The sequence below is a fragment of the Kitasatospora sp. NPDC059722 genome (genome assembly GCF_042733235.1).
Lineage (GTDB): Bacteria > Actinomycetota > Actinomycetes > Streptomycetales > Streptomycetaceae > Kitasatospora.
The window spans coordinates 6,787-62,925 of record NZ_JBHWGD010000040.1 but is presented as its reverse complement, the minus strand read 5'-3'; the positions used below and the strand labels follow the sequence as shown (position 1 = coordinate 62,925).

At 72.5% G+C, this 56,139-nt stretch carries 53 protein-coding genes (1 of these 53 only partly in view); 20 read left to right on the top strand and 33 right to left on the bottom strand.

Annotated elements, in window-relative coordinates:
- Both ACFV4F_RS24535 and ACFV4F_RS24530 read right to left on the bottom strand, forming a co-directional pair.
- On the bottom strand, positions 1-1,302 hold the 5' portion of the coding sequence (locus ACFV4F_RS24535; protein WP_380505446.1) for a CDP-glycerol glycerophosphotransferase family protein. 1,209 nt of this gene lie to the left of the window's left edge; only the first 1,302 of its 2,511 coding nucleotides appear in the window; it begins with the start codon at positions 1,300-1,302; its stop codon lies beyond the left edge, outside the window.
- A gap of 284 nt (positions 1,303-1,586) precedes the next feature.
- Positions 1,587-5,159: a CDP-glycerol glycerophosphotransferase family protein gene (locus ACFV4F_RS24530; protein ID WP_380505443.1), complete on the bottom strand. Its 3,573-nt coding sequence runs from the start codon at positions 5,157-5,159 to the stop codon at positions 1,587-1,589.
- 139 nt (positions 5,160-5,298) lie between these two features.
- Here ACFV4F_RS24530 and ACFV4F_RS24525 point away from each other — a divergent pair, with 139 nt between their 5' ends.
- Complete coding sequence (locus ACFV4F_RS24525) at positions 5,299-6,297, top strand: glycosyltransferase family 2 protein (protein ID WP_380439015.1); 999 nt, start codon at positions 5,299-5,301, stop codon at positions 6,295-6,297.
- Between the two features lie 62 nt (positions 6,298-6,359).
- Positions 6,360-7,289 carry a YihY/virulence factor BrkB family protein gene (locus ACFV4F_RS24520; protein WP_380498952.1) on the top strand — a complete coding sequence of 310 codons (930 nt, stop codon included), beginning with the start codon at positions 6,360-6,362 and terminating at the stop codon, positions 7,287-7,289.
- A gap of 131 nt (positions 7,290-7,420) precedes the next feature.
- On the opposite strand, the gene ACFV4F_RS24515 is transcribed toward ACFV4F_RS24520, so the two are convergent.
- On the bottom strand, positions 7,421-8,629 hold the full coding sequence (locus ACFV4F_RS24515; protein WP_380439019.1) for a D-alanyl-D-alanine carboxypeptidase family protein: 1,209 nt from the start codon (positions 8,627-8,629) through the stop codon (positions 7,421-7,423).
- 141 nt (positions 8,630-8,770) lie between these two features.
- On the opposite strand from ACFV4F_RS24515, the gene ACFV4F_RS24510 reads away from it, so the two are divergent.
- A complete protein-coding gene (locus tag ACFV4F_RS24510; protein WP_380439021.1) occupies positions 8,771-9,028 on the top strand; it encodes an SCO4848 family membrane protein in 258 nt (85 codons plus the stop codon).
- Positions 9,029-9,089: 61 nt separating this feature from the next.
- Here the strand turns inward: ACFV4F_RS24510 and ACFV4F_RS24505 are convergent, their stop codons facing one another.
- Genes ACFV4F_RS24505 through sdhC form a run of 4 tightly spaced genes read right to left on the bottom strand, consistent with a single transcriptional unit; the run spans position 9,090 to position 12,534 of the window.
- On the bottom strand, positions 9,090-9,860 hold the full coding sequence (locus ACFV4F_RS24505) for a succinate dehydrogenase iron-sulfur subunit (protein WP_329927597.1): 771 nt from the start codon (positions 9,858-9,860) through the stop codon (positions 9,090-9,092).
- Positions 9,860-11,602, bottom strand: a complete 1,743-nt coding sequence (gene sdhA, locus ACFV4F_RS24500; RefSeq protein ID WP_380499132.1) for a succinate dehydrogenase flavoprotein subunit — start codon at positions 11,600-11,602, stop codon at positions 9,860-9,862. The genes ACFV4F_RS24505 and sdhA overlap by 1 nt, the downstream gene beginning before the upstream one ends.
- A gap of 51 nt (positions 11,603-11,653) precedes the next feature.
- Complete coding sequence (locus ACFV4F_RS24495; protein ID WP_380439028.1) at positions 11,654-12,145, bottom strand: succinate dehydrogenase hydrophobic membrane anchor subunit; 492 nt, start codon at positions 12,143-12,145, stop codon at positions 11,654-11,656.
- A gap of 8 nt (positions 12,146-12,153) precedes the next feature.
- Positions 12,154-12,534 (bottom strand): succinate dehydrogenase, cytochrome b556 subunit, encoded by a 381-nt coding sequence (gene sdhC, locus ACFV4F_RS24490; RefSeq protein ID WP_218198520.1) that lies wholly within the window; start codon positions 12,532-12,534, stop codon positions 12,154-12,156.
- A gap of 253 nt (positions 12,535-12,787) precedes the next feature.
- On the opposite strand from sdhC, the gene ACFV4F_RS24485 reads away from it, so the two are divergent.
- The gene (locus ACFV4F_RS24485; protein ID WP_380505439.1) at positions 12,788-13,561 is read left to right on the top strand and encodes a hypothetical protein; all 774 of its coding nucleotides are present in this window, start codon (positions 12,788-12,790) and stop codon (positions 13,559-13,561) included.
- A gap of 35 nt (positions 13,562-13,596) precedes the next feature.
- Here ACFV4F_RS24485 and ACFV4F_RS24480 read toward each other — a convergent pair whose 3' ends face one another.
- The 3 genes from ACFV4F_RS24480 to ACFV4F_RS24470 all read right to left on the bottom strand — a co-directional run bounded on the left by ACFV4F_RS24480 (position 13,597) and on the right by ACFV4F_RS24470 (position 16,836).
- Entirely contained in the window at positions 13,597-14,082 is a 486-nt protein-coding gene (locus tag ACFV4F_RS24480; RefSeq protein WP_380439032.1) for a 2-oxo-4-hydroxy-4-carboxy-5-ureidoimidazoline decarboxylase, read from the bottom strand.
- Positions 14,083-14,379: 297 nt separating this feature from the next.
- Positions 14,380-16,026, bottom strand: a complete 1,647-nt coding sequence (locus ACFV4F_RS24475; protein WP_380505436.1) for an alpha/beta hydrolase — start codon at positions 16,024-16,026, stop codon at positions 14,380-14,382.
- A gap of 69 nt (positions 16,027-16,095) precedes the next feature.
- A complete protein-coding gene (locus ACFV4F_RS24470) occupies positions 16,096-16,836 on the bottom strand; it encodes an SDR family oxidoreductase (protein WP_380439036.1) in 741 nt (246 codons plus the stop codon).
- 149 nt (positions 16,837-16,985) lie between these two features.
- Between ACFV4F_RS24470 and ACFV4F_RS24465 the strand changes: the two genes are divergently transcribed.
- From ACFV4F_RS24465 to ACFV4F_RS24430, 8 genes are all read left to right on the top strand, one after another.
- Positions 16,986-18,575: a methylmalonyl-CoA mutase gene (locus ACFV4F_RS24465; protein WP_380439038.1), complete on the top strand. Its 1,590-nt coding sequence runs from the start codon at positions 16,986-16,988 to the stop codon at positions 18,573-18,575.
- A 184-nt stretch (positions 18,576-18,759) separates the two neighbouring features.
- Positions 18,760-20,013 carry an amidohydrolase gene (locus ACFV4F_RS24460; protein ID WP_380439040.1) on the top strand — a complete coding sequence of 418 codons (1,254 nt, stop codon included), beginning with the start codon at positions 18,760-18,762 and terminating at the stop codon, positions 20,011-20,013.
- 254 nt (positions 20,014-20,267) lie between these two features.
- Positions 20,268-21,329 (top strand): BMP family protein, encoded by a 1,062-nt coding sequence (locus ACFV4F_RS24455; RefSeq protein ID WP_380439042.1) that lies wholly within the window; start codon positions 20,268-20,270, stop codon positions 21,327-21,329.
- A gap of 306 nt (positions 21,330-21,635) precedes the next feature.
- Positions 21,636-23,216, top strand: coding sequence for an ABC transporter ATP-binding protein (locus ACFV4F_RS24450; RefSeq protein ID WP_380439043.1), 1,581 nt, complete (start codon positions 21,636-21,638; stop codon positions 23,214-23,216).
- A 5-nt stretch (positions 23,217-23,221) separates the two neighbouring features.
- Entirely contained in the window at positions 23,222-24,379 is a 1,158-nt protein-coding gene (locus ACFV4F_RS24445; protein WP_380439046.1) for an ABC transporter permease, read from the top strand.
- Positions 24,376-25,644 (top strand): ABC transporter permease, encoded by a 1,269-nt coding sequence (locus ACFV4F_RS24440; RefSeq protein WP_380439048.1) that lies wholly within the window; start codon positions 24,376-24,378, stop codon positions 25,642-25,644. Before ACFV4F_RS24445 ends, ACFV4F_RS24440 begins: the two co-directional genes overlap by 4 nt.
- Positions 25,641-26,033, top strand: coding sequence for a cytidine deaminase (locus tag ACFV4F_RS24435; protein WP_380439050.1), 393 nt, complete (start codon positions 25,641-25,643; stop codon positions 26,031-26,033). Before ACFV4F_RS24440 ends, ACFV4F_RS24435 begins: the two co-directional genes overlap by 4 nt.
- 97 nt (positions 26,034-26,130) lie before the next feature.
- A complete protein-coding gene (locus ACFV4F_RS24430) occupies positions 26,131-27,408 on the top strand; it encodes a thymidine phosphorylase (protein WP_380439052.1) in 1,278 nt (425 codons plus the stop codon).
- A gap of 168 nt (positions 27,409-27,576) precedes the next feature.
- On the opposite strand, the gene ACFV4F_RS24425 is transcribed toward ACFV4F_RS24430, so the two are convergent.
- Positions 27,577-28,131 carry a Uma2 family endonuclease gene (locus tag ACFV4F_RS24425; RefSeq protein ID WP_380505433.1) on the bottom strand — a complete coding sequence of 185 codons (555 nt, stop codon included), beginning with the start codon at positions 28,129-28,131 and terminating at the stop codon, positions 27,577-27,579.
- 26 nt (positions 28,132-28,157) lie between these two features.
- Positions 28,158-29,435, bottom strand: coding sequence for an MFS transporter (locus ACFV4F_RS24420; RefSeq protein WP_380499138.1), 1,278 nt, complete (start codon positions 29,433-29,435; stop codon positions 28,158-28,160).
- Positions 29,436-29,527: 92 nt separating this feature from the next.
- On the opposite strand from ACFV4F_RS24420, the gene ACFV4F_RS24415 reads away from it, so the two are divergent.
- The 3 genes from ACFV4F_RS24415 to ACFV4F_RS24405 all read left to right on the top strand — a co-directional run bounded on the left by ACFV4F_RS24415 (position 29,528) and on the right by ACFV4F_RS24405 (position 32,448).
- Positions 29,528-30,499 (top strand): LysR family transcriptional regulator, encoded by a 972-nt coding sequence (locus ACFV4F_RS24415; protein WP_380499139.1) that lies wholly within the window; start codon positions 29,528-29,530, stop codon positions 30,497-30,499.
- A 191-nt stretch (positions 30,500-30,690) separates the two neighbouring features.
- Entirely contained in the window at positions 30,691-31,848 is a 1,158-nt protein-coding gene (locus ACFV4F_RS24410) for an adenosine deaminase (RefSeq protein ID WP_380439060.1), read from the top strand.
- 225 nt (positions 31,849-32,073) lie between these two features.
- Entirely contained in the window at positions 32,074-32,448 is a 375-nt protein-coding gene (locus ACFV4F_RS24405) for an ATP-binding protein (protein WP_380439062.1), read from the top strand.
- Between the two features lie 70 nt (positions 32,449-32,518).
- Here ACFV4F_RS24405 and ACFV4F_RS24400 read toward each other — a convergent pair whose 3' ends face one another.
- Together ACFV4F_RS24400 and ACFV4F_RS24395 are read right to left on the bottom strand one after the other, a co-directional pair.
- On the bottom strand, positions 32,519-32,704 hold the full coding sequence (locus ACFV4F_RS24400) for a PspC domain-containing protein (protein ID WP_359972893.1): 186 nt from the start codon (positions 32,702-32,704) through the stop codon (positions 32,519-32,521).
- Positions 32,705-32,901: 197 nt separating this feature from the next.
- Positions 32,902-33,408, bottom strand: a complete 507-nt coding sequence (locus tag ACFV4F_RS24395; RefSeq protein ID WP_380505430.1) for a hypothetical protein — start codon at positions 33,406-33,408, stop codon at positions 32,902-32,904.
- A 143-nt stretch (positions 33,409-33,551) separates the two neighbouring features.
- Here ACFV4F_RS24395 and ACFV4F_RS24390 point away from each other — a divergent pair, with 143 nt between their 5' ends.
- A complete protein-coding gene (locus ACFV4F_RS24390) occupies positions 33,552-34,229 on the top strand; it encodes a PhzF family phenazine biosynthesis protein (RefSeq protein ID WP_380505427.1) in 678 nt (225 codons plus the stop codon).
- Here the strand turns inward: ACFV4F_RS24390 and ACFV4F_RS24385 are convergent.
- From ACFV4F_RS24385 to ACFV4F_RS24370, 4 genes are all read right to left on the bottom strand, one after another.
- The gene (locus ACFV4F_RS24385; RefSeq protein ID WP_380505424.1) at positions 34,183-34,854 is read right to left on the bottom strand and encodes a VanZ family protein; all 672 of its coding nucleotides are present in this window, start codon (positions 34,852-34,854) and stop codon (positions 34,183-34,185) included. The genes ACFV4F_RS24390 and ACFV4F_RS24385 overlap by 47 nt on opposite strands.
- Positions 34,855-34,948: 94 nt before the next feature.
- On the bottom strand, positions 34,949-35,284 hold the full coding sequence (locus ACFV4F_RS24380; RefSeq protein WP_380498883.1) for a hypothetical protein: 336 nt from the start codon (positions 35,282-35,284) through the stop codon (positions 34,949-34,951).
- On the bottom strand, positions 35,281-36,825 hold the full coding sequence (locus ACFV4F_RS24375; protein WP_380505421.1) for a sensor histidine kinase: 1,545 nt from the start codon (positions 36,823-36,825) through the stop codon (positions 35,281-35,283). The genes ACFV4F_RS24380 and ACFV4F_RS24375 overlap by 4 nt, the downstream gene beginning before the upstream one ends.
- Positions 36,826-36,871: 46 nt before the next feature.
- Positions 36,872-37,549 carry a response regulator gene (locus ACFV4F_RS24370; RefSeq protein WP_188308557.1) on the bottom strand — a complete coding sequence of 226 codons (678 nt, stop codon included), beginning with the start codon at positions 37,547-37,549 and terminating at the stop codon, positions 36,872-36,874.
- 280 nt (positions 37,550-37,829) lie between these two features.
- On the opposite strand from ACFV4F_RS24370, the gene ACFV4F_RS24365 reads away from it, so the two are divergent.
- Complete coding sequence (locus tag ACFV4F_RS24365) at positions 37,830-38,792, top strand: SigE family RNA polymerase sigma factor (RefSeq protein WP_380439108.1); 963 nt, start codon at positions 37,830-37,832, stop codon at positions 38,790-38,792.
- 207 nt (positions 38,793-38,999) lie between these two features.
- Here the strand turns inward: ACFV4F_RS24365 and ACFV4F_RS24360 are convergent, their stop codons facing one another.
- From ACFV4F_RS24360 to ACFV4F_RS24310, 11 genes are all read right to left on the bottom strand, one after another.
- The gene (locus ACFV4F_RS24360) at positions 39,000-39,638 is read right to left on the bottom strand and encodes an ATP-binding protein (protein ID WP_380439074.1); all 639 of its coding nucleotides are present in this window, start codon (positions 39,636-39,638) and stop codon (positions 39,000-39,002) included.
- A gap of 47 nt (positions 39,639-39,685) precedes the next feature.
- Positions 39,686-39,898, bottom strand: coding sequence for a hypothetical protein (locus tag ACFV4F_RS24355; RefSeq protein WP_380505418.1), 213 nt, complete (start codon positions 39,896-39,898; stop codon positions 39,686-39,688).
- Between the two features lie 20 nt (positions 39,899-39,918).
- Entirely contained in the window at positions 39,919-40,092 is a 174-nt protein-coding gene (locus tag ACFV4F_RS24350; protein ID WP_380505415.1) for a hypothetical protein, read from the bottom strand.
- Positions 40,093-40,357: 265 nt separating this feature from the next.
- A complete protein-coding gene (locus tag ACFV4F_RS24345) occupies positions 40,358-41,260 on the bottom strand; it encodes an aldehyde dehydrogenase family protein (RefSeq protein ID WP_380439078.1) in 903 nt (300 codons plus the stop codon).
- On the bottom strand, positions 41,253-42,728 hold the full coding sequence (locus ACFV4F_RS24340) for an aldehyde dehydrogenase family protein (RefSeq protein WP_380505412.1): 1,476 nt from the start codon (positions 42,726-42,728) through the stop codon (positions 41,253-41,255). Before ACFV4F_RS24340 ends, ACFV4F_RS24345 begins: the two co-directional genes overlap by 8 nt.
- 5 nt (positions 42,729-42,733) lie before the next feature.
- On the bottom strand, positions 42,734-43,720 hold the full coding sequence (deoC, locus tag ACFV4F_RS24335) for a deoxyribose-phosphate aldolase (RefSeq protein ID WP_329927569.1): 987 nt from the start codon (positions 43,718-43,720) through the stop codon (positions 42,734-42,736).
- A gap of 509 nt (positions 43,721-44,229) precedes the next feature.
- Positions 44,230-44,589 (bottom strand): hypothetical protein, encoded by a 360-nt coding sequence (locus ACFV4F_RS24330; protein WP_380505409.1) that lies wholly within the window; start codon positions 44,587-44,589, stop codon positions 44,230-44,232.
- 238 nt (positions 44,590-44,827) lie between these two features.
- Positions 44,828-45,106, bottom strand: coding sequence for a hypothetical protein (locus ACFV4F_RS24325; protein WP_380439084.1), 279 nt, complete (start codon positions 45,104-45,106; stop codon positions 44,828-44,830).
- Between the two features lie 96 nt (positions 45,107-45,202).
- Positions 45,203-46,927, bottom strand: coding sequence for a phospho-sugar mutase (locus tag ACFV4F_RS24320; protein WP_380439086.1), 1,725 nt, complete (start codon positions 46,925-46,927; stop codon positions 45,203-45,205).
- 153 nt (positions 46,928-47,080) lie between these two features.
- The gene (locus ACFV4F_RS24315) at positions 47,081-47,902 is read right to left on the bottom strand and encodes a purine-nucleoside phosphorylase (protein WP_380439088.1); all 822 of its coding nucleotides are present in this window, start codon (positions 47,900-47,902) and stop codon (positions 47,081-47,083) included.
- Positions 47,903-48,080: 178 nt separating this feature from the next.
- A complete protein-coding gene (locus tag ACFV4F_RS24310) occupies positions 48,081-48,518 on the bottom strand; it encodes a gamma-glutamylcyclotransferase (protein ID WP_359972865.1) in 438 nt (145 codons plus the stop codon).
- 78 nt (positions 48,519-48,596) lie between these two features.
- Between ACFV4F_RS24310 and ACFV4F_RS24305 the strand changes: the two genes are divergently transcribed.
- On the top strand, positions 48,597-50,051 hold the full coding sequence (locus ACFV4F_RS24305; RefSeq protein ID WP_380439090.1) for an NAD(P)H-quinone dehydrogenase: 1,455 nt from the start codon (positions 48,597-48,599) through the stop codon (positions 50,049-50,051).
- A 236-nt stretch (positions 50,052-50,287) separates the two neighbouring features.
- Positions 50,288-51,244, top strand: a complete 957-nt coding sequence (locus tag ACFV4F_RS24300) for a DeoR/GlpR family DNA-binding transcription regulator (RefSeq protein ID WP_380439110.1) — start codon at positions 50,288-50,290, stop codon at positions 51,242-51,244.
- A 70-nt stretch (positions 51,245-51,314) separates the two neighbouring features.
- Here ACFV4F_RS24300 and ACFV4F_RS24295 read toward each other — a convergent pair whose 3' ends face one another.
- Complete coding sequence (locus tag ACFV4F_RS24295; protein ID WP_380439092.1) at positions 51,315-53,090, bottom strand: acetyl/propionyl/methylcrotonyl-CoA carboxylase subunit alpha; 1,776 nt, start codon at positions 53,088-53,090, stop codon at positions 51,315-51,317.
- A 220-nt stretch (positions 53,091-53,310) separates the two neighbouring features.
- Positions 53,311-54,060, bottom strand: coding sequence for a hypothetical protein (locus ACFV4F_RS24290; RefSeq protein ID WP_380439094.1), 750 nt, complete (start codon positions 54,058-54,060; stop codon positions 53,311-53,313).
- Between the two features lie 98 nt (positions 54,061-54,158).
- Here ACFV4F_RS24290 and ACFV4F_RS24285 point away from each other — a divergent pair, with 98 nt between their 5' ends.
- Positions 54,159-54,917 carry an alpha/beta hydrolase gene (locus ACFV4F_RS24285; RefSeq protein WP_380505406.1) on the top strand — a complete coding sequence of 253 codons (759 nt, stop codon included), beginning with the start codon at positions 54,159-54,161 and terminating at the stop codon, positions 54,915-54,917.
- A gap of 39 nt (positions 54,918-54,956) precedes the next feature.
- On the opposite strand, the gene ACFV4F_RS24280 is transcribed toward ACFV4F_RS24285, so the two are convergent.
- Positions 54,957-55,556: a nucleoside triphosphate pyrophosphatase gene (locus tag ACFV4F_RS24280; RefSeq protein ID WP_380505403.1), complete on the bottom strand. Its 600-nt coding sequence runs from the start codon at positions 55,554-55,556 to the stop codon at positions 54,957-54,959.
- Positions 55,557-55,731: 175 nt separating this feature from the next.
- Complete coding sequence (gene mmpB / locus ACFV4F_RS24275; RefSeq protein ID WP_359972850.1) at positions 55,732-55,857, bottom strand: morphogenic membrane protein MmpB; 126 nt, start codon at positions 55,855-55,857, stop codon at positions 55,732-55,734.
- Positions 55,858-56,139 lie beyond the last annotated feature (282 nt).

The following is a 56,139-nucleotide window of genomic DNA, read 5'->3' as shown; positions in this document are numbered from 1 at the left end:
CAGGGTGTCGTGCCAGCGGCGCTGGAGCAGGACGGGCTTGCCGCCGGCCTGGGTGGCGGCCGGCAGGACGGCCAGCGCGCCGGGCGCGGCCAGCAGCGGGCGGGTCGGGCCGGAGCGGTCGGCGGGCTCCAGAGCGGCCTCCCAGATGCCCTTGCGCAGTGGCAGGGCGGTGCCGTCCGAGCCGGTGCGGGTGGCGGGCACCCGCACCCGGAAGCGGCCGTCGGCGCCGGCCTCGACCGGTCGGCGGACCTCGCCGGCCGTGCCGGTGTGCCGCAGCACCAGCTCCAGCCGGCCCGCGGCCGGGTCGGGGCAGTGCCCGGCGAGCTCGAAGGCGCCGGCCTTGACGGCGATCCGGTCGATCAGGCCGGCCGCGGGCTGGACGCAGACCTGGAGCCGGCCGTCGGCGAGGTGCTTGAGGTAGAGCGCCCGGTCCGCGGTGCCGGGCAGCCGGTGCTGGCCAGCCACCGGGCCGCCGCGCTCGTCCACGACGAGCTGCTCGGTGCTGCCGTCGGGGCGGCGCAGTTCGGTGTCCCAGTGCTCCAGGTCGCCGGTGCCGCGTCCCTCGGCGGTGAACGGCCGGTAGGGCAGGTGGACGGCGAAGGCGTCGCCGGTGCGGATGACGGGCTGTTCGACGACGGCGTCGCTCTGCCGGTGGCGCAGCCGCAGCACGGTGCCGGACGGGCAGTGGCCGGCGGTGCCGCGCAGGTCGAGGCCCCCGTCGACCGGGGTGGCGGCGGTGAGCCGGACGCCGGGGCGCTCCAGCAGCAGGTGCAGCCGGTCGTCGGTGAAGTGCGGCTGGAGGCGCACGTCGCGGTCGACCCAGCGGGCCGGCGGGTACTCGCCCGAGCCGCACCAGTGCGGGGCGAGCGTGCCGTACTGGCGGCGCACCCGGGTGGGGCGGGGGCGGGTGAAGAGGGTGGTCTCGATCTGCCAGTCGCCCAGCAGCCACGCGCCGCCGCGGCGCAGCCGCCCGGGCTCGATCACGGCGGTGAACCCGGACCAGTCGTGGTTGTGCTCGGGCTGGGCGCTCTCGTCGGTGATCTCGGGCAGGCGCCGCGGCCGGGAGCGCACGTGCACGGGCGGCTGGGCGTCCTCGGGGTGGCGCAGGGTGAGCCAGGTCCAGGCGGAGCCGGCCCGGCCGGTGTCCTGGTCGTGCGGGCGGGCGAAGCCGGTGAGCTCCAGGCCGCGGCCGGCCCAGCGGGCGCGCAGCAGGCCGAAGACGGCGTCCTCGGACGGGGTGGGCAGCGCGGTGGTCACACGGGGGTCGGCGTGGGGCAGGACGAGCCGCGTGAGCACTGGCATTTCGGGTGGAGCCCTTCGGGACGGGAACCCGGCGTGGGGCTTGGCCGGGGGTGCTGGCGACCGGCGGGAGCCGGAACGGTGACAGTCGAATTGACATCCCATACCGGGACGACACCCGGGGTCAACTGTACGGTTCGTAGAATTTCCTGAGAAATTTGCCGACGAAACGCCAGTTCGAGTGCAATGCGGGCGTAAAGATCCGGGCGCCCTCGGGTAACTCCCAGAAATGCCGAGGCGTCCGGTGCGCAATCGCACCGGACGCCTCGGGACGTTCGAGGGAAAAATTACTCCTTTCGGAGCATCGCATCGACGACGCGGGCGGCGGCCTTGCCGTCGTCCAGGTCGCAGTAGGCCTCGCGGAAAGCGGCGGCCTTGTCGGCGAATTCGGCGGCGACCTCGTCGACCCGGCCGAGCGCGGAGACGAGTTCGGCGGACGTGGCCAGCAGCGGGCCGGGGACCACCGATTCGAAGTCCAGGCTGAAACCGCGCAGGTTGTCCCGGTAGTGCTCCAGGTCATACGTGAAGAACAGCACCGGCTTGCCGGTCGACGCGAAGTCGAAGACCGAGGCCGAGTAGTCGGTGACCAGGACGTCGGCGATCAGCAGCAGCTCCGCCATGTCGGGGTAGCTGCCGACGTCCCAGACGTAGCCGTTGCCGGCGTCCGGGATCTGGCCGCACATCACGCTGTGCCGGCGCACCAGCAGCACCTGGTCCTCGCCGAGCGCGGCCTTGGCCGCCTCCAGGTCGATCCGCAGGTCGATCTGGTAGCCGCCGTTGGGCCGGCGCCGGTCCTCGCGCCAGGTCGGCGCGTAGAGCACGACCTTCTTGCCCTCGGGCAGCCCGAGGCGCTCGCGGACCTGCTCCGCGGTCTTCTCCCGGTCCGGGGCGAACAGCAGGTCGTTGCGGGGCGAACCGCTCTCCAGGATCTCGCCCTTGTAGTCGAAGGCGCGCTTGAGCAGCGGGGCCGACCAGCTGTTGCCGGCCACCAGGAGGTTCCAGTTCGGGACCTCCTTGGCGAGGCCCTTCAGGTAGTTGGAGTCGGTGAACCAGACCTTCTCGAAGTCCAGGCCGATCTGCTTCAGCGGCGTGCCGAGCCAGGTCTGCACGACCACCTGGCCGGGGCGGCGGACGAAGAAGTCGGGCAGGTGGGTGCTGGTGACGATGTACTTGGCGGTCGCCAGCGCCTCGAACCACTCCGGGCTCCACAGCCGGATCGCCTGCGCGGTCTGCGGCAGGTCGGCCTGGAGGTCGTCGCTGCCCCACAGGTGCTCCAGCGGCAGGCCGCGGCGCACGAGCTCCTCGTGGATCGCCCGCGGGGAGTCCGCGTAGAGGCCGCCGAGGCCGCCGTTGTACAGGACGGTCTCGCGCACCGGGTGCCGACGGGCGGCCGGGTAGTCGGCCGTCCGCAGCTGGCGCTGGCGGTAGCCGCTGCGCTCCTCGGGCAGCAGGGCCGAGTGCGACTCCAGCGACAGGCCGTCGTGGTGGCGCCGCTCCAGCACTATCCGCTTGCCGCGGGACTCCACCTCCAGCGGCAGCGTGCCGAAGCAGTCCGGCGAGATCAGCGCGTGCAGGACGACGGCGTCGTCGACCGGGGCGCCGACCGGACGGAAGAAGACGTTCCAGGTGCCCTGGGCGAGCGGCACGCGCCCGGCGAAGGAGGCGGTCGGCACGGCCGGCATCGCGGTGCGGAAGCGGCCGTCGGTGATCTCCACCGGGTAGACGTGCTCCTCCTCGCGCCAGTCGTGCCGGACGACCAGCTCCCAGCGGTGCGAGTCGGGCAGCGGGAAGGAGCCGCTCAGCAGGAAGCCGTCGGCGCCGCGCGAGGCGACCTCCTCGACGATCGGCTGGAGCAGCTGGTCCGAGAACTGCAGGTTCCCGGCGGGGGAGGGCTTGGAGTAGAGCGCGCGGCGCTCCGCGGTCGGCGCCTGCGGGTTGAGGACGACGTGCAGCTGCTCGGGCGCGTTGCGCTCGTCCCAGACCACCGGCACGACGCTTCCGTCGGTGAGCACCAGGGCGGTGTCCCAGCGGTCGCGGGCACGCTCGGCGGCCACCGGGTCCAGCTCGGCCCAGGCCTCGCGGACGGCGGTCAGCTCGGCCGCGGGGAAGGAGACCGAGAACGGCTGCAGCGTGCCGACCGGCGCGCCCGGCTCCAGCGGGAAGGCCAGCTCGCGGTCGGACTCGACGTGGGTGAGCCGCAGGCGGGCCCCGGCGAGGCTCGCGCCGGAGCGGGCCGCGCCCGAGACCTCCACCCGGCCGGCGTGCGCGGCCAGGCCGGTCACCCGGGCCCTGACCGTCTCCACCTTCAGGTAGACGAAGTTGTCCCGCACCCACGGCACGATCCGCACGTCCGGCTCGACCCAGTGCGTCGGGAGGTACTCGGCGGTGTCGCTCCAGCCGGCCGAGACCCGGCCCTTGTACACGCCGCCCTTGCCCGCGCCGGCGACCAGGACGCGCCAGTGGCCGTCCTTCCACTGCCCGCGGTGCTTGAGCTTCTTCGGGTCGAGGGCGACGGTGAAGCCGGCCCAGTCGCAGTTGTACAGGTCGTGGCTGCAGCTCGCGGTGGCCTCGGGGCTGTACTGGGTCTTCATCGGCACGGCGACGACCCGGCGGCCCTTGGTCTCGCGCAGCACCAGCGTGCGGACCATGTCGTGCTTGCCGGCCGCGCCCAGCTGCTCCGGGTACGCGTGCCCGGTCAGCTCCAGCTTGCCGCCGACCCAGGCCGAGCCGTACAGCCGGCTGCGCATGACCAGCGAGTTGTCCAGCTTCAGGACGCCGGCCGGGACGCTCTTGCGGCCCCCGCGCAGGAACGGGTAGTCGGCGTAGGGGCGCAGCAGGCCGCGGGCCTGGACGCCGCCGTTGCTCTCGCCCTCGTACTTGATCTGCTCGACGAACTCGTCGACCCGGCCCTGGAGGGTCAGGTGGTACTTGAGCCGCAGCGGCGCGCGCAGCTTGCGGACCTGCTCGGGGCCGATCGCCCGCAGCAGCCGGCTGACGTGCTTGACGTAGGCGTCCCGGTACTCCTTGTCGCCGTCCACGACGGACCAGAAGAACATCGGGATCTCCTCGACGAGGGTGTTCTCGTCGTAGGAGCGCAGGTACTGGGCGAAGCGCGGCTCGGTCTGCTTCTTCAGCCAGCCGCGGACCAGCTCGACCGAGGCGACGCGGTCGATCAGGCCCTTCGGGTTGGTGCGCATCTGCGTGATCGACATCTCGCCGACCTCGCGCTCGCGCCAGTGGTAGATCGGCTCGGCGAGCACGTCCACGCTCTTGGCGAGGTAGTGGTGCGGCACGCTGACCGGGGCGTCCTCGTACAGGATGCCCTCGGGGTACAGCAGGCCGGCCGCGTCGAAGAAGGAGCGGCGGTACACCTTGTTCCACGCGGTGCGGTCGGTGACCAGCGCGGGGATCTCGGTGATGTGGGTCTTGAGCCTGGTCTCCTTGAACGGCTTCACGTGGCCGCCGGACTGGTAGTAGCCCACCGCGCGGAAGCGCAGCACGTTGCCGGTGGCGAAGTCGGAGCCGGTCTCGTCCAGCGTGTTGATCATGAGCTCGTACGCGCTCGGCGGCATCGAGTCGTCGCTGTCGACGAAGCACAGGAACTCGGCGTCCGGGTCGATGTGCCGGATGCCGGTGTTGCGGGCCGCGCCGAGGCCCTTGTTCACCTGGCGCACCAGGCGGAACCGGGAGTCCTTGGCGGCGTAGGCCTCGGCGAGCGCCGCGCTGCCGTCCTTTGAACCGTCGTCGACCATCACGCACTCGAAGTCGCCGAAGGTCTGGGCGGCGATCGAGTCGAGGCACTCGACGAGGTAGCGCTCGACGTTGTAGATCGGAACGACGATGGAGAGGCGGGGAGCCATCGGCTACGCAGGCCTTTCTCGGGAATCAGCGTGGCAGCCCGGGTCGGGGTCTGGCCGCACTTTTGAATCGGTGCGTACGTGCACCGCGATCCTACCGTCCTGGCCAAGGCGCTTCCGGGGGCCACTACGCTTGGGGCCCGTGCCCCGCTTCAGCGTGATCGTCCCCGTGTACCAGGTCCAGGACTACCTCGCCGAGTGCCTCGACTCGGTCCTCGGCCAGGACGGTCCCGACTTCGAACTGATCGCGGTGGACGACCGCTCCCCGGACGGCTGCGGCGCGGTGCTCGACGAGGCGGCCGCCGCGGACCCCCGGGTCCGGGTGCTGCACCTGCCGGAGAACGTCGGCCTCGGCCGCGCCCGCAACGCCGGCCTGGAGGTCGCCACCGGCGAGTACGTGATCTTCCTCGACAGCGACGACACGCTCACCCCTGGCCTGCTCCGGGCCGTCGAGGACCGGCTCGCCGCCACCGGGGACCCGGACGTCCTGGTCTACGACTACGCCCGCACCTACGTCGACGGCCGGATCACCCGCGCCGCCTCCGCCCACGTCTTCGGCGCCGCCTCCCCGGATGTCTTCGACCTCGACGCCCGCCCCGACCTGCTCGACCTGCTCCAGGTCGTCTGGAACAAGGCCTACCGCCGCGGGTTCATCACCGAGCAGGAGCTGGTCTTCCCGGCCGGCTACTACGAGGACACCCCCTGGACGTACCCGGCGCTCCTCGCCGCCGCGAGCATCACCCTGCTCGACCGGATCGGCGTGCACTACCGCCAGCGGCAGGAGGGCGGCAACATCCTGGCCACCGCCGGCCGCAAGCACTTCGACGTCTTCGCCCAGTACGACCTGGTCTTCGCCTTCCTCGACCGGCGCCCCGACCTCGACCACTGGCGCCCGGTGGTCTACGGCAAGATGCTGCACCACCTCAACACCGTCGTCGCCAAGCCCGGCCGGGTCCCGGCCGGCGACCGCCGCGAGTACTTCCGCCGCGCCGCCGAGCACTGCGCCCGGCTGCGCCCGGCCGGTTACCGCCCGCCCGCCGGGGTGGACGGGGTGCGCACCGAACTGCTCAGCCACGGCCGCTACGGCGCCTACCGGACGGTCCGCGTGCTCGCCCGGGCCCGGCGGCTGGTGGGGCGCTGAACCCGCCCGCCGCAGGTCGAGCCTGACGGCCGTTCGGGGGACGGGCCGGTATAACCGGTCGGGTGGACTTCCTGACCCGCCTTCCGGTCGTCGGCCCGCTCGTCGCGCGGGTGCTGCGCAGCCGCCCGTACCGGGTGTACGAGCACTTCACCGCCGCCCGCGGCAACCGGCTGGCCGGCGCGGTCACCTTCTTCGGCTTCCTCGCGCTGTTCCCGCTGCTCACCGTGGCCCTGGCGATCGCCGCCACGACCCTCAGCGACAGCCGGGTCGCCGACCTGCAGAAGCGCATCTCCGACCAGCTGCCGGGCATCTCCGACGCGCTCAACCTGCCGTCCCTGGTGTCCAACGCGGGCGCCGTCGGGCTGGTCAGCGGGGCGCTGCTGCTGCTCTCCGGCCTGGGCTGGGTGGACACCATGCGCACCTCGATCCGGGACGTCTGGCAGCTGCCCGCGGAGGACGGCAACGTGATCCTGCGCAAGGCGTGGGACTGCGTCGTGCTCGGCGGCCTCGGCCTGGTGTCGCTGGTCTCGCTGGGCACCTCCGCCGCCGGCACGACGCTCGCCGGGCGGATCGCCGACGCGATCGGCCTGCACAACGGCTACCTGCTCACCGGGGTCGGCCTCGTGATAGCGGTCGCCTGCGACACCCTGCTGTTCGGCTACCTGCTCGGGCCGTTCGCGGGGATCCGCGGCCAGCGCCGGCGCGACGTCCTGCAGGGCGCGCTGATCGGCGCGGTCGGCTTCGAGCTGCTGAAGATCCTGCTCGCGTCCTACCTCGGCTCGGTGGCCGGGAAGAGCCTGTACGGCGCCTTCGGCGTGCCGGTGGCGCTGCTGCTCTGGATGAACTTCGTCTGCCGCCTGCTGATGTACTGCGTCGCGTGGACGGCCCTGGCCGACCCGGCCGCCGCGCGCGAGCGGACCCGCGAACACGCGCGAACGCTGCTGGCGGCCGCGGACGAGGCGCAGACGGCGGCGGCCCGGCCCCTGGGGTGAGGCCGGGCCCCCCCGGGGCGGCGCCGCCGCAGCGCGCGGCGGGGGGGCGGGGCGCCGCGCCCGCCGCGCGGGCGCGGGGCGCGGCGGGGGGGGGGGGCGCCCCCCCCCCCCCCCCCCGGGGCGACGCCGCGTCAGCCGCCGTCGGTGGGAGCGGCCGTCCGGCGCTTCAGCACCACCAGGGCCCCGGCCCCGGCCACCGCCCCGACGACGATCGCGAGCCAGCCGCCGACGCCGATCCCGTCGTCCCCGTCCTTCGAACCGGCCGCCGCGACCCCGGACGCGGCCGCCGACGGGTGCGGCGGCGGCGCCGGCGTCCCGTCCCTGCCGCCCGCCTGGCCGGTGGGCTGCTCGGCGCCGGGCTGCTGCTCGTCCACGAGCCTGCCGACCGGCTGCACCTTCCCGGCCGCGGCGAAGCCCCAGTCCAGCAGCGCGGCCGTCTCGTCGTAGACCTTCTGGTACGACGCCGGGTGCATCACCGTCACCAGCAGCGTGCGGCCGTCGCGCTCGGCGGCGCCGACGAAGGTCGAGCCGGCGTTGGTCGTGGTGCCGTTCTTCACCCCGATCAGGCCCGGGTACTTGCCCAGCAGCCGGTCGGTGTTGGCGATGCCGAAGCTGCCGCGCTGGCCGGTGTTCTTGTCCACGGCGCCCGGGAACATCGCGTCCCGGGTGGCGCAGTAGCCCCGGAAGTCCGCGTTGCGCAGGCCGGCCCGCGCGAACAGGGACAGGTCGTAGGCCGAGGAGAGCTGGCCGTCCATGTCGTAGCCGTCCGGGGAGATCACCTTGGTGTCCCGCGCCTGGAGGGCCTCCGCCCGCGACTGCATCTCGGCGACGGTCTGCGGGACGCCGCCGTTCATGTGCGCGAGGACGTGCACGGCGTCGTTGCCCGAGCTGAGGAACACGCCGCGCCACAGGTCCTCGACCCGGTAGTCCAGGTTCTCCTTGATGCCGACCAGGCTGCTGCCGGGACCGATCCCCTGGATCTCCTCGTCCGCGACCCGGTGGACCGCGTTGCGGTCGAACTTGGGCAGCACGGTGTCCGCGAAGAGGATCTTCAAGGTGCTGGCCGGCGGCAGCCGCAAGTGCGGGTTGTAGGACGCCAGGACCTCTCCCGACGCGGCGTCGGAGACTATCCAGGACTGGCCGGTCAGATCCCCGGGCAGTGCCGGAGCACCGGCCATCGGCGAGACCTGGACCCCGGACTGGCCGAGCCGGTCGCCGCCGACCACGGTCGGCGGAGCCGGCGCGGAGGGGGCCGCGGCCGCCGCCGGAGCGACGAACAGGGCCGGCAGCACGGCGGTGGCGGCGAACAGGTGCGCGAGCTTGCGAGGGCGTGCGATCACCCGCCGACCGTACCCACTCGGGACCCCCGCCGTGCGCCACACCGGCAAGGTCCTCCGCAGGAGGGGCCAGCCGTACGCCGATCGGCAGCCCGCGCATACTGGGGGTGCACACCGCCTCCACACCGCCGCCGAGGACCCCGCATGAAGCTCAGCCGCCGCACCTCCTGGTTCCTGACCGCCTTCGGCGTCTGGTCGGTCGTCATCTGGACCACCTTCGTCAAGAACCTGTGGAAGGACTCCGGCGGCCAGGCCTTCGTCAACGGCGACCACTCCCAGCCCACCGCCTTCTTCTGGATCCACCTCCTGCTCGCCGTCACCTCCTTCTGCCTCGGCATCGCCGTCGGCACCATCGGCCTCCGCGGCCTGCGCGCCACCCGCCGCACCCCGGCCACCGACTGAGGAACGCCGAAGGCCCCGTCCGATTGGTCGGACGGGGCCTTCGGCGTGTGTCAGGCGGGGATCAGAAGCGGCGGGTGACCAGCGCCCGCTTCACTTCCTGGATCGCCTTGGTGACCTCGATGCCACGGGGGCAGGCCTCGGAGCAGTTGAAGGTGGTGCGGCAGCGCCACACGCCCTCGCGGTCGTTGAGGATCTCCAGGCGCTGCTCGGCACCCTCGTCGCGCGAGTCGAAGATGAAGCGGTGCGCGTTGACGATGGCGGCCGGGCCGAAGTACTGGCCGTCGTTCCAGAAGACCGGGCAGGACGACGTGCACGCGGCGCACAGGATGCACTTGGTGGTGTCGTCGAAGCGCTCGCGGTCCTCGGCGGACTGCAGGCGCTCGCGGGTCGGCTCGTTCCCCTTGGTGATGAGGAACGGCATGACGTCCTTGTACGCCTGGAAGAACGGGTCCATGTCCACGACCAGGTCCTTGAGGACCGTGAGGCCCTTGATGGCCTCGATCGTGATCGGCTTCTCCGGGTTGACGTCCTTGATCAGGGTCTTGCACGCCAGCCGGTTGCGGCCGTTGATCCGCATCGCGTCGGAGCCGCAGATGCCGTGCGCGCAGGAACGGCGGTAGGTGAGGGTGCCGTCCTGCTCCCACTTGATCTTGTTGAGCGCGTCCAGGACGCGCTCCTTCGGGTCCATCGTGAGCTGGTAGTCGACCCACACCGGGTCCGGGTGCTCCTCCGGGTTGAACCGGCGGATCCGGAAGGTGACGGTGATCAGCTGAGTGGCACCGCTCTCGGCCGCGTCCAGAGCGGCCGAGTGCTCCACGGTCGGAGTGCTCATCAGTACTTACGCTCCATCGGCTGGTAGCGGGTCGTGACGACCGGCTTGTAGTCGAGGCGGATGGAGGTCGTGCCGTCGGCGGCGACCTCCTGGTACGCCATGGTGTGCTGCATGAACTTCACGTCGTCACGGGTCGGGAAGTCCTCGCGGTAGTGGCCGCCGCGGGACTCCTCGCGGGCCAGCGCGGAGACGGCCAGCACCTCGGCCAGGTCGAGCAGGTTGCCCAGCTCGACGGCCTCCAGGAGGTCCGTGTTGTAGCGGAAGCCCTTGTCCTGGATGGAGACGTTCTTGTAGCGCTCCTTCAGCGCGGCGATGTCCTCGACCGCCTGCTTCAGGGTGGCGCCGGTGCGGTACACCATGGCGTTGGCGTCCATGGTCTCCTGCAGCTCCTTGCGGATCTGCGCCACGGACTCCTCGCCGGTGGCCTCGCGCAGGCCGTCGACCAGGGCCTGGACCTTCTCGGCCGGGTTCTCGGGCAGCTCGGTGAAGCCCACCGTCTGCGCGTAGTCGGCGGCGGCGATGCCCGCGCGCTTGCCGAACACGTTGATGTCCAGCAGCGAGTTGGTGCCCAGGCGGTTGGCGCCGTGCACGGACACGCACGCGACCTCGCCGGCGGCGTACAGGCCGGGGACGATGTCGGTGTTGTTGCGCAGGACCTCACCCTCGACGTTGGTCGGGATGCCGCCCATGGCGTAGTGCGCGGTGGGCTGGATCGGGATCGGGTCCGTGTAGGGCTCGATGCCGAGGTAGGTGCGCGCGAACTCGGTGATGTCCGGCAGCTTGGCGTCCAGCTGCTCCGGCGGCAGGTGGGTGAGGTCCAGGTAGACGTGGTCGCCGTCCGGACCGCAGCCGCGGCCTTCGCGGATCTCGGTGTAGATCGCGCGGGAGCAGACGTCACGGGACGCGAGGTCCTTCATGACGGGGGCGTAGCGCTCCATGAAGCGCTCGCCGTCCTTGTTGCGCAGGATGCCGCCCTCGCCGCGGGCGCCCTCGGTGAGCAGGATGCCCATGCGCCAGATGCCCGTCGGGTGGAACTGGAAGAACTCCATGTCCTCCAGCGGCAGGCCGCGGCGGTACACCAGGGCCTGGCCGTCACCGGTGAGGGTGTGGGCGTTGGAGGAGACCTTGAAGAACTTGCCGGTGCCGCCGGAGGCGAACACGACCGACTTGGCCTGGAAGACGTGGATCTCGCCGGTGGCCAGCTCGTAGGCGACGACGCCGGCCGTCTTGCCGTCGTTGATCAGCAGGTCGAGGACGTAGAACTCGTTGAAGAACTCGACGCCGTGCTTGACGCAGTTCTGGAACAGCGTCTGGAGGATCATGTGGCCGGTGCGGTCGGCCGCGTAGCACGAGCGGCGGACCGGGGCCTCGCCGTGGTTGCGGGAGTGACCGCCGAAGCGGCGCTGGTCGATCCGGCCCTGCTCGGTGCGGGAGAAGGGCAGGCCCATCTTCTCCAGGTCGAGGACGGCGTCGATGGCCTCCTTGCACATGATCTCGGCGGCGTCCTGGTCGACCAGGTAGTCACCGCCCTTGACCGTGTCGAAGGTGTGCCACTCCCAGTTGTCCTCCTCGACGTTGGCGAGGGCGGCGCACATGCCGCCCTGGGCCGCGCCGGTGTGGGACCGGGTCGGGTAGAGCTTGGTCAGGACCGCGGTGCGGCTGCGCTGCGTCGACTCGATGGCCGCGCGCATGCCGGCGCCACCGGCGCCGACGATGACGGTGTCGTACTGGTGAATCTGCATGGGGGGTTAACTCGCCTCTGGCCTCTGCCGATGGTCGATGGTGCTCGCGGCTCAGATGTTGGGGTCGAAGGTGAAGATCACCAGGGTGCCCAGCAGCACGGTGAAGACCGTGGCGGTACCCATGAGCCCCTTGAGCCAGAGCCGGGTCGAGTCCTTCTCGGCGTAGTCGTTGATGACCTGACGCATGCCGTTGGCGCCGTGCAGCATGGCGAGCCAGAGCATCGTGAGGTCCCAGACCTGCCAGAACGGCGAGGCCCAGCGGCCGGCCACGAAGGCGAAGCCGATCTTGGAGACGCCACCGTCGAGCACCAGCATGATCAGCAGGTGGCCGAGGATCAGCACGACCAGGACGATGCCGGACAGGCGCATGAAGAGCCAGGCCAGCATCTCGAAGTTGGTCCGGGTGCGGCGCGGCGTCCTCTTGGTCCGCTTGCGCGGCGGCTCGATGACGAACGCGTCGGCCGGGTTCCCGGTGCCGAGGCCCTTGCCGGTGTGCGCCTGGTTGGAGGGGACCACCAGGGCGTCGGAGATTTCCGTGGACATCAGTCAGCTCACTTCCCGAACCAGTCGACCAGCGTGTGCTGCAGGATCGGGTAGAAGGCGCCGGCCATCAGGACGACCCAGACTCCGACCACCGTCCAGAGCATCTGCTTCTGGTACTTCGGGCCCTTCGACCAGAAGTCCACGGCGACGACCCGCAGGCCGTTCAGGGCGTGGAACAGGATGGCGGCCACGAGGCCGTACTCCATCAGGTTCACGAGGGGAGTCTTGTACGTCTGGATGACGGTGTCGTACGACTCCGGCGACACTCGCACCAGTGCGGTGTCCAGGACGTGGGCGAACAGGAAGAAGAAGATGAGGACGCCGGTGACTCGATGAGCCACCCAGCTCCACATGCCTTCCCGGCCGCGGTACAGCGTTCCAGCCGGCACGGAAAAACCCTCCGGAAGCGATTGGGGGCTCGGCCGGCTTCGGTGTCGGTCAGCCCGGCCGGGTACGGTCCACCGGCCGCGAGCATCCTATCGACGCCGTATCGGGAACCGCCTCCGGGGGCCCCAGGTGTGATCAATCAGGCACGACTGGCCTAGTTCGGCGGGAACCGGACCCCCGATGGGGACTCTGGGTGATCGATCGATTGCGCTACGGTGTCGCATCCGCCACCGCCGACACCCTTCTGAGGCATCTGTGCCGCATCGTCCCCGACCGTCCGTCGTCCCCCTCCTCTGTGCGCTGGCGCTCGCCGCGGGCTGCACCACGGTCGGCGGGCCGTCCGACGACCGGGCCGCGCCGGTGCACGAACTGTCCGCGGCCGAACTGCGGACGGCCGCGGTGACCGACGCCGACCTCGGCGCCGGCTACGCGGTGACGGTCATGACGCCCGGTCACGGTGACACCGGGCAGGGCTCCGGGCGGGAGACGTCGGACGTCCCGGCCTGCCAGCCGCTGCTGGACGCCGTGGCACCCGGCGGTGGTGCGGGCCCGGGCGCGGCCTCGCCCGGCGCGGGGCTGCCGTACGCGGAGACCGATCTGAGCGTGGCCCGGGCGGCCGACCCCGCGGGCGCGGCGTACGGCGCCCTGGTGGGCTACCGCTCGGGGCGGGCCATGCAGGTTCAGGCGGAGCTGGAGAAGCTGTTCGGTCCGTGCGCCGTCTTCACCTCGACGGCGCCGCCGCCACCGGCGGAGCGGGGGAAGAAGGGGGCGCAGTCGACGCACACCCGGCACCGGCTGGCCCAGGCCGACACGCCCACGCCCGAGGGAGCGGACGCGGCGACCGGATTCACCCTCACGAATGAATCGGGTACGGCCGTGCTGTCCCAGCGTGCCGTGCTGACCCGGGTCGGTCCCGCACTCGCGGTGTTCACGACCTTCGGCGTCTCCTCCGAGCCGGCCGCGGCGCCGGACGAGCGGATCGTGCGGCAGCAGGTGGCGAAGCTGCGGGCGGCCCAGACCGGGAAGTGAGGGGCCGCCCGGACGGGTCGACGCGGGCCGGGGGCTCAGTGCGCGCCGGCCTCCGAATGGGTGGCGACGAGGTGCTCCAGCCGGGTGAGGGCGATCCGGCGCAGCTCGTCGGCCGCGACCAGGCGCTCCTCGTCCGGGTCGTTGGCGAGCCGGGTGCGGATCGAGGAGAGCACGGTGTCGAGCATCTCCTCGGGCGCGACGCCCTCCAGGCAGACCACGAAGACGTGGCCGAACCTGGCCTCGTACGCGGCGTGGGCCGCCCGCAGCGCGGTGTGCGCCGCCTGGCTGCCCGGGGCCCGCATGCCGAGCAGTGGCTGCGGCATCCAGCTCTCGTCGGCCAGGGCCTCGGCGAGGTCGGCCGGGCGGAGGTCGTAGGAGGCCTCGCTGGCGGCGGCCAGCAGGGACTCTATGTCGGGGTACGGCCGGTGGGCGGTGAGCCGCAGGGCCCAGCGGTGGCTGCCGCAGCAGGCCAGCAGGGCCTCCTCGGCGGCGCCGGCGTCGGCCTCGTTGAAGCGGTGCAACCCGAGGAGGGTCGGCTCGGAACTGGGATCGAGCCGCTGTGGCGGGATGTCGCTGGCCAGCGGGTCCTCCTCGTGAGGGCGGGAAGGTGGCCGGTGAAGGGTCCGGGTGGAGCAGGTGAAGTATGGGGCCGCGGGGTGGCGTCCTGAGCCTGCCGGGCAGCGGCTCAACGCTAGTTGAGCGCTCATCAGTTGGGGAGGGCGCACGCGGATTTCATCCGAACGAGCTATCAAGTTGTGACGTTGACACCTTCGCGTCAGCGCCCTCCCCGTCTTCGTCTGCTAGAGGGCCGCGGACGCTCAGGTGCAGCGCGTCCCGGCGGCCGGCATCGTGCCCGCGGTCAGGTAGGCCTCCAGGGCCTGGTCGATGCAGGCGTTGCCCTTGCCGAACGCGCCGTGGCCCTCGCCCACCCGGGTCAGCAGGGTGGCGCCGGCGAAGCCCTTGGCCAGCGCCTCGGCGGCGGCGTACGGGGTGGCGGGGTCGCCGGTGGAGCCGACGACCAGGATCGGGTCGGCGCCCTCGGCCCGGATGGTGTGCGGCTTCTCGGGGCTCCGGAACGGCCAGCCGTTGCACGAGGACTCGGTGAAGTCCTGCACGTCGACGCCCTTGGTGAGCAGCGGGGCCTGCTCCTGGAGCTGCTTGACGGCCTGCTGGGCGCGCTCGGCCGTGGGGGCCGGGGCGGAGCCGTCGGCGCAGGAGATCGCCGCGTGCGCCTCCTCCATCGGGGAGTAGTGGCCGTTCTCGTCGCGCTCGTCGTAGTCGTCGGCGAAGGCGAGCAGGACGTCGCCCTTGTCGTTCTTCATCGCGACGGAGAGCGCGACGCGCAGATACTGCCAGGTGCTGTTCTCGTCGCCGTAGAGCGCGCCGCGCACGCCCGTCCAGGCGAGGTCGCTGCCGACCTTGCGGCCGTCCTTGGTGGGCAGCGGGTGGTCGCGCAGGCCGTCCAGGAAGTCGGCGGCCTTCTTGGCGGCCTGGCCGGAGTCCTTGCCCAGCGGGCACTCGGCCGCGTGGTTGTCGACGCAGTCGGCGGCGAAGCGCTCGAAGGACTTCTCGAAGCCGGCCTGCTGCTTGACGACCGAGTCGAGCTCGTCGGCGGCGGGGTCGACGGCGCCGTCCAGGACGAGGCGGCCGGCGTTCTTCGGGAACTCCTCGGCGTACAGCGAGCCGAGGTAGGTGCCGTAGGAGACGCCCAGATAGTTGAGCTTCTTGTCGCCGACGGCGGCGCGCAGCACGTCCATGTCGCGGGCGGAGTTGCGGGTGCCGACGAAGGCCAGCAGCTTGCCGGACTTCGCCTGGCAGGCGGCGATGAACTCGGCGTTCTGCTGGTCGGACTGGGCCTTGCGGGCGGCCGGGTCGAGCGGCGAGTCGACCTGGGCCTCGGCGTCGCGCCGCTTGTCGTCCAGGCAGGTGATCGGGGAGCTGGCACCGGTGCCGCGCGGGTCGAAGCCGACCACGTCGAAGCGGCTGTGCAGGGTGCCGGCGAAGTCCTTGGCGCCGTACTTGACCATCTCGACGCCGGAGCCGCCCGGGCCGCCGGGGTTGACCACGAGCGAGCCGATCCGCTGGTCGGGCTTGGTGGCCGGGTACTTGACGAGCGCGAGGTCGAGCGCGTCCTTGGCCGGGTCGGTGTAGTCCAGCGGGACGTGCAGCTTGCCGCACAGCATGGCGGAGACGTCGGCCTTGGCGTCCGCGGCCTTCGGGTCCGGCGGGCAGGGGGCCCAGGTGATCTGCTGGGCGTAGAAGGGCTTGAGCGCCGGGTCGTCCGCCCCGGTCGGCTTCGGCGTCGGGGTGGCCGTCGCGGTGGTGGCGGCGGCGGACGCCGGGCTGCCGGCGGCCTTGTCCTGGGCCGTCGTGGTGTTGTCGTCGCAGGCGGAGGTGAGGAGCAGGGTGCCGGCTGCCAGGGCGGTCAGCAGGACCCGTGGGCGGGCGGCCCGGTTGATGTTCATCGCACGTGTGTATCACTGCCGGGTCACACCGTTGATCAACGGGTGCCGGGCTGCCCGCCGGGGCTCTGATCAGGCGCGATGCACCTTGTGGTTGGCGGCCTGGGCACGCGGGCGGACGACCAGCAGGTCGATGTTCACGTGCGACGGGCGGGTGACCGTCCAGGCGACGGTGTCGGCGACGTCCTCCGACGTCAGTGGCTCGGCGACGCCCGCGTAGACGGCCTCCGCCTTCGCCTCGTCGCCGCCGAAGCGGGTGAGCGCGAAGCCCTCGGACTTCACCATGCCGGGGGCGATCTCGATCACCCGGATCGGCTCGCCGCACAGCTCCAGCCGCAGCGTCGCCGCGATGGTGTGCGCGGCGTGCTTGGCCGCGACGTACCCGCCGCCGCCCTCGTACGCGGCCAGCGCGGCGGTCGAGGAGAGCACCAGCACGGTGCCGTCGCCGGTGGCGCGCAGGGCGGGCAGCAGGGCCTGCGTCACGTGCAGCACGCCGAGCACGTTCACCTCGTACATGGCGCGCCAGTCGGCCGGGTCGCCGTGCTCGACCGAGTCGGCGCCCAGCGCCCCGCCGGCGTTGTTCACCAGGACGTCGACCCGGCCGACCTCGGCGGCGAAGGCGTCCACGGCCGCCCGGTCGGTGACGTCCAGGGTGAAGGCCCGGCCGCCGATCTCCTTGGCGAGCGCCTCCACGCGCTCGGTGCGCCGGGCGGTCAGCACCACGTCGAAGCCCTCGGCGGCCAGCCGGCGGGCCGTCGCCGCGCCGATCCCGCTGCTGGCACCGGTGACCACGGCCACCTTCTGCTCGGTCATTGCCACTCCCTGGGGCTCGTCGATAAAGAGGTACGCACTTCGGTCGTAGGTCCGATCATCTCAATCGCGTCGGCTCCCCGTTCTCCGGCCCGGCAGGCCCTACATTGCGAGCGACGAGCCCCAGCCCGCCGATCCCCGTGGAGGGACCCATGGCAGCCGAGCCGCGCCGTGCCGAGTCAGGCTTCCCGATCGAGCCGCTGTACGGACCGGAGGCGCTGGCCGGGTGGGATCCGGGCAGCCGCCTCGGGAGACCGGGGGAGTTCCCGTACACCCGGGGCGTCTACCCGTCGATGTACACCGGCCGGCCGTGGACGATGCGCCAGTACGCGGGCTTCGGCACCGCGGCCGAGTCCAACGCCCGCTACCGGCAGCTGATCGCCGGCGGCGGCACCGGGCTCTCGGTGGCCTTCGACCTGCCCACCCAGATGGGCTACGACTCGGACGCGGCGCTCGCCGCCGGGGAGGTCGGCAAGGTCGGGGTGGCCGTCGACAGCGTCGAGGACATGGCGGTGCTGTTCGACGGGATCCCGCTGGGCGAGGTGTCCACCTCGATGACCATCAACGCGCCGGCCGGCCTGCTGCTGCTCCTCTACCAACTCGTCGGCGAGGCCCAGGGGGTGGCGCCGGACCGGCTCACCGGGACGATCCAGAACGACGTGCTGAAGGAGTACATCGCGCGCGGCACCTACATCTTCCCGCCCGCCCCCTCGCTGCGGCTGGTCGCGGACGTGTTCCGGTACTGCCGGGCGGAGATCCCGCGCTGGAACACCATCTCGATCTCCGGCTACCACATGGCCGAGGCCGGGGCCGGTCCGGCGCAGGAGATCGCCTTCACCCTGGCCAACGGCATCGCGTACGTGCGCACCGCGCTCGCCGCCGGGATGGCCGTCGACGACTTCGCGCCCCGGCTCTCCTTCTTCTTCGTGGCCCGCACCACGCTGCTGGAGGAGGTCGCCAAGTTCCGCGCCGCGCGCCGCATCTGGGCCCGGGTGATGCGCCAGGAGTTCGGCGCCCGGGACCCCCGCTCGCAGATGCTGCGCTTCCACACCCAGACCGCCGGGGTGCAGCTCACCGCCCAGCAGCCCGAGGTGAACCTCGTCCGGGTCTCGGTGCAGGCGCTCGCCGCGGTGCTCGGCGGCACCCAGTCGCTGCACACCAACAGCTTCGACGAGGCGATCGCGCTGCCCACCGAGAAGGCCGCCCGGCTCGCCCTGCGCACCCAGCAGGTCCTCGCGTTCGAGACCGACGTGACCGCCACCGTCGACCCGTTCGCCGGCTCCTACGTCGTCGAGTCGCTGACCGACGAGGTGGAGGCCGCCGCCCTCGCCCTGATGGCCCGGGTGGAGGAGCTGGGCGGTGCGGTGGCCGCGATCGAGAGCGGCTACCAGAAGGCGGAGATCGAGCGCACCGCCTACCGCGTCCAGCAGGAGACCGACGCCGGCGAGCGGACGGTGGTCGGCGTCAACCGCTTCCAGCTGGACGCCGAGGAGCCGTACCAGCCGCTGCGGGTGGACCCGGCGATCGAGCGGCAGCAGGCCGGGCGCCTCGCCCGGCTGCGCGCCGAGCGCGACGCGAGCGCGGTGGACCGGACGCTGAACGCGCTGCGTCGGACCGCCGAAGGAGGGGAGAACGTGCTCTATCCCATGAAGGACGCGCTGGCGGCCCGCGCTACCGTCGGCGAGGTGTGCGACGCGCTGCGCGAGGTGTGGGGCACGTACGCGCCGGTGGAACGCTTCTGACTATCCGTCAAACACGCAAAGGCCGTGACCGCCGCCCCGGGTGATCGTTGCACAGGACAAGCAACCCGGGGAAGGCGGCTGAAACGAGATGTCATACCCACCTGTCCGGCCGGTATGCGCCCATCCGGGGACTAATTTTCCGGAAGTCGGGCCAAGAACCCCCGACAGGCCTATCCTTGGGGAGATGAACCGTCCTGAGCCCGCTCAGCCGGGCGCCACTCTGTCCGCTGCCCGTCCCGCCGCCGAACTGCGCGCCCGGGTCAGGAGGCTGGAGCCAGAGCTGATCGCCTTCCGCCGCGATCTGCACCGGCACCCGGAGCTGGGCCGCCAGGAGTTCCGCACCACCGGCCTGATCCGCGACCGGCTGGTGGCGGCCGGTCTCACCCCCCGGGTGCTGCCCGGCGGCACCGGCCTGATCGTCGACATCGTCCCCGCCGGGACGGCCCCCGGCACCGGGATCCTCGCCTTCCGCGCCGACATCGACGCGCTGCCGATCGACGACGCCAAGACCGACGTCCCCTACCGCTCGACCGTCCCCGGCCGGGCCCACGCCTGCGGCCACGACGTGCACACCGCGGTTGTGCTCGGCACCGCGCTGGTGCTGGCCGACGCCGCCCGCAGCGGCGAGCTGCGCCGCCCGGTCCGGCTGGTGTTCCAGCCGGCCGAGGAGGTCATGCCCGGCGGCGCGCTGGACGTCATCAAGGCCGACGGGATGGACGGCGTCGAGCGGATCTTCGCCGTGCACTGCGACCCGAAGGTCGAGGTGGGCCGCATCGCGCTGCGCACCGGGGCCATCACCTCCGCCTGCGACCGCCTGGTGCTCCACCTGGACGGCCCCGGCGGGCACACCGCCCGGCCGCACCTGACCACCGACCTGGTGACCGCGATCGCCCGGATGGCCGCCGACCTGCCGGCCGCGTTCGCCCGCCGGATGGACCCGCGGTGGGGCGTCAGCCTGGTCTGGGGCCGGATCGCCTCCGGCTCCGCGCCCAACGTCATCCCGCAGCACGCCGAACTGGAGGGCACCATCCGCTGCCTGGAGCTGGACGGCTGGCGGGAGGCGCCGGACGTCCTGCACGACCTGATCGCCAAGGTCGCCGAGACCTACCGGGCGAAGTGGACGCTCGACTACCACCGCGGGGTGCCGCCGGTGGTGAACGAGGCGGTCTCCGTCGCCCTCCTGGACGAGGCCATGACGGCCCGGTTCGGCCGGGGCGGCGAGCAGGTGGTCGAGAGCACCGAACAGAGCCTGGGCGGCGAGGACTTCTCCTGGTACCTGGAGCACGCCCCGGGCGCGCTGGCCCGGTTGGGCGTCCGCGCCCCCGGCGACACCTCCGTCCGCGACCTGCACCAGGGCCGCTTCGACGTGGACGAGCGGGCGATCGGGATCGGTGCGGAACTGTTCGCGGCGCTGGCGCTGGAGGTCGACGGGAGCTGACCCGCATCCGCGCGCGTGCGGCCGTCGCGTGGCGGAGACGTCGGGATCCGGGGTTTCGGCGCTGTTCCGTAAACTGGAGCGCACCAGTTCCGGATCACCGTCCGCGCACGGGAAATGGGCCTCGGGGCGACCGTCAGACCACGGTTTGATAACAACCCGAATGCTCCGGCACCCCGTAACACAACCGTGTTCTACGCGCGTTACGGTGGCGTCCGACCACGCTAATCGGGTGCGTGTGAGAAGGAGAAACTCCCTTGCGCCGTTCAATGAAGCTCGCCGCGGTTGTGCTCTCGGGTTCCCTGGGCATGGCCTCGCTCGCCGCTTGCGGCGCAAAGAGCACTGACAACACCTCCTCCGGCTCGTCCTCCGACGGCGGCCTCAAGGTCGGTATGGCCTACGACATCGGCGGCCGTGGCGACCAGTCGTTCAACGACTCCGCCGCCCGCGGTCTCGACAAGGCCAAGTCCGACCTCGGCGTCTCGGTCACCGAGGCCGAGGCCAAGGCCGGCGAGGCCGAGGCGGACAAGGAGACCCGCCTCAAGAACCTGATCGACGCCGGTTACAAGACCGTCATCGCGGTCGGGTTCGTGTACCAGCCGGCCGTCAACAAGATCGCCAAGGACAACCCGGACGTCAAGTTCGCGATCATCGACTCGCACGACGACGCCCAGCCGGCCAACGTCACCTCGCTCGTCTTCGCCGAGCAGGAGGGCTCCTACCTCGCCGGTGTGGCCGCCGCGCTGAAGACCAAGACCAAGCACGTCGGCTTCATCGGCGGTGTGCAGACCGAGCTGATCAAGAAGTTCGAGGCCGGTTACCGCGCGGGCGTCAAGTCCGTCGACCCGCAGATGCCGGTCGAGGTCACCTACCTCACCACGCCCCCGGACTTCTCCGGCTTCGCCTCGCCCGACAAGGGCAAGGAGGCCGCGCAGGGCCAGCTCGACAAGGGCGCGGACGTCATCTACTCCGCCGCCGGCTCCTCCGGCAATGGCGCCATCGAGGCCGTCGCCAACAAGCAGGGCGCCCTGGCCATCGGCGTCGACTCCGACCAGGCCACCCAGCCGGCCCTGGCGAAGTACAAGAACAGCATCCTCACCTCGATGGTGAAGAACGTCGACAACGCGGTGTTCTCGTACATCCAGTCGGTCAAGCAGGGTGCCCCGTTCACCGGCACCAAGCTCTTCGACCTGAAGGCCGACGGTGTCCAGCTCGCCACCACCGGTGGCAAGATCGACGACATCAAGACCCAGCTGGACGCCGCCGCCAACGCGATCAAGACCGGCGCCACCACCGTCCCGACCGCGCCCGCCCAGTAAGGCGCCGCGCGGCCCGGACGTCGTAGCGGCTGCCGCCTGCCCGGCAGCGCGATGATGGGCACAGCAACACGGGAGGGGCCCGGCAGGGTGCGCTCAACGCGTACCCCCGGGCCCCCTTCCGTCCCCCCTCACTTCCCCGCTCCCCCCTTTTGGCCCTCCCAGCGCAACGACGCGCCTCCAGACCACCAGGAGATCGCCATCACCGCATCCGACCCCGTCCCCCTGCGCAAGGACGGAACCCCCAGCGCGGGGACGGCGACCACGGCCGTCGAACTGCGCGGTATCACCAAGCGCTTCCCCGGAGTCGTGGCCAACCACGACATCAACCTCACCGTCCGCGGTGGCACCGTGCACGCCCTCATGGGCGAGAACGGCGCCGGCAAGTCGACGCTGATGAAGATCCTCTACGGCATGCAGAAGCCGGACGAGGGCACCATCGCGATCAACGGCGAGCAGTGCGAGTTCAATTCCCCGGGCGACGCCATCGCCCGCGGCATCGGCATGGTGCACCAGCACTTCATGCTCGCCGACAACCTCACGGTGTGGGAGAACGTCGTCCTCGGCGGCGAGAGCCTCTACGGCATCGGCGCCAAGGCCAAGGCGAAGATCAAGGAGATCTCCGACCAGTACGGCCTGGGCGTGCGCCCGGACGCGCTGGTCGAGGACCTCGGCGTCGCCGACCGCCAGCGCGTCGAGATCCTCAAGGTGCTCTACCGCGGCGCCCGGATCCTGATCCTCGACGAGCCCACCGCCGTCCTCGTCCCGCAGGAGGTCGACGCGCTGTTCGACAACCTGCGGGAGCTGAAGTCCGAGGGCGTCACCGTCATCTTCATCTCGCACAAGCTGCACGAGGTGCTCGCGGTCGCCGACGCGATCAGCGTCATCCGCCGCGGCACCACGGTCGGCGACGCGGACCCGAAGTCCGTGACCGCCCGCCAGCTCGCCGAGATGATGGTCGGCGCCGAGCTGCCCTCCCCGGAGAGCCGCGAGTCGACCGTCACCAGCACCGAGATGCTGGACGTCCAGGGCCTGCGGATCGCCAAGACCGACGCCGAGGGCATCGAGCGCGTCGTCCTCGACGACATCTCGCTGACCATCCGCAAGGGCGAGGTCCTCGGCATCGCCGGTGTCGAGGGCAACGGCCAGGCCGAACTGGTCGAGGCCATCATGGGCATGCTCCCGCTGGACGCCGGCACCGTCACCCTCGACGGCAAGGACCTGTCCGGCAGCCTCACCCGCGCCCGTCGCGAGGCCGGCATCGGCTACATCCCCGAGGACCGCCACCGCCACGGCCTGCTGCTGGAGGCCCCGCTCTGGGAGAACCGGATCCTCGGTCACGTCACCGAGAAGCCGAACTCCAACGGCCCGCTGCTCGACCCGGCCGGGGCCCGGCAGGACACCTGGCGCATCGTCCGGGAGTTCGACGTCCGCACCCCGGGCATCGAGGTCACCGCGGCCTCCCTCTCCGGCGGCAACCAGCAGAAGCTGATCATCGGCCGCGAGATGGCCCACGAGCCCAAGCTGCTGATCGCCGCGCACCCCACCCGCGGCGTGGACGTCGGCGCGCAGGCGCAGATCTGGGAGCACATCCGGGTCGCGCAGCGCAACGGCCTGGCCGTGCTGCTGATCTCCGCCGACCTGGACGAGCTCATCGGCCTCTCCGACACCATCCGGGTCATCTACCGCGGCCGCCTGGTCGCCGACGCCGACCCGGCCACCGTCACCGCCGAGGACCTGGGCACCGCGATGACCGGTGCGGCCCGCGGCCACCTGGAGTCCGACCCGGAGGCCGTCGCCGCCGCGCAGGCCGTCGCGGCCGAGGGCACCACGGTCGAGGACGCGCACCCGCACACCGACACCGCCGACGACGCCGAGGCGGGGGAGTAACCCACATGACCAGTCCCAACCCCCCTGCCGCCAAGCGCAGTCTGGCGCAGCGGATCAGCGGTGAGCGGATCGTGTTCGCACTGGCGGCGCCGGTGCTCGCGGTCCTGCTCTCGGTGACGATCTGCTCGATCCTGCTGGCGACCTCGGGCAAGAACCCGTTCGACGCGTGGAACGTGATGATCACGTACGCCACCAAGTCGGACGGCCAGGTGGCGATCCTCAACCGGGCCACCACCTACTACCTGGCCGCCGCGGCCGCCGCGTTCGGGTTCCGGATGAACCTGTTCAACATCGGCGTCGAGGGCCAGTACCGCGTCGCGGCGCTGTTCACGGCGTACGTCGGCAGCCAGATCGACCTGCCGTCGTTCATCCAGATCCCGCTGCTGCTGATCACCGCCATGCTGGCCGGTGGCCTGTACGCGGCGATCGCCGGTGCGCTGAAGGTCTTCCGCGGCGTCAGCGAGGTCATCGCGACCATCATGCTGAACGCCATCTCGATCGCGATCGTCGGTCTGCTCCTCGTCCCGGGCATCTTCGCCCCGAAGGTCAGCAGCACCAGCAACTCGATCCAGACCAGCCCGGTCTCGCAGTCCAGCCACTTCTTCTCGATCAACACGGCCGGCGGCGACCTCTGGGGCTTCCTGTTCATCGCGATCCTGGTCGGCGTGGTCTTCCAGTTCGTGCTGACCCGCACCCGCTTCGGCTTCGACCTGCGCGCCACCGGCCGCTCGGAGAGCGCCGCGACCGCGTCGGGCGTGAACGTCAAGCGGATGGTCATGATCTCGATGGCCGTCTCCGGCGCCATCGCCGGTCTGATCGGCCTGCCCGAACTGCTGCAGAACTCGTTCTACTTCGGCCAGAGCTTCCAGGCCGGTCTCGGCTTCCTCGGGATCTCGGTCGCGCTGCTGGGCCGCAACAGCCCGCTCGGCATGGCCTTCGCGGCGCTGCTGTTCGCGTTCCTGGACGCCACCGGCTCGCAGCTGCCGCTGAACGGCGGCTTCCCGTTCGAGATCGTCGCGGTCATGCAGGGCACCATCGTCATCTGCGTCGTCGTCGCGTACGAGCTCGTGCGCCGCTACGGCCTGAAGCGCCAGCAGCAGAAGGTCGGCGCCCAGCTCGCCGCCCAGCTCGCGGCCACGGAGAAGAAGGAGGTGTCGGCATGAGCACGGCCACCGCTGCCGCTCGTCCCAAGGCGCCCGGTGCGCCCGCCAAGAAGCGCAAGCTGTCCTGGCCGGTCGTGCTGCTGCTGATCGCCGGCGCCCTCGCGCTCTTCTCCGCCGTGGGCATGGCCACCGGCAACCACTCGCTGACCTCCTCCGGTCAGATCACCGCCGCGCTCAGCGCCGCCGTGCCGATCGGCATGGCCGGTCTCGGCGGTCTGTGGTCCGAGCGGGCCGGCGTGGTCAACATCGGCCTCGAAGGCATGATGGTCGCCGGCACCTTCTGCGGCGCCTGGGCCGGCTACCTGGTGAACCCGTGGGTCGGCCTGCTGGCCGGCATGGCCGGCGGCGCCCTCGGCGGCCTGCTGCACGCGGTCATCACCGTCACCTTCGGCGTCGACCACATCGTCTCCGGCGTCGGCATCAACCTGCTGATCCCCGGCATCTGCGCGTACGTCAACCGGATCTACTACAAGGACTACGTCGCCGTCGGTGCCGGCGCCAACCAGTCCCCGCCGGCCGACCCGCTGCCGTACATCACCATCCCGGGTCTGTCGCCCTGGCTGGACGGCATCGAGAAGCACCACTGGTTCTTCGTCTCGGACGTCGCCGGCGTGGTCGGCGGAATGGTCACCAACATCTCGGTGGTCGTGGTCCTGGCCGGTGCGCTGATCGTGGTCAGCTACTTCGCGCTCTGGCGCACGGTGTTCGGCCTGCGACTGCGCTCCTGCGGTGAGAACCCGACCGCGGCCGAGTCGCTGGGCGTCAACGTCTACAAGTACAAGTACCTGGCGGTCATGGCCTCCGGCGCCTTCGCGGGCCTCGGCGGCGCGTACCTCTCGCTGGTCGCCGCGCACTTCTACAAGGACGGCCAGACCAACGGCCGCGGCTTCATCGGCCTCGCGGCGATGATCTTCGGCAACTGGATGCCGGGCGGGCTCTCCATGGGCGCCGGGCTGTTCGGCTTCACCGACAGCCTCCAGCTGCGTGACCCGCAGTCGGTGCACGTGCTGATCCTGACCGTCTCCATCGCGATGGGCCTCCTCGCGCTGTGGCAGCTGTACCGCCGCAAGTACACCGCCGTGGTGATCTCGCTGGTGGTCGCCGGCGGCCTCGGCGCCTGGTACGCGCTCACCGACGAGGTGCAGCGCCCGCTGATCGTCGCGACGCCGTACGTGATCACCCTCGTGGTGCTCTCGCTGGCCTCGCAGCGCCTGCGGATGCCCAAGGCGGACGGCCAGATCTACCGCAAGGGCCAGGGCAAGTGACGGCCCCCGTGATCGACTGGGAGCGGCTGCGTGACGCCGCGCGCGAGGCCATGACCCGCGCGTACGCGCCGTACAGCAAGTTCCCGGTCGGCGCGGCCGCGCTGGTGGACGACGGGCGGCTGGTCACCGGCTGCAACGTCGAGAACGCCTCGTACGGGCTCGGACTGTGCGCCGAGTGCGGGCTGGTGTCCGCGCTGCACGCCAGTGGCGGCGGCCGGCTGACCGCGTTCACCTGCGTGGACGGCTCCGGCGAGCTGCTCATGCCGTGCGGGCGCTGCCGCCAGCTGCTGTACGAGCACGGCGGGCCCGACCTGCTGGTCGACCTGGCCTCCGGCGTGAAGCCGATGAGCGAGGTCCTGCCCGACGCGTTCGGGCCGGAGCGGCTCTAGCATCTGCATTTGTTACGCGCGTAGAGTGTCGCGAGTGGGCCGCAACCCGGTCATCTCGCGACACTCTTCGCTTTTTGAATCCCCTCTTGGAGCACGCATGGACGCCATCTCCGTCATCAGGACCAAGCGCGACCGCGGAGAGCTGAGCGACGCTCAGATCGACTGGGTCATCGACGCCTACACCCGCGGCGAGGTCGCCGACGAGCAGATGTCCGCCCTGGCCATGGCCATCCTGCTGAACGGCATGAAGCCGCGCGAGATCAGCCGCTGGACCGAGGCCATGATCCGTTCCGGCGTCCGGATGGACTTCTCCTCGCTCCCGCTGCCCACCAGCGACAAGCACTCCACCGGCGGCGTCGGCGACAAGATCACCCTCCCGCTCGCCCCGCTCGTCGCCGCCTGCGGCGCCGCCGTCCCGCAGCTCTCCGGCCGCGGCCTCGGCCACACCGGCGGCACCCTCGACAAGCTGGAGTCCATCCCCGGCTGGCGCGCGCTGCTCTCCAACGACGAGATGATGGACGTCCTGCGCGGCGCCGGCGCCGTCATCTGCGCCGCCGGCGACGGCCTCGCGCCCGCAGACAAGAAGCTGTACGCGCTGCGCGACGTCACCGGCACGGTCGAGGCCATCCCGCTGATCGCCTCCTCGATCATGTCCAAGAAGATCGCCGAGGGCACCGGCGCGCTCGTCCTCGACGTCAAGGTCGGCTCCGGCGCGTTCATGAAGAACCTCGACGACGCCCGCGAGCTCGCCCGCACCATGGTCGGCCTCGGCACCACCGCCGGCGTCAACACCGTCGCCCTGCTCACCGACATGTCGACCCCGCTCGGCCTCACCGCCGGCAACGCGCTGGAGGTCCGCGAGTCGGTCGAGGTGCTGGCGGGCGGCGGCCCGGCCGACGTCGTCGAGCTCACCCTCGCGCTCGCCCGCGAGATGCTCGCCGCGGCCGGCGTGCACGGCAAGGACCCGGCGGACGCGCTGCGCGACGGCTCGGCGATGGACCACTGGCGCCGCATGATCACCGCCCAGGGCGGCGACGTCGACGCGCCGCTGCCGGTCGCCCGCGAGCAGCACGTCATCCCGGCCCCCGCCTCCGGCGTGCTCACCACGCTCGACGCGTACGCCGTCGGCGTCAGCGCCTGGCGCCTGGGCGCCGGCCGCGCCCGCAAGGAGGACCCGGTGCAGGCCGGCGCGGGCATCGAGATGCACGCCAAGCCCGGTGACACCGTCGTGGCCGGCCAGCCGCTGCTGACCCTGCACACCGACACCCCCGAGCGCTTCGAGTACGCCATCGAGGCCCTCGCCGGCGGCATCGAGGTCGCCCCCGAGGGCACCGCGTTCACCGCGAACCCGATCGTCCTCGACCGCATCGCGTAGTCGTGCGGAGGGCCCTGGCGGAGCGGTGCCGCCAGGGCCCTTCTCGTTCTCCGCTGTGCGGCGACTGTTCGGCCGCGGCGAGGACGGTCTTGAGGAAGGTGGCCGTGGCGGATTCCGCTGCTGTTCGTACGAACTGACCGAAGGAACCTACGGCAGGTCGGGCGGGTGTCAGCCGTAGGTGAGCAGACCGCTGGTGTCGAGGGTCCAGGGGCCGACGGTGATCTTGTCTCCGAAGTTGAACTTCTCGCGGGACTCGTAGCCGGGCTCCGAGTGCACGATGCCGGTGCCGTCGCGGGGATCGATGATCAGGTAGAACGGGATGCCCATGGCCGAGTAGTCGCGGACTTTGTTGTGGTAGTCGTTGTCGGGGTTGGACTTGGAGACGATCTCCACGACGAGCAGCACCTCGTGCGGGAGAACTGCCGGCTGCTCCCCCTCCAGGGTCGCTTCGGGGAAGACCATCACGTCCGGGTTGCGTAGCTGGCCGAGCCCCGCGTCCTCAAGATCCGCGCCGTGGTAGGCGATGTGGCCGGGATTCGTGTCCGGCAACTGGGCATTGAGCTGTCGGGAGATGCGCAGCACGGCGAGTTCGTGGCGCTTCACCGGCGACATCGTCATCACGATCGCGCCGTTGGCGATTTCGATCTTCCCTGTTCCCGGAATCCGGGGCAGTTGGTCGGCGATCTCCCGCAGCCGGGCGTACGCAGCCGGATCGATGCTCATGTTCCGGAGTCTATCGGCGCCGACTGTCAAGAGCTCGGGACTGCTCGGCGGGTGGTATATGCCTGCCGGGTGGCGTAGAGGGTGACGGCGGCGGCGAGGGTCATGGCGGTGAGGCCGACGGTGGCGGCGCCGGGCCAGCCGGTGGCGTGGTAGGCGTCGGCGCCGATCGTGCCGCCGAGGCTGTTGCCCAGGTAGTAGGCGATCAGGTAGAGGGCGGAGGCCTGGGCGCGGCCCTCCGTCGCGGTGCGGCCGACGGCGGACGAGGCGGTGGCGTGGCCGGCGAAGAAGCCGGCGGTGATCAGGACCAGGCCGAGCAGGGCGCAGACCAGGGAGTCGGCCAGGGACAGCAGGAGCCCGGCGGCGGTCACGCCGATGGAGACGTAGAGGGCGCCGCGCCGGCCCAGGCGGCCGGAGAGCCGGCCGGCGGCGGCCGAGGTGCCGGTGCCGACCAGGTAGACGACGAAGATCGAGGCGGCGACCGACTCCGGCAGGTGGAAGGGGGCGCCGATCAGCCGGTAGCCGACGGTGTTGTAGACCGCGCCGAACACAGCCATGAACAGCAGCCCGAGCGCGTACAGCCGGACCAGCAGCGGGTTGCGCAGGTGCCGTCCGACGGTCCGGGCGAGGGCGCGCGGGTCCACCGGGGCCGGGGTGAAGTGTCGGGCGGCGGGGATGAGCAGCCGGAACGCGAGCACCGCGAGCAGCGCGAGGACGGCGGAGGCGGCGAGGCCCCAGCGCCAGCCGAACGCGGCGGCGGTCCAGCCGGACAGCAGTCGGCCGCCCATGCCGCCGATGCTGTTGCCGGCCACGTACAGGCCCATCGCGGAGGCCAGCGCGCTCGGGTGGACCTCCTCGGCGAGGTAGGCCATCGCCGTGGCGGGGAGCCCGGCGAGGGCGGCGCCCTGGAGGACGCGCAGGACGACGAGCGTGGTGAGGTCGGGCGCGAACGGCAGGGCGAGGGCGAGGGCGGAGGCGGCGAGCGTGGAGGCCGTCATCACGGCGGTGCGGCCGTACCGGTCGGACAGCGCGCTCGCGGGCAGGAGTCCGAGGGCGAGTCCGAGGGTGGCGGCGGAAGCGGTCCAGCTGGCCTGACCGGGCGTGAGGTCGAGGTCGGCGGAGAGGACCGGCAGCAGGCCCTGGGTGGAGTAGAGCAGGACGAACGTGGCGACCCCGGCGGCGAACAGGGCGAGGTTGGCGCGGCGGAACGCGCGCTGGCCGGGGCGGTGGCGGTCGTCGTGGGTCGGGACGCGGGCGGCGGAGGCATCCGGGGCGGGCACGGATGCCCTGGTATCGGCGGGCTGCATGACGTCGACGTTAGGCCTGCCGGGTTGATGCGTCCAATGCATGAACACTGGATGATCGATGCACTAGCGCATGAGTCGAGGATGGTGGCGGGATGACCGCGGAGGAAGCGGCGAACGGCACGGAGCAGCCCCGGTACCGGCCGGCCGAGCTGGGGCCCGGCCTGCCGGCCGTTCAACTGGCGCCGCGGCTGGCCCAGTTCGCGGCCGTGGCCCGGCTGGAGCACGTGACGCAGGCGGCGGCGGTGCTCGGCATGCCGCAGCCGACGCTGTCGCGGTCGGTGGCGCGGCTGGAGGAGGAGCTGGGGGTGGAGCTGCTGGCCCGTCAGGGCCGGACGGTCCGGCTGACCAGGGCGGGGCGGCTGCTGCTGGCCTCGGTGGAGCGGGCGCTGGCCGAGGTCGAGCGCGGCGCCGAGGCGGCCCGGGCGGAGGCGGACCCGTCGGTCGGGCGGGTGGCGTTCGGTTTCCTGCACACGATGGGGACGGACGCCGTCCCCGCGCTGCTGCGGGACTTCCGGGTGGCGCACCCGCAGGTGCGGTTCCAGCTGGTGCAGGACTACGTCGGCGCGATGCTGGAGCGGCTGCTGGACGGCGAGCTGGACCTGTGCCTGGTGGCGCCGCTGCCCGACGACCCGGCCTTCGCCGCCCGCCCGCTGGACGAGCAGCGGCTGCACCTGGTCGTCCCGGCGGACCACCGGCTGGCCGGGCGGCGGCGGATCCGGCTCGCGGAGGTGGCGGAGGAGACGTTCGTCGGGCTGGAGGAGGGGTACGGGCTGCGGGCGATCACGGACGGGTTCTGCGCGGAGGCCGGGTTCGTGCCGCGGCTGGCCTTCGAGGGGGAGGAGGCGGAGACGCTGCGCGGGCTGGTGGCGGCCGGGCTCGGGGTGGCGCTGCTGCCGCCGGCGCTGGTGCCGCGGCCGGGGGTGGTGGAGCTGGAGGTGACGGCGCCGCGGACCCGGCGGGCGATCGGGCTGGCCTGGGCGGCGGGGCGGCCGCTGACGCCGCCGGTGCGGGCGTTCCGGGACTTCGTGCTGTCGCGGCGCGGGCGGCTGCTCGAACACGACTGAAACCCGCGGATTCCCGCGCTGAACCTCGGGGCGGGGTGCGGCGAACTCCGCGGGAGGGGGGGTTGCCGATCTCGCTTTGTCCCGGGATATGGGACGGGACTGACCCGAGCGGTGGAATTCCCGGTGGACTTTCGGCGAACCGGCCGTGTGGGGAGTGGTGGGTCTACGCGCGTAGGGTCTATATTTCCGCAATGGAGAAGCAGATCCCTGTCACCACCGCGGGCACCGGCCCGCGCATCCCCACCCCCGACCAGATCCGCCGCGCGCCGAAGGTGCTCCTGCACGACCACCTCGACGGCGGGCTGCGCCCGGAGACCATCGTCGAGCTGGCCGCCGCCGTCGGCTACGCGGGCCTTCCCACCACCGACCCCAAGGAACTCGGCGAGTGGTTCCGCGAGGCCGCCGACTCCGGCTCGCTCGTCCGCTACCTGGAGACGTTCGCGCACACCTGCGCCGTCATGCAGACCCGGGACGCCCTGATCAAGGTCGCCGCGGACTGCGCCGAGGACCTGGCCGCCGACGGCGTCGTCTACGCCGAGGTCCGCTACGCCCCCGAGCAGCACCTGGAGGCCGGCCTGAGCCTGGACGAGGTCGTCGAGGCCGTCCAGGAGGGCTTCCGCCTCGGCGAGGCCAACGCCCGCGCGGCCGGCCACCGCATCCGCATCGGCACCCTGATCACCGCGATGCGGCACGCCGCCCGCTCGCAGGAGATCGCCGAGCTGGCCAACCGCCACCGGGACTCGGGCGTCGTCGGCTTCGACATCGCGGGCGCCGAGGCCGGCTACCCCCCCACCCGCCACCAGGCCGCCTTCGACTACCTCAAGGGCGAGAACAACCACTTCACCATCCACGCGGGCGAGGCCTTCGGCCTGCCGTCGATCTGGGAGGCCCTGCAGTGCTGCGGCGCCGACCGGCTCGGCCACGGCGTGCGGATCGTCGACGACATCACGGTGAACGAGGACGGCAGCGTCGAGCTCGGCCGCCTGGCCGCGTACGTGCGCGACAAGCGCATCCCGCTGGAGATGTGCCCGACCTCCAACCTCCAGACGGCCGCCGCGGTCTCGTACGCCGAGCACCCGATCGGGCTGCTCAGCCGGCTGAAGTTCCGGGTCACCGTGAACACCGACAACCGCCTCATGAGCGGCACCAGCATGAGCCAGGAGTTCGGCCACCTGGTGGACGCCTTCGGCTACACGCTGGGCGACATGGAGTGGTTCACGGTGAACGCGATGAAGTCGGCGTTCCTGCCGTTCGACGAGCGGCTCGCGATGATCAGCGACGTGATCAAGCCGGGCTACGCCGAGCTCAAGGCCGAGTGGCTGTTCAGCACGGGCGGCGGCCAGGGCTGATCGGGTCCGGAGCGGCCTGGGGGTGAGTCCCGGATGAACGCCGCTGCCTCGCAGGGCAGTTGGCGTTCATCCGACTACTCACTCGGGTGAGTGAACGCCTTTTGGTCCTCGCACGACCGGCTCACTACGGTGTGCCAGTCATCGCCGACAGGCCGTGGCGGACGCTCGGCCGTCCGTTCCCGCGTGTCGCGTCGGCCACCGACGAGGACTCAAGGGGACGAATTCATGAAGCAGGCTCTCAAGGCCGCCGGCACCGCGGCGCTCGGCATCGCCATCGCAGCGGTCGGCGTCGGCACCGCGTCCGCGGACGCCCCCGCGCCCGGCGGCGTCGGGCTGCCCACCACGGCGCTGCAGAACCCCGCGGTCACCGGCGCGGTCACCGACACCGCCAACAAGCTGCCCGGCGGCGACAAGGTCACCGGCACCCTCGGCCCGCTGGCCCCGAGCGCCGGGCAGGCCGCCCCCGCTCCGGCCGCGCCCGCGGAGGCCGCTCCGGTCGCCGGCGTCACCCAGACGCGCGCCGCGGTGCCGAGCATCCCCGGCCTCGACAAGACCCCCATCGGCGGGCTGACCGGCGCCCTGCCGGGCGGCCTGGGCTGACCGTTCCACCCGCACGGCGACGGGCCGCGCACCCCGGTGATCCCGGTGGTGCGCGGCCCGTCGCCGTGCGTCACGGCTCCTGGGGGAGCAGCACCCAGAGCGCCAGGTAGATCAGGAACTGCGGGCCGGGCAGCAGGCACGAGGCCAGGAAGATCAGCCGGACCGTCCAGGCCGACAGGCCGAAGCGCTCGGCGATCCCGGCGCAGACGCCGGCGATGACGCGGTTGTGACGGGGGCGGGCGAGGCGCGGGCTCATGGTGCTCTCCGTGGAGTCGTGCCCGGTCCGGCCTCTCCGGCGGGCGTACTTCCATGCTCCGCCGCCGCCGGCCCGGAATCCTCCGCCCACCAGGCGATTCGCCCGCCCCGCGTCTCACCGGCGAGGCGTACCCGCGAGTCGGGGCCCCCTCAGGGTCCACCCCGAGTCCCCGCGGGCGGGTACCCCCGGTGCGGGGGTCAGTTCGTTTGTGGGGGCTGCTGGGGCTGGGCGTAGGGGTTGTCCGCGACGGGCCGGGCGGGCGGGATGGTCGGGATGGTCGGGGCGGGCTGGGCGGGCTGGGGCGCCGGGGCGACGGGGGAGGGCTGGGGTGCCGGGGCGACGGGGGAGGGCTGGAGCGGCTGGGCGTTCGGGTCGTGGGCCGGCGGCGCCGGCGGCTGGGCCGGCTGTGGGGCCGCCGGGGCGGTGCGGCGGTTGACCACGGCCTTCACGGAGCCGGCGATCAGCAGGACCGGCAGGATGAAGGCCTGGAAGTAGATGTGGTAGACGTCCTCGTCGAAGACGAAGCCCAGGTAGTAGGCGTAGCCGGCGAACGCGGCACCGGCGAGGATGTTGAGGACCCGCCAACCGCCCTTCTGGCCGCCGACGTTGATGGCCCCCAGGATCACCATGGCGATGCCGCTGACGGCCATCAGGGCGACGTACCAGGAGAACAGGGAGTGGTTGCCGAAGTCGAGGTTGTTCAACGCGGGATCCTGTGGGCTGGAATGAGAAACGGTGAACCGTCGGGGACGAGAGCGCACGGTACTTGAGGCGTCCGGCATCCGTCTCGGGCCTTTCGTCACGGAGTCGTCGTGTTCTGCTGTAATCCGGCTGAGAGGGTGGGGAAATGACTGACTATGAGGTGCTGCGGGTCTTTTGCGGGCCCGGCGGGGAGTGCGGGAACGCTCTCGGCGTGGTGCGGGACGGGGCGTCGGTGCCGGGCCGCGACGAGCGGCAGGCGGTGGCCCGGGAGCTCGGGTTCAGCGAGACGGTGTTCGTCGACGACCCGGTGCGGGGCGTGATCGACATCTACACGCCCACGCTGCGGCTGCCGTTCGCCGGGCACCCGTGCGTCGGGACGGGCTGGCTGCTCGGGGTGGACCGCCTCGTGACGCCCGCCGGCGAGGTGGGCGTCCGGCGGGAGGACGGGCTGACGCTGATCGAGGCGCGCGCCGACTGGGCGCCGCCGCGCACCCTGCGGCAGTACGGGTCGGCGGCGGAGGTGGACGCGCTGGAGGTGCCGCCGCCGGGCGAGTGGATCTACGCGTGGGCCTGGCAGGACGAGGCGGAAGGGACGGTCCGGGCGCGCGGCTTCCCCGGGCGCGACGACGGCATCGACGAGGACGAGGCGACGGGCGCGGCGGCGCTGCTGCTGACCGCGCGGCTCGGGCGGGCGCTGACCGTCACGCAGGGCCGGGGCTCGCGGATCGTGACCGCGCTGCGCGGGGCCGGGCTGATCGAGGTCGGCGGCCTGGTGCTCAGGGAGCCGGCTCGGCCGACGCCCGGGCGGCCGGGACCGGAGTGATCGCGGCGGCGACCGGGGGGCTCACCAGGCTGGTCATCTTCGAGGTCTTCGGGGCCTTCGCAGCCTTTGCCGCCTTCGCAGCCTTCGCGGCCTGAGGAACGCCCTCCGTCGCCCCCTCGGGCCCGCGGGCCCGGGGCCGCCGCTCCCGCACCAGCCGCCGCAGCGCCGGGACGAGGGCCACGTGCGTCACGGCGACGCCGATCACCGCGAGCAGTATGTGGTCGACGTTGAGGACGTGCCCGGGCGTCCAGGAGGAGAGGAACTCCAGGCCGGTGGCCAGCAGGGCGGAGACGCCGGTGGTGCGCAGGAAGGACGGCAGCCACGGGGCGCGCGGCCGCCCGCCGGCCAGCGGGAGCAGGACGCCGAGCGGGGCCAGCAGGACGAGCTCGCCGACCACCTGCCAGGCCGAGGAGGAGCGCAGGGAGGCCAGCGGCGTGAGGTTGGCGTCGTAGACCCAGGCCACCGGCAGTGGTCTGAGCACGACCAGCCACAGGACCAGCGACAGGTGGAGGGCGAGGCCCGCCAGTCCGACCTGTCGCAGGGGACGGTGGACGGCCGGCGCCGGCCCGGTGTCGGTCCGTGCGCCGGAACGCTCGTCGCGTGTCCTGGTGCCATCTCGCTGCACGGGGGGAAGGACGTGAGCCGGTGGCGCGGCGGTTCCACGCCGGGCGTGAACATTCCGACACGCGCCCCGATCCGCCCCGAGCAGGCGGGACCCGTCACTTGCAGGCGTTCGCCGCCGCCGTCGGCACGGCGCTGAACACGTTGTCCTGCGGCGGGGTGGTCGGCCCGGCCGGGCTGGGCGACGGGCCGGGGCCCGCCTTGGCGGTGCTCCGGGCCGCGGGCGGGCTCGGTGCGACCGGGGTCGGGGTGGCCGGCGCGGTCGGTATGTGCGGGGCGGTCGGGCAGGCCGTCCGGCTGGCGGGGGCGCCCGCGTCCACCGGGACGGCGGTCGGGCGGATCCCGCAGCCGGAGGCCAGCGCGAGCAGGAGCAGTACGCCGGCGGCCCGGCGGGCGGTGGGAGGCCGGACGGCGGCGGGGGCAGGGGGGTTCACTGGGCGTCCTCGTGCTCGACGGCGTCCCGGACGGTGCCGTCGCCGGCCCCGTCCGCGGACGGCGGCGGTGGCGGCGCCAGCGGCAGCGTCAGCGTGAACACCGCCCCGACCTCCCCGTTCGCCGCCGTGATCGTTCCCCCGTGGATCTGTGCGTTGGCCATCGCGATGGACAGTCCGAGGCCGCTGCCCTCGGAGCGGGCCCGGCCGCGGTCGGCCTTGTAGAAGCGGTCGAAGACGTGCGGCAGCACGTCCTCGGGGATGCCGGGGCCGCTGTCCGAGACCTCGACGACCACCGAGCCGTCGGTCTCCCGGACCTTGACCCGCACCGGCGAGCCGCCGTGCTTGAGCGCATTGCCGATCAGGTTGGCGAAGACGACGTCGAGGCGCCGCGGGTCCACGACGGCGAGGATGCCGCGCGGGGCGTCCAGTTCGACCGCGTCGTACCAGGCCCGGCCGTCGATGCAGGACATGATCAGGTCGGCGACGTCCACCTCGTCGGCGACGAGCTTGGCGGTGCCGGCGTCGAAGCGGGTCACCTCCATCAGGTTCTCCACCAGGTCGGACAGCCGCCGGGTCTCGCTGACGACGAGCCGGACGGCCGGCTCGATCATCGGGTCGAGCGACTCGGCCTCGTCCTCCAGGATGTCGGTGACGGCCGTCATCGCGGTCAGCGGCGTGCGCAGCTCGTGCGACATGTCGGCGACGAACCGCCGGCTCTGCGCCTCGCGCGCGCTCAGCTCCTCGACCTGCTCGTGCAGCGACTCCGCGGCGCGGTTGAACGTCCGCGCGAGGTCCGCGAGTTCGTCCGAGCCCTCGACTTCGAGGCGGGTGTCCAGACGGCCCTCGCCGAGCGCCAGGGCGGCGTCGCCGAGCCGCTTGACCGGCCGCAGCACCGTCGCCGAGGCGGCCTGCGCGAGCAGCGCCGAGCCGATCAGCGCCAGCAGGGTGGCGATGGCCAGCGACCAGCCCAGGGTGTTGAGGTCGGCCCGCTCGTTCTCCAGCGACTTGAACATGTACGCCGTCGGCCCGTTCGGCACCACCTTGGTGCCGCCGATCACGAACGGCCGGCCCTCCAGGTTCTGCCGCTGCCAGTACAGGTGGTACGGGTACGGGTTGCTCTCGGTGACCTCGCGCGGGCGGGCCACGGTGGACTGCAGCGCGGCCGGCACGTCGGCGAGCGTGAAGTGCGCCGGGTCGGAGGAGGCCGGGCACTCCGGGTGCGCCGGGTCGACCACGACGACGTCGTAACTCAGTCCGGAGCTGGCGACGTTCGTGGCGAGCGCGGCCAGTTCCGGGCAGCTCGCGCCCATGGGCAGGTCGGAGACGTTCCGGGTGAGCGAGACCCGGAAGTCGTTGAGGGCCGTGTCCTGGGCGCGCTTGAGCACCGCGTCGCGGTTCAGCCAGTAGGCGATGCCGGAGGCCGATACGGCGGCGAGCAGCGCGACCGCCGCGAACACCGCGATCAGCCGGACCCGCAGCGAGCGCAGGCTGCGCCACTTGCCCGTGGCGAAGCGCCGGGTCGTCGTCTGTTGGTCAGTCACAGGAGCCTGTCGTCGTACGGGAGTTTGCGGGCACGGAGGGCGCGGCTCAGGACGGCGGGTCCAGCCGGTAGCCGACCCCGCGCACCGTCCGGATCAGGGTCGGCGCGGACGGCACGTCCTCGACCTTGGCCCGCAGGCGCTGCACGCACGCGTCCACCAGGCGGGAGTCGCCCAGGTAGTCGTGCTCCCACACCAGCCGCAGCAGCTGCTGGCGGGAGAGCGCCTGGCCGGGACGGCGGCTGAGTTCCAGCAGCAGCCGCAGCTCGGTCGGGGTGAGCTGGAGGTCCTGCCCGTCCTTGGTGACGGTCATGGCGGCGCGGTCGATCACGACGCTGCCGTACGCGGAGGAGTCCGAGCTCTCCCGTTCGCCGCGCCGCAGCACGGCCCGGATCCGGGCGTCCAGGACGCGCGGCTGCACCGGCTTGACCACGTAGTCGTCGGCGCCGGACTCCAGGCCGACCACGACGTCGATGTCGTCGGACCGGGCGGTCAGCAGGATGATCGGCAGCTGGTCGGTGCGGCGGATCCGGCGGCAGACCTCGAAGCCGTCGATTCCGGGCAGCATCACGTCCAGCACGATCAGATCGGGCCGCTGCTCCTTGAAGAGCCTCAGACCGTCCTCGCCGGAGGCGGCGGTGGCCACACGGTGGCCCTGGCGGGTGAGGGCGAGTTCGAGGCCGGTCCGGATGGCGTCGTCGTCCTCGATCAGTAGGAGGAAAGGCACGGCCCCATTTTGGCCCACCGGAAGCCGCGAATCACCCCCCGGACCGGTCACCGTCCGTTCGGGAACCGGAAGGAGCGCCACCGGCGTCCGGTAGGAGGGAGGCGGACCGAGGCGTTCGGCCCGTCCCCTGTGACACCCCTGTGACAGTCGGCGGACAGCGCCATCACAACCGCCGGGCAGGATTTTCCATGTCGCCGCAGGACAGCGGGCCAACCGGGCCGCTGGAGGGCGGCAACCGGAACCCGCTCGTACCGAACCAAGGGGGCGCACGATGAACGCCATGCTTCAGACCCGGACCAACCCGGCTGTCCGCACCGCGCGTTCCTCAGCGACCACCCACCGGACCCGGTACGAGATCAGGACCGACGAGAACTCCGGTGCCGTCACCGTACGGGGGTGCGCACACAGCACCGGGAATCCTGCCACTCGCCGGGTGAGCGGCGCGGGCAGGGCGGGGGAGCTGTACGGGATCGGCCGGATGGGGAGTGCGGTCGACTCCGCCAACACCCTCACGCTGCGGGGGATCCTCCCCGTCCGCGTCGAGGGCAAGGACGCCCTGGGGGGCAACGGGGGGAACGGCCTGCGGAAGGTCGGCTCGGGGGAGCCGACCGGCCGTGAGGCCGCCGGTGCGACGCTGCTGCGGCTGAACCCCGCCGCCGCGCGCACCACCGAGGCGGGACAGGGAGACGCGCAGGGGGAGCACCCGGCCGTCGCGGAGGACCACATCACGGAGTTCACCGCGTACGTGCGCGAGCGCCGCGCCTCCCTGTACGCCACGGCGTACCACCTGACCGGTGACCGCTACGAGGCCGAGGACCTGCTGCAGAGCGCGCTCTTCAGCACCTACCGCGCCTGGGGCCGGATCACCGACAAGGCCGCGGTCGGGGGCTACCTCCGCCGCACCATGACCAACCTGCACATCTCCGCCTGGCGGCGCCGCAAGGTCAACGAGTACCCGACCGAGGAGCTGCCGGAGACGGCCGGCGACACCGACGCGATGGGCGGCACCGAGCTGCGCACCGTGCTCTGGCAGGCGCTGGCGAAGCTGCCGGAGAACCAGCGGACCATGCTGGTGCTGCGGTACTACGAGGGCAAGACCGACCCGGAGATCGCCGACGTGCTGGGGATCAGCGTCGGCACGGTCAAGAGCAGCATCTGGCGCGCCCTGCGCCGCCTGCGCGACGACGAGCACCTGAACAAGTCCGGCGACACCATGCGGGCGTTCGGCGAACTGGTCGCGTGACGGCTGTAACGGGAAGGGACGCTCGAAGCGTCTGAGTAACAGGGGACTCCCGTCGGGGGACGGGAAGAGGACGGTCACGGACTGCGGACGTCGGCTCGGGGGAGCGATGTCCACGGGGGAGCCCGACGACCGTCCGAACGCGACGGGCCCGGTGCGGGGGAGACGCACCGGGCCCGTCGTTCTGTCGTCCGAGGGCTACCCCGGGTGTCACACGGACGAGAGCTGCGGCTGTCCGGCCGCCGCGGTGATCCGGCGGACGGCCTCCGGGCCGGCGCACGGGTGGGCGCCCAGGGCGACCTGGCGGCCGACGATGGACCGCTCGGCGCGCATCAGCCGCCAGCCGCGGCGCAGCAGCACCGGCAGCGACTTGCGGCCCTCGCGGACGTCCCGGCGCAGCCGGCGCCAGGCCGTGGTGAGCGCGCCGTTGCGCAGGCACAGCGCGTCGCCGAGCAGGCCCTCGTCGGCGCACCGGACGGCGATCTCGGCGGCGAAGATGCCCTCGGCGATGAACGCGGGGGCGCCGGCCAGGTCGAGCGTGCGGGTGCCGACGCGGCCGTTGTCCGGGATCGAGTACACCGGCACCTCGGTGCGGCCGGTCTCGTGGAGGTCGCGGATGGCGGCGACGGCCTGGTCGCGGTGCCAGGCGAGCGGCGAGTCCCAGTCGACCGCGCCGTCGGGCAGCAGCGGCAGGGTGGGGTCGTCGCCGTCCTTGTAGAAGTCGTCGAGCTGGAGCACCGGCAGGCCGCTGCGGCCGGCGAGCGAGGACTTCCCGGATCCGGAGGGGCCGGACAGCAGGACCACCCGGGCGCGGGTCGTCGGCACAGGGTTCAGCGGCTCGTCACTCACGGGACACCAGTCTGACGCATCCGGGCCCGATGCCGAAACCGGTCGGACTACACCGGTTCCGCCACGGCGGGCGCGGCCAACGCGGCGTGCAGCAGCGGGAGGTGGGCGGTGTCGGTCTGGAGGTAGACCAACGGGCCGGGCCCGGGCGGCCGGTAGGCGGTGGCCGCCCAGTCCTGGTCGTGCCAGACCTCGGGCTCGGGCTCGTGGAACTCGCCGCCGGCCGCGAGCTCCAGGCGCAGGGCGGATGAGGCGAAGGTCACGGTCGCGGAGGCGGGGGTGATCAGCAGCCGGCCGTTGACGTAGCCCGCGTCCTCGCCGGGCGGTCGACGCGCGCCGAGCAGGGGATCCGGGCGGGCCGTCCGGCGGCCAGCCGGCGCCGGGTGCGGGCGAGCCGCAGCCGGCGGACGAAACCGTCCGCGAACAGCGCCATGAGCTCGCCCAGGACCTCGCCCATCGGGTCTCCTCTCCCGTCCTGCCGTCCCTTCCCAGTGTCCGGACGGGCCGGCCGGGCCGGGAGCGCCGAAGGGATCGTCCCGGTGCGACCAAAGTCGTCGGCCGGGCGGATGGCGGGGGCCGGCCCCGGCACGGCCGCGAACGCCGACGGACCCGCACCAGGGGGGGAGAGGTGCGGGTCCGTCCTATGACCGTCCGGGCCCTGGGGGGGAGAGGGCACTGGGGACGGCCAGTCTGTGGAGTTGTTACTCGATGTCGACGGAGAGTCAGATCCCCATCGGGTGCCAGACCGTCTTCGTCTCCAGGAAGGAGAGTAGCCGGTCGGTACCGGGAGCATTGGTCCAGTCCTGGGCGAACGGGTCCAGCTCCGGACGGACCACCCGCTTCAGGGTATCCGCGGCGGCGGCCTCCAGGGCGGGCGCCGCGCCGGGACCGTCGGCCGCGATGGCGCCGGTGAGGTCCACGGCGTTGACGTCCTGGTGCGAGGCCAGGGTCGGCGCGATGTCCGCGGTGCGGCCCGAGATGATGTTGACCACGCCGCCCGGGACGTCCGAGGTGGCGAGCACCTCGCCCAGCGACAGGGCCGGCAGCGGGGCGTCCGCGGCGGCGGCGACCACGACCGTGTTGCCGGTGGCGATCGCCGGGGCGATCACCGAGACCAGGCCGAGCAGCGAGTGCCCGTACCCGGCCTGCGGGGCGACGATCCCGACCACGCCGGTCGGCTCGGGGGTCGACAGGTTGAAGAACGGTCCGGCGACCGGGTTGGCGCCGCCCGCGATCTGGGCGACCTTGTCCGTCCAGCCCGCGTACCAGACCCAGCGGTCGATCGCGGCGTCCACCAGCGCGGCGGCCTTCTTCGGGCCGACGCCCTCGGAGACGGCCACCTCGGCGGCGAACTGCTCGCGCCGGCCCTGCAGCATCTCGGCCACCCGGTACAGCACCTGGCCGCGGTTGTACGCGGTGGTGCCGGCCCAGCCCTTGACCGCCGCGCGGGCGGCCAGGACGGCGTCCCGGGTGTCCTTGCGGGTGCCCAGCGGGGCGTTGGCGAGCCACTCGCCCTTTGCGTCGGTCACCTCGTACACCCGCCCGCTCTCGGAGCGCGGGAACTTCCCGCCGACGTACAGCTTGTAGGTCTTGAGGACGTCAAGACGCGCAACGACATCAGACATCGAGGTAGGCCTCCAGACCGTGGCGGCCACCCTCGCGGCCGTAACCCGACTCCTTGAAGCCGCCGAACGGCGAGGTCGGGTCGAACTTGTTGAAGGTGTTGGCCCAGACCACACCGGCCTTGAGCCTGTTGGCCATCCAGAGGATGCGCGAGCCCTTCTCCGTCCAGATGCCGGCGGAGAGGCCGTACGGGGTGTTGTTGGCCTTCGCGACCGCCTCCTCGGGGGTGCGGAAGGTCAGCACCGACAGGACCGGGCCGAAGATCTCCTCCTGGGCGATCCGGTGGGCCTGGCTGACGCCGGTGAACAGGGTCGGCTTGAACCAGAAGCCGGTGCCCGGGAGTTCGCAGGCCGGCGACCAGCGCTCGGCGCCCTCGGCCTCGCCGGCCTCGGTCAGCGCGGTGATCCGGGCCAGCTGCTCGGCCGAGTTGATGGCGCCGATGTCGGTGTTCTTGTCCAGCGGGTCGCCGACCCGCAGGGTGCCCATCCGGCGCTTCAGGGCGTCCAGCAGCTCGTCCTGGACCGACTCCTGGACCAGCAGGCGCGAACCCGCGCAGCAGACGTGGCCCTGGTTGAAGAAGATGCCGTTGACGATGCCCTCGACGGCCTGGTCGATCGGCGCGTCGTCGAAGACGATGTTGGCCGCCTTGCCGCCCAGCTCCAGCGAGAGCTTCTTGCGGGTGCCGGCCAGCTGCTTGGCGATCGCCCGGCCGACCGGGGTCGAGCCGGTGAAGGCGACCTTGTTGACGTCCGGGTGCGCGGTGAGCGCGGCGCCGGTGCGGCCGTCACCGGTGACGATGTTGACGACGCCCTTCGGCAGACCGGCCTGGCGGCAGATCTCGGCGAAGCGCAGCGCGGTCAGCGGGGTGGTCTCGGCCGGCTTCAGGACGACCGTGTTGCCGGTCGCCAGGGCGGGCGCGATCTTCCACGCCAGCATCAGCAGCGGGAAGTTCCACGGGATGACCTGGCCGGCCACGCCCAGCGGCTTCGGGTTCGGGCCGTAGCCGGCGAAGTCGAGCTTGTCGGCCCAGCCCGCGTAGTAGAAGAAGTGCGCGGCGACCAGCGGCAGGTCGACGTCGCGGGTCTCGCGGATCGGCTTGCCGTTGTCGATCGACTCCAGCACGGCCAGCTCGCGGCTGCGCTCCTGGATGATCCGGGCGATCCGGAACAGGTACTTGGCGCGCTCGCTGCCCGGCAGCGCCGACCAGTCGGCGAACGCCTTGCGGGCGGCGGCGACCGCGCGGTCGACGTCCTCGTCGGTGCCCTGGGCGAACTCGGCGAGCACCTGCTCGGTGGCCGGGTTGACCGTCTTCAGCGCCTCGCTGCCGGAGGAGTCGACGAACTCGCCGCCGATGAAGTGGCCGTAGGAGGTGGCGATGTCGCCCGCGGCGGCGGGGGACTCGGGGGCCGGGGCGTAGGCGAAGAGGCCGGAGGCCTTCACCGGCTCCTCGATGTTCTTCTTCTTGGCCATGGTGATCAGTCCACCGTCACGTAGTCGGGGCCGGAGTAGCGGCCGGTGGCGAGCTTCTGGCGCTGCATCAGCAGGTCGTTGAGCAGGCTGGAGGCGCCGAAGCGGAACCAGTGCGGGCTCAGCCAGTCGTCGCCGAGGGTCTCGTTGACCATCACCAGGTACTTCATGGCGTCCTTGGTGGTCTTGATGCCACCGGCGGGCTTCACGCCGACCTGGACGCCGGTCTGCGCGCGGAAGTCGCGCACGGCCTCCAGCATCAGCAGGGTGACCGGCGGGGTCGCGTTGACGGCGACCTTGCCGGTGGAGGTCTTGATGAAGTCGGCACCGGCCAGCATCGCGAGCCAGGAGACGCGGCGCACGTTGTCGTACGTCTGGAGCTCGCCGGTCTCGAAGATGACCTTGAGGTGGGCGTAGCTGCCGTCGGCGCGCTTGCACGCCTCCTTGACGGCGACGATCTCGTTGAAGACGTCGAGGTAGCGGCCGGAGAGGAAGGCGCCCCGGTCGATCACCATGTCGATCTCGTCGGCACCGGCGGCGACCGCGTCGGCGGTGTCGGCGAGCTTCACCGGGAGGGCGGCGCGGCCGGCCGGGAAGGCGGTGGCGACGGAGGCGACCTGGATGTCGGTGCCCCGCAGGGCGTCCTTCGCGGTGGCGACCATGTCCGGGTAGACACAGATGGCGGCCACGCGGGGGGTGGACGGGTCGGAGGGGTCGGGGGTCCTGCCCTTGGCGCACAGTGCGCGCACCTTGCCGACCGTGTCCGCGCCCTCCAGCGTGGTCAGGTCGATCATCGAGATCGCCAGGTCGATGGCGTAGGCCTTCGCCGTGGTCTTGATCGAGCGGGTACCGAGGGTGGCGGCACGCGCCTCCAGGCCGACCTGGTCGACGCCGGGCAGGCCGTGCAGGAAGCGGCGGAGCGAGGCCTCGGACGCCGCAACGTCCGCGAGGCCGCTGCCCGCAACGCCGGGGGCATTGGCTGCAACAGTGGACATAGTCACCAGACCAGCATATCTACGCGCGTAGCCGACCGCTAGAGGGCCTTGCTTTCGTGGCCGGACCGAGATCTCGGGGGCGGGGGAGGGGCGCGCGGTGGCGGTGGGAACGGATGGGGGCGGCTTGGGCGGGGGGAGGGGACGGCCCGGGCGAGAGCCGTGGGCGAGAGAGGGGCGCGCGGGGCCGTTCGGGGGCGCGCAGCCGCCGGCGGGCGGGCGGGGAGCCTCCCCGGCAACCGATGCCCTACCGAGACCTCTTCCTGGGAGGCATGGGGCAGAATCGTCGGCATGACCGATTCCGACGGCAAGCCCCACCAGGGCCCCGCCGCCCCCGACGGGGAACCCGGGTACGCGGACCGCGTGTACCGCTCGGTTCCCGGTGTGATCTCCGGCGTGCTGCTGCTGGCCGTCGCCGCGTGGCTGATCGGCGACGCCGCCCTGAACGGGACCGGGAAGACGCCCGCCGTGTCGCTCGCGGCCGTGCCGGTGTTCGCCTTCCCGGTGATCGCCTACACGCTGCGCCCGGCGGTGCTGGCCAACGACCGGCGGCTGGTGGTGCGCAACCCGTGGCGCACGATCACCGCGCCGTGGGCCGCGGTGGACGCGCTGCGCGCCGGGTACTCGGTCGAGCTGCTCGCCGAGGGCAGGAAGTTCCAGGTGTGGGCCGTTCCGGTGTCGCTGCGCCAGCGCAAGCGCGCCAACCGGGTCCGGGCCCGCGGCGGCGCCCCCGAGCACACCTCCCGGATGGGGATGGTCTTCGGCGGCGGTGGCGGCGCGTCCGCCGGCTCGCCGGTGGCGGGCTCCTCCGACCCGACCCGGGCCTGGTCCGACCAGGTGACCTCGGTGCTCCAGGAGATGGCCGAACGCAACGCCTCCCGTCCGGACGCCGCCGGGCCGATCGTCGTGCGGTGGTGCTGGTGGGTGAGCGCCCGCCGGCTCCTGGGCCAGCCCGCGTTTATGTGGTTTATCGACTTATGCGCCGTTGGGTGCGTCGCCCGCCCCCCCCTACCCCCCGGCGGCCCGCTCCGGCACGGGGAAGTCGGCCCGTCCGGCTTCCCGCGAGCGGGTCGGGGGGCCGGGGCCGGAGCGCGACCACGGGCGTGCCGGTCAGCGGCCCAACTGGGCGGCCAGGACGTCGATGGCCTTCTTCGACTCTGCGAGCCCGGCGCCCGTCCGTTCGCGGTAGACCTTGATCGCGTTGATCAGCTTGCCGCGCTGCACGTACGCGACCACCTCCGGCATCGTCCGGGGGTCGCGGGACGCCACGGCCGGGGGCAGGCCCTCCGGGCGGGGGTAGCGGATGCCGAAGTGGCCGATGATGGCGTCGAGTTTGGCCTCGATGGCCGCGAGTCGCTGCTCGGTGCTCACCGCGTCGGATGTGTCCATGCGTGGAGCCTATGGCAGCCGGTCGGCCCCGGCGGAGGCCGGATACCGCACGAGCGCCCCCGACGGGAGGCGCTCGTGCGGTGATCCGGGACGGTGTCAGCCGTCGATGCCCGCGGCCACGGCCAGGTCGCGCTTGACGGCGTCGAGCAGCTCGGCGGCCCGCACCCGGGCGCCGGCCAGGTCGGCGGCCGAGGCGACCGGGAGGACGACCTCCAGGTAGCACTTCAGCTTGGGCTCGGTGCCGGACGGCCGGACCACGATCCGCGCGGAGCGGACGGCGTCGCCGGCCAGGTAGTAGCGCAGCCCGTCGGTGGGCGGCAGCTCGGCCGAGCCGGCGGTCAGGTCGTCGGCCCGGGCGACGCTCAGGCCGGCCAGGACGGTCGGCGGCTGCTCGCGCAGGCGGGCCATCGCGGCGCCGATCAGCGACAGGTCCTGCACGCGGACGGAGAGCTGGTCGGTGGCGTGCAGGCCGTGCTCCAGCGCCAGGTCGTCCAGCAGGTCGCTCAGGGTGCGGCCGGACTTCTTGAGGGTCGCGGCCAGCTCGGCGACCAGCAGGGCGGCGGTGATGCCGTCCTTGTCGCGGACGCCCTCGGGGTCGACGCAGTAGCCGAGTGCCTCCTCGTAGCCGTAGCGCAGGCCGTCGGCGCGGGCGATCCACTTGAAGCCGGTGAGCGTCTCGGCGTACCCGAGACCGGCCGCCTCGGCGATCCGGCCCAGCAGGGTGGCGGAGACGATCGTGGTGGCGAAGGTGCCTTCGGCCTTCTTGGCGACCAGGGCCGAGCCGAGCAGCGCGCCGACCTCGTCGCCGCGCAGCATGCGCCAGCCGGAGGTGCCGTTGCCGCTGCCGGCCGCGTTGGCGTTGACCGGGACGGCCACCGCGCAGCGGTCGGCGTCCGGGTCGTTGGCGATGACGATGTCCGGGCCGACCTGGGCGGCGGTGCGGAAGGCGAGGTCCATCGCCCCCGGCTCCTCCGGGTTGGGGAACGCCACGGTCGGGAAGTCCGGGTCCGGCTCGGCCTGTTCGGCGACCACGGTGGGCGCGGCGAAGCCGGCCTCGCGGAAGGCGGCGAGCAGGGTGTCGCGGCCGACGCCGTGCATCGGGGTGTAGACGACGTCGAGGTCGCGCGGGCCGTGCTGGTCGACGATCGACGCGGCACGGGCCAGGTACGCCTCGATGACGTCCTCGCCGAGCACCTCCCAGCCGTCCTCGGCGCGCGGGACGTCGTCCAGCGAGCCGATCGCGTCGATCTCGGCGGCGATGCCGGCGTCGGCCGGCGGGACGATCTGCGAGCCGTCGCCCAGGTAGACCTTGTAGCCGTTGTCCTGCGGCGGGTTGTGGCTCGCGGTGACGGTGACGCCGGCGGCGGCGCCCAGGTGGCGGATCGCGAAGGCGAGCACCGGGGTGGGCAGCGGGCGGGGCAGCAGCGCGGCGCGCAGGCCGGCGCCGACCACGACGGCGGCGGTGTCGCGGGCGAAGTCGTACGACTTGTGGCGGGCGTCGTAGCCGATGACGACGAGGTCGCCGAGGCCCTGTGCCTTCACGTACGCGACCAGGCCGGCGGCGGCCCGGATGACGACGGCGCGGTTCATCCGCATCGGGCCGGCGCCGAGTTCGCCGCGCAGGCCGGCGGTGCCGAACTGGAGCCGGTCGGCGAAGCGCTCGGTGAGCTCGGCCCAGGCGAGCTTGCCGTCCTCGTCGGCCGCCGGGTCCTCGGCGCGCGCCAGCAGCGCGGTGAGCTCCTCGCGGGTCTGCGGGTCGGGGTCCTCGGCCAGCCAGGCCCGGGTCCGGGCGATGAGGTCGGGGTTGGGTGCCTGCGTCATGGCGGCTGCTCCATCGGGAAGTACGTCGGTGTGTCGGCCGGAGGGTTCCGCAAAGAAGGTGTGCGCATGCGGACGGGGCCCGCGGGCGGGTGTGATCAGCGGGATCACGGCCGCCCGCGGGCCCCGTCGTTCATGATTGTGCGCCGTGCGGGGTCAGATCCGCTCCAGGACCTTGCTCAGCAGCTCGCCCATGCGCTCGGCCGAGGCCTTGCCGGCCTCCAGGACCTCTTCGTGGTTGAGCGGCTCGCCGGTGATGCCCGCGGCCAGGTTGGTGACCAGCGAGATGCCGAGCACCTCGGCGCCGGCCTCGCGGGCGGCGATGGCCTCCAGGGTGGTGGACATGCCGACCAGCTCGCCGCCGATCACCCGGGCCATGTTGACCTCGGCCGGGGTCTCGTAGTGCGGGCCGCGGAACTGCACGTAGACGGCCTCGTCCAGGGACGGGTCGACCTCGCGGCACAGGGCGCGCAGGCGCTTGGAGTACAGGTCCGTGAGGTCGACGAAGTTGGCGCCGACGATCGGGGAGTCCGCGGTCAGGTTGATGTGGTCGCTGATCAGCACCGGCTGACCGGGGACCCAGCCCTCGCGGAGACCGCCGCAGCCGTTGGTCAGGACGATGGTCCCGCAGCCGGCCGCGGCGGCGGTGCGCACGCCGTGGACCACGGTGGCCACGCCGTGGCCCTCGTAGTAGTGGTTGCGGCCGAGGAAGATCAGGGCGCGCTTGTCGCCGATCTTCACCGAGCGGATCTTGCCGGCGTGGCCGGCGACGGCGGGGGCGGGGAAGCCCGGGAGCTCGGTGACCGGGAACTCGGCCACGGTCTCGCCGAGGGCGTCGGCGGCCGGCACCCAGCCGGAGCCCATCACCAGGGCGACGTCGTGGCGCTCGGCACCGGTCAGCTCGCGCAGGCGCGCGGCGGCGGCCTGGGCGGCGGCGTAGGGGTCGGCGGAGACGACCGACTGAGGAGTAGCGTTCACGGATCCGAGGATAGACGGGAATCGGCTACGCGCGTAGAAAATCCGGTGCGGCTTGCCGGATCGTTACCCGGTTGACCCGAAAGCACAGCTCGGTGCCGCTTTTCGGGTGACCGGCCTCGTCGGTATCGACAGTTCCGCACCGCCCTCCGGTGGTCCCCGGGGTGTCCCGCGCGGCGGGTCAGCAGGGCCGGCGGCGGAGGTCCATCACGTAGTCGTCCGGGGCGCCGGCGCTCTCCGCCGCGTCGGCGATCAGGCCGAGGTAGCGGGCCGCGGGCAGGCCGCCCTCGTAGTCGTTGAGGACGTACGTCCAGACCGGGATGTCGCCGTCCAGGGTGTGCGCGCGCAGCCGGATCTTGCGGTAGATGCCGAGCTGGACGCCCTCCCAGCGGTCCAGGCCCTCCTCGTCCATCGGCGCGATCTCGTAGAGGGAGACGAAGACCTGGTCCTTCTCGTCCTCGACGACGGTGGCCAGCGAGCCCTCCCAGCCGAGCTGTTCGCCGCCGAAGGTGAGCCGCCAGCCGTCCAGCCAGCCGGTTCCGCGCAGTGGGGAGTGCGGGGCGCGGCGGGTCATCTGCCGGGCATCGAGGTTCGTGGCATACGCGGCGTAAAGGGGCATGCGGGCCAGACTACGGCGACTGGGGGATCGCACAGAAGCCCGTACCCCGGCGTGGCAGTGCTCTGGGCGTGCGGGACAATGGTGAGCGTGACTCGGATCGTGATCATCGGTGGCGGACCCGGCGGCTATGAGGCGGCTCTCGTCGCCGCTCAGCTCGGCGCGGAGGTGACCGTCGTCGACCGCGACGGTCTGGGCGGATCGGCGGTGCTCACGGACTGCGTTCCGTCGAAGACGCTGATCGCGACCGCGGAGGTGATGACCACCTTCGACAGCTCCTACGACGAGCTCGGGATCACCGTCGCCCGGGACGGGGCCGCGCGCGAGCACGGCGACAAGGTCGTCGGCGTGGACCTGGGCAAGGTCAACCGCCGTGTGAAGCGACTGGCGATCGCCCAGTCCCACGACATCACCCAGTCGGTCACCCGCGCCGGTGTCACCGTGCTGCGCGGCCGGGGCCGGCTCGGCGCCGGCGGGCAGGCCGTGGACGGCTCCCGCGAGGTGCTCGTGGACGCCCCCGACGGCACCGTGCACTCGCTGCGCGCCGACGCGGTGCTGATCGCGACCGGCGCCCACCCGCGCGAGCTGCCGGACGCGCAGCCGGACGGTGAGCGGATCCTGACCTGGACCCAGGTGTACGACCTGGAGGAGCTGCCGCGCGAGCTGATCGTGGTCGGCTCCGGTGTCACCGGCGCCGAGTTCGCCGGTGCCTACCAGGCGCTGGGCTCCAAGGTGACCCTCGTGTCCAGCCGCGACCGGGTGCTGCCGGGCGAGGACCCGGACGCCGCCGAGGTGCTGGAGGACGTCTTCCGCCGCCGCGGCATGAACGTCATGGGCCGCTCGCGGGCCGAGAGCGCCAAGAGGATCGGCGACCGGGTCGAGGTCACCCTCGCCGACGGCAAGGTGATCGAGGGCACGCACTGCCTGATGGCGGTCGGCTCGATCCCCAACACGGCCGAGATGGGCCTGGAGGAGGCCGGGGTCAAGCTCAACGACTGGGGCCAGATCCAGGTCGACCGGGTCTCGCGCACCAGCGCCCCGGGCGTCTACGCGGCCGGCGACTGCACCGGCGTCTTCATGCTCGCCTCGGTGGCGGCCATGCAGGGCCGGATCGCGATGTACCACGCGCTCGGCGACGCGGTGCAGCCGCTCAACCTGAAGACCGTCGCCTCCAACGTCTTCACCGACCCGGAGATCGCCACCGTCGGCTACACCGCCGCCGACGTGCAGTGCGGCAAGATGGACGCGGTCGAGGTCAAGCTGCCGCTGCGCGGCAACCCGCGGGCGAAGATGCAGGGCATCCGGGACGGCTTCGTGAAGCTGTTCTGCCGTCCGGGCACCGGCATCGTGGTCGGCGGCGTCGTGGTCGCCCCGCGCGCGAGCGAGCTGATCCACTCGATCTCCCTCGCGGTGGACGCCAATCTGACCGTCGAACAGGTGGCCAGCGCCTTCACCGTCTACCCGTCGGTGTCCGGCTCGACCGCCGAGGCCGCCCGGCAGCTGCACATCCGCAAGCGGGCCGAGGGCGAATCCTGAGCATCCGGCGCACAGTTGGGGGCGGTCACCGATCGGTGGCCGCCCTTTTCGCGCACGCGGCCCTCACCCGGACGGCGGGCGCAGTCCCGGGTCATTGACGGCGCGTATTGTACGGTCACGCGCCGCTCGTGCGTGAGCATTTCCCGCTACTAGCTGCAAACGCCTGAAAGCAGACGGTCACGCAGGTTACCGTCGGTTCTGTGTTTGCAGCAGAACGTCGCCAGTTGATCCTCGAAATGGTGCGCGCCAACGGAGCGGTCTCGCTCCGGGAGTTGGCCCGCGTCGTCCAGACCTCCGAAGTGACCGTGCGCCGGGACGTACGGGCGCTGGAGGCAGAAGGGCTCCTCGACCGCCGGCACGGCGGCGCGGTGCTCCCCGGCGGCTTCAGCCGCGAACCCGGTTACCCGCAGAAGACCCACCTCTCCGCGGCCGAGAAGAGCGCCATCGCGGACCTCGCCGCCGGGCTGGTGGAGGAGGGCGACGCGGTCGTCGTCGGCGCCGGCACCACCACCCAGGAGCTGGCCCGCCGGCTCGCCCGGGTGCCCGGCCTGACCGTGGTCACCAACTCGCTGCTCGTCGCCCAGGCGCTGGCGCACGCCAACCGGGTGGAGGTGGTGATGACCGGCGGCACCCTGCGGGGCTCCAACTACGCGCTGGTCGGCAGCGGTGCCGAGCAGTCGTTGCACGGGCTGCGGGTGTCCAAGGCCTTCATCTCCGGTAGCGGGCTCACCGCCGACCGCGGGCTGTCCACCACCAACATGCTGTCCGCGAGCGTGGACCGGGCGCTGGTGCAGTCGGCCGCCGAGGTCATCGTCCTCGCCGACCACACCAAGCTCGGCGCGGACACCATGTTCCAGACCGTGCCCACCGAGACCATCACCCGGCTGGTCACCGACGAGCACGCGACCTCGGACGACGCCTCGGCGCGCGAGCTGGACGCCCTCGCCGACTGCGGGGTGCAGATCGACCTGGCGCCGCTCGGCGCCGCCCCCAGCGGGGACGCCCCGGTGCACGGCACCGGCAGCGGGCCCGTCCACCAGACCCAGCCCGGCCCGCTGCCGCGCCGGGCCGCCCCGCCGCCCGGTGGCGCCCCGCTGCCCGGCCAGCGCCGGCCCGGGGCGCACGGCGGCCCGGCCGGGCCGGGCGGGATGCAGGTCCGGCTGGCCGAACTGGGCGTCCCGCGCGGGCGGTGACACCTGCGGGTGAAACGCGACCGGTCCGCACACCCGCGGGGGGCGTACGGACCGGTCGGTTGACGGAGTGTCAGTCCTTGATCTCGCAGAGCGCGGCGCCGCTGCTGACGCTCGCGCCGACCTCGGCCTTGAGGCCGACGACGGTGCCGGCCTTGTGGGCGTTGAGGGGCTGCTCCATCTTCATCGCCTCCAGGACGACGATGAGTTCGCCCTCGGCGACGACCTGGCCCTCCTCGACGGCGACCTTGACGATCGTGCCCTGCATCGGCGAGGCCAGCGTGTCACCGCTGACGGCCGAGCCGGCCTTCTTCGCGCCCACCCGGCGCTTGGCCTTGGCCGCACCCGTCGCGCCCGCGGCGGGGGCCGCCGAGACGCCGAGGGAGGACGGCAGGGAGACCTCGATCCGCTTGCCGCCGACCTCGACGACGACGGTCTCGCGGCCCTCGGCCTCCTCGCCCTCGCCGGGCGCGCCGGCGAACGGGGGGATGGTGTTGTCGAACTCGGTCTCGATCCAGCGGGTGTAGATCGTGAACGGGCCCTCGCTGCCGTGCACCTCGGGCGCGAACGCCGGGTCGGTGACGACGGCCTGGTGGAACGGGATGGCGGTGGCCATGCCCTCCACCTTGAACTCGTTCAGCGCGCGCCGGGCGCGCTCCAGGGCCTGCTTGCGGTCGCGGCCGGAGACGATCAGCTTGGCCAGCAGCGAGTCCCAGGCGGGGCCGATGACCGAGCCGGTCTCGACGCCCGAGTCCAGGCGCACGCCCGGGCCGGACGGCGGGGCGAACAGCGTCACCGTGCCGGGGGCGGGCAGGAAGCCGCGGCCCGGGTCCTCGCCGTTGATGCGGAACTCGAAGGAGTGGCCGCGCACCTCGGGGTCGCCGTAGCCGAGCTCCTCGCCGTCGGCGATGCGGAACATCTCGCGGACCAGGTCGATGCCGGTGACCTCCTCGGTCACCGGGTGCTCGACCTGCAGACGGGTGTTGACCTCCAGGAAGGAGATCGTGCCGTCCAGCGCGACGAGGAACTCGCAGGTGCCGGCGCCGACGTAGCCGGCCTCCTTGAGGATGGCCTTGGACGCGCGGTACAGCTCGGCGTTCTGCTCGGGGGTGAGGAACGGCGCGGGGGCCTCCTCGACGAGCTTCTGGTGGCGGCGCTGCAGCGAGCAGTCGCGGGTGGAGACCACCACGACGTTGCCGTGCTTGTCCGCCAGGCACTGGGTCTCGACGTGACGCGGGTTGTCGAGGTAGCGCTCGACGAAGCACTCGCCGCGGCCGAACGCCGCGACGGCCTCGCGCACGGCCGACTCGTACAGCTCGGGGATCTCCTCCAGCGTACGGGCGACCTTGAGGCCGCGGCCGCCGCCGCCGAAGGCCGCCTTGATCGCGACCGGGAGACCGTGCTCCCGGGCGAACGTGACGACCTCGTCCGCCCCGGAGACCGGGTCGGGGGTGCCGGCGACCAGCGGGGCACCGGCGCGCTGCGCGACGTGACGGGCGGTGACCTTGTCACCGAGGTCGCGGATGGCCTGCGGGGGCGGGCCGATCCAGGTCAGACCCGCGTCGAGGACGGCCTGGGCGAACTCCGCGTTCTCCGACAGGAAGCCGTAACCGGGGTGGACCGCGTCCGCGCCCGAGTCCTCGGCGGCCTTCAGGACCTTCGCGATGTCCAGGTAGCTGGTGGCCGGGGTGTCACCGCCCAGCGCGTAAGCCTCGTCGGCCGCGCGCACGTGCAGCGCATCCCGGTCCGGCTCGGCGTAGACGGCGACGCTGGCGATACCGGCGTCCGAGCAGGCCCGGGCGACGCGGACGGCGATTTCCCCGCGGTTGGCGATGAGCACCTTGCGCACTGTGGCTCCCTTCTTGAACCTCGTTGAGTTTATGGATTCCTGGGCAGTACCGGCGAGTAGCCCCAGGTTGTGAACTATCCCACACGGACGGTGATCTGTTTCGCGGGCCGGTGGACGGCCTCCCGGACGTCCTCGCAGGTGGGGCGGTCGGGGCGGGCGCGGCCCGGTGACGGCGCGGTCGTGGCGCGGCGGCGTGGCGGGCCGGTGGGCTTGGCCACACTCACGCGGTGGCCGGGGTCCGGGCGCTCCGGCGCAGGGCGTCGGCGGTGACGTCGGCGGCGACTTCGACGACATCGGGGCCGTAGGCCTTGGGGTTGACGACCTTGAGGACCAGCACGAAGGAGCCGTCCTCGGTGTGCCGCCGGGCGAGCTTGCGGTGGTTGGCGACCAGGTGGCGGACGGCGGCGTGGTTGGAGACGGCGGTCTGGCCCGCGACCAGGAAGGTCGGCCGGTCGCCGGCCGTCGGGTGCAGCCGGGCGAGCAGGGCGAAGGAATGGCCGCCGCCGGGCTCGGTCTCGTCCTCGTGCCGGAACTCCGTGCTGCCCACGGTCAGCACCGGCACGTGGCCGCCCGGGGCCGGGACGTACTCGACCCCCGGCAGCCAGGACGCCAGGTGGGCCGCCGTCCGTTCGTTGCTGCTCGGGCCGCCGATGCAGAACTCGCCCTTGTCCCCGAGGCCCTGGCGGACCTCGTCGTGCGCCACCAGCTCGGCCCGTGCGCCGCACTCCTTGACCAGCGCGGCCAGCTCCATCAGGGCGTACACGTCGTTGCGCGCGACGCTCCTCGAACTGGGCGCGGAGGCGTGCCGGTTCACCACGATCAGGCACTCGCCGCCGGCGGGAAGGCCGAAGAAGGCCCGCACCCGCTCCACCCTGCGGCGTCGCCGCAGGGCCTGGGCGAGCCAGCCGAGCCCGGCGCTGATGGCGCTCGCCACCAGGCCCAGTACGACGTTGAGCACGTTGTCGGTCATCGGCGCCGTCCCTCCCCGTTCGAAACGGCGGACAGCCTAGCCGGGGGCGCCCGTCCGGACCATTGACGGTGCAGCGGGAGGTCCCTAGCGTTCGCCAAATGACGGTAAAGACGGGGAAGTTGGGTGTCGCGGCGGCCGTACTGGCGGTGCTCGTGGCGGCGGGGTGCCAGAGCGTGGGATCGAGGGTGTCGCCCAGTGCGCCGACCTCGACGGCGGATCCGGCGCGAAGATTCGGGTGCCTCACCGAGGAACAGAACCGGACGGGCAGCATCAACGTGCCGGCCGTGTCCGGGGTGCGGCCCGGGTACTTCCAGCAGTCGGACGCCGGAACGGCCAAGGTCGCGCTGTTCTTCTCGCACCAGCTCGGCGGTTCGATCTGCGACTGGGTGCCCTACCTGAAGGCCTTCACCGCGGCCGGGTACGCCGTGCTCGCCACCGAGGAGCCGGGCAGCCCGGCGCGGGACGTCCCGGCGGCGCTGACCTGGCTGGGCGGGAAGGGCATCACCAGGGCGGTCCTGATCGGCGCCTCCAAGGGCGGCACCGGCTCGCTGGAGGCCGCGGCCGAGCGGTCGACCCCGCTGCCGGTGGCGGCGGTGGTCTCACTGAGCGGCCCGGCCAACTACGAGGGGGACCGCGCGCTCGTCGCGGTGGCGAAGATCAAGGCCCCGGTGTTCTTCGCGGCGGAGGAGGACGACTCGCCGTTCGCGGGCGACGCCAAGGACCTGTACGCGACCTCGGTGTCGCCCGCGAAGACCCTCAAGATCTACCCGGGCTCCCGGCACGGCGCCGACCTGCTCGCCGACGGCGCCCTGAACGACGTCCTGGCCTTCCTGGCGCAGAACGTCCCGGCACAGTGAGTGCGGACCGGCCGGTGGCCCGGAGGTCCGCCCGGGCCGTCAGACCCAGAGGTCGACCAGTCGGACGCCGAGTTCGGCCAGCAGGGTGCGCAGCAGCGGCAGCGAGAGGCCGATGACGTTGCCCGGGTCGCCGTCGATGCCCTCGATGAACGGTGCGGAGCGGCCGTCCAGGGTGAACGCCCCGGCCACGTGCAGCGGTTCGCCGGAGGCGACGTAGGCGGCGACCTCGGCGTCGTCCGGGGTGCCGAAGCGGACGGTGGTGGAGGCGGTGGCCGAGGCCTGCTCGCCGGTCACGGTGTCGATGACGCAGTGGCCGGTGCGCAGCACGCCGGAGCGGCCGCGCATCGACTGCCAGCGGGCGAGCGCGTCGGCGGCGTCGGTGGGCTTGCCGAGGGCCCGTCCGTCGAGCTCCAGGACGGAGTCGCAGCCGATCACGAGCTCGCCGCCGGTGAGTTCGGCGGCGACCGCCTTGGCCTTGGCCTCGGCGAGGACGAGGGCGAGTTCGGCCGGGGTGGCGGCGGTGATGGCGTCCTCGTCGACGCCGCTGACCACCACGCGCGGGTCGAGGCCCGCCTGGCGCAGCAGCCCGAGGCGGGCGGGGGAGGCGGAGGCGAGGACGAGGGCGCGCTGGTCGGTCATGCCCACCAGGGTAGGGGGTCGTGGTGTCGGCCGTTCGGGTGAACGGTGGTCTTCGCAGGGTCTCCGGGGGCTGTCCGCGGGCTCTCCGTGAGGGTCGTCGCGAGGCTTTCCGCGAGGGTTCGCGGGAGGTCCTCGCGGGAGGTCTTCGCGGGATCTTCGCGGGGCGCCGCGGTGGTCACAGCAGGAGCAGCACGGCGATCACGAGGAGGTAGGCGGCGAGCACACGGCCGGCGCGGTGCAGTTTCTCCTGCACCCGGCGGGCCTCGGGGGAGGGCTCGTCGCGGGGGTCTGACCAGAGCACCCTTCCAGGGTGCGCCGCGGGCCGGGCGGGGCGCCTGAGTATCCGTACTCAGGTTCCGGGCGATTCGGGCCGGAACTCCGGGCCGGAACCTCGAGCCGGTCCTTCGGGCCGGTCCTTCGGGCCGGAACGGAGCGCCTGTGGCAAGGGGCGGAGCGCCCACGACAAGGAAAGGAGTGGGAAGTCGGCCCGGCCGACTTCCCACTCCTCCGGGAGTGGTGCGCCGGCTCAGCCCGCCCCGCCGGTGGGCCGCCAGGGGGTGTCGGCCCGGCGGACCGCGCGGCG

Excerpts from the sequence above, each read along its gene's own strand:
- ACFV4F_RS24530 (WP_380505443.1), bottom strand. The coding sequence starts at position 5,159 with ATGGCTCCCCGCCTCTCCATCGTCGTTCCGATCTACAACGTCGAGCGC.
- ACFV4F_RS24510 (WP_380439021.1), top strand. The coding sequence starts at position 8,771 with ATGAAGCTCAGCCGCCGCACCTCCTGGTTCCTGACCGCCTTCGGCGTC.
- ACFV4F_RS24505 (WP_329927597.1), bottom strand. The coding sequence starts at position 9,860 with ATGAGCACTCCGACCGTGGAGCACTCGGCCGCTCTGGACGCGGCCGAG.
- sdhA (WP_380499132.1), bottom strand. The coding sequence starts at position 11,602 with ATGCAGATTCACCAGTACGACACCGTCATCGTCGGCGCCGGTGGCGCC.
- ACFV4F_RS24495 (WP_380439028.1), bottom strand. The coding sequence starts at position 12,145 with ATGTCCACGGAAATCTCCGACGCCCTGGTGGTCCCCTCCAACCAGGCG.
- ACFV4F_RS24475 (WP_380505436.1), bottom strand. The coding sequence starts at position 16,026 with ATGAACATCAACCGGGCCGCCCGCCCACGGGTCCTGCTGACCGCCCTG.
- ACFV4F_RS24470 (WP_380439036.1), bottom strand. The coding sequence starts at position 16,836 with ATGACCGAGCAGAAGGTGGCCGTGGTCACCGGTGCCAGCAGCGGGATC.
- ACFV4F_RS24465 (WP_380439038.1), top strand. The coding sequence starts at position 16,986 with ATGGCAGCCGAGCCGCGCCGTGCCGAGTCAGGCTTCCCGATCGAGCCG.
- ACFV4F_RS24460 (WP_380439040.1), top strand. The coding sequence starts at position 18,760 with ATGAACCGTCCTGAGCCCGCTCAGCCGGGCGCCACTCTGTCCGCTGCC.
- ACFV4F_RS24445 (WP_380439046.1), top strand. The coding sequence starts at position 23,222 with ATGACCAGTCCCAACCCCCCTGCCGCCAAGCGCAGTCTGGCGCAGCGG.
- ACFV4F_RS24440 (WP_380439048.1), top strand. The coding sequence starts at position 24,376 with ATGAGCACGGCCACCGCTGCCGCTCGTCCCAAGGCGCCCGGTGCGCCC.
- ACFV4F_RS24430 (WP_380439052.1), top strand. The coding sequence starts at position 26,131 with ATGGACGCCATCTCCGTCATCAGGACCAAGCGCGACCGCGGAGAGCTG.
- ACFV4F_RS24425 (WP_380505433.1), bottom strand. The coding sequence starts at position 28,131 with ATGAGCATCGATCCGGCTGCGTACGCCCGGCTGCGGGAGATCGCCGAC.
- ACFV4F_RS24420 (WP_380499138.1), bottom strand. The coding sequence starts at position 29,435 with ATGCAGCCCGCCGATACCAGGGCATCCGTGCCCGCCCCGGATGCCTCC.
- ACFV4F_RS24415 (WP_380499139.1), top strand. The coding sequence starts at position 29,528 with ATGACCGCGGAGGAAGCGGCGAACGGCACGGAGCAGCCCCGGTACCGG.
- ACFV4F_RS24410 (WP_380439060.1), top strand. The coding sequence starts at position 30,691 with ATGGAGAAGCAGATCCCTGTCACCACCGCGGGCACCGGCCCGCGCATC.
- ACFV4F_RS24405 (WP_380439062.1), top strand. The coding sequence starts at position 32,074 with ATGAAGCAGGCTCTCAAGGCCGCCGGCACCGCGGCGCTCGGCATCGCC.
- ACFV4F_RS24400 (WP_359972893.1), bottom strand. The coding sequence starts at position 32,704 with ATGAGCCCGCGCCTCGCCCGCCCCCGTCACAACCGCGTCATCGCCGGC.
- ACFV4F_RS24390 (WP_380505427.1), top strand. The coding sequence starts at position 33,552 with ATGACTGACTATGAGGTGCTGCGGGTCTTTTGCGGGCCCGGCGGGGAG.
- ACFV4F_RS24365 (WP_380439108.1), top strand. The coding sequence starts at position 37,830 with ATGCTTCAGACCCGGACCAACCCGGCTGTCCGCACCGCGCGTTCCTCA.
- ACFV4F_RS24350 (WP_380505415.1), bottom strand. The coding sequence starts at position 40,092 with ATGGGCGAGGTCCTGGGCGAGCTCATGGCGCTGTTCGCGGACGGTTTC.
- ACFV4F_RS24345 (WP_380439078.1), bottom strand. The coding sequence starts at position 41,260 with ATGTCTGATGTCGTTGCGCGTCTTGACGTCCTCAAGACCTACAAGCTG.
- ACFV4F_RS24340 (WP_380505412.1), bottom strand. The coding sequence starts at position 42,728 with ATGGCCAAGAAGAAGAACATCGAGGAGCCGGTGAAGGCCTCCGGCCTC.
- deoC (WP_329927569.1), bottom strand. The coding sequence starts at position 43,720 with ATGTCCACTGTTGCAGCCAATGCCCCCGGCGTTGCGGGCAGCGGCCTC.
- ACFV4F_RS24325 (WP_380439084.1), bottom strand. The coding sequence starts at position 45,106 with ATGGACACATCCGACGCGGTGAGCACCGAGCAGCGACTCGCGGCCATC.
- ACFV4F_RS24320 (WP_380439086.1), bottom strand. The coding sequence starts at position 46,927 with ATGACGCAGGCACCCAACCCCGACCTCATCGCCCGGACCCGGGCCTGG.
- ACFV4F_RS24310 (WP_359972865.1), bottom strand. The coding sequence starts at position 48,518 with ATGCCCCTTTACGCCGCGTATGCCACGAACCTCGATGCCCGGCAGATG.
- ACFV4F_RS24305 (WP_380439090.1), top strand. The coding sequence starts at position 48,597 with ATGGTGAGCGTGACTCGGATCGTGATCATCGGTGGCGGACCCGGCGGC.
- ACFV4F_RS24300 (WP_380439110.1), top strand. The coding sequence starts at position 50,288 with ATGGTGCGCGCCAACGGAGCGGTCTCGCTCCGGGAGTTGGCCCGCGTC.
- ACFV4F_RS24290 (WP_380439094.1), bottom strand. The coding sequence starts at position 54,060 with ATGACCGACAACGTGCTCAACGTCGTACTGGGCCTGGTGGCGAGCGCC.
- ACFV4F_RS24285 (WP_380505406.1), top strand. The coding sequence starts at position 54,159 with ATGACGGTAAAGACGGGGAAGTTGGGTGTCGCGGCGGCCGTACTGGCG.
- ACFV4F_RS24280 (WP_380505403.1), bottom strand. The coding sequence starts at position 55,556 with ATGACCGACCAGCGCGCCCTCGTCCTCGCCTCCGCCTCCCCCGCCCGC.